This is a genomic window from Bdellovibrio sp. BCCA, from assembly GCF_037996825.1.
In the GTDB taxonomy this organism is placed as follows: domain Bacteria; phylum Bdellovibrionota; class Bdellovibrionia; order Bdellovibrionales; family Bdellovibrionaceae; genus Bdellovibrio.
In genome coordinates this window covers 398,751-455,338 of the sequence record NZ_JBBNAC010000001.1, presented here as the reverse complement: position 1 = coordinate 455,338, position 56,588 = coordinate 398,751, and the positions used below count along the sequence as shown (strand labels likewise).

Here is a 56,588-nt window from a genome sequence, read left to right as displayed (position 1 = left end):
AAAGATCTTCTCAGCGATTTGAATTCCGTTGAGAGCAGCGCCTTTGCGGATGTTGTCTGAGACAACCCACATGAGGTACATTTTTGGGTTTTCTGGGTCGCGGTGGACGCGGCCTACGTAAACAGGATCTTTTCCTGATACGTCTCTTGCTAATGGATAAACGCTTTTCTTTGGTTCGTCTTGAACAACGATGCCTTCAAAGCCCGACAAAGCTGTCATGACCTCGTCGCGGTTTGCGGCTCTGTTGAGTGTGACCCATACAGATTCACTGTGCGCGTTCAATGCTGGAATACGCACTGTGAATGCTGAGACCTTTAGATTTTCTTGGCCCAAAATCTTTCTTGTCTCTTTCATGATTTTGACTTCTTCGCTGCAGTAGCCGTCGTCACTGAAAGAACCGATTTGCGGAATGCAGTTGAACAAAATCGTGTGCGGGAATGTTTTTGGATCTTGAGGTTTATCGTGATTCGCTGTTTGTTCAAGAAGTTCATCGTAACCGCCTTGGCCGGCTCCGCTGACGGCTTGATACGTGCTCACGCGCACTTCTTCTAAACCGAATTTTTCTTGAAGAGGTTTCAGTGCCACGACCAACTGAATTGTTGAACAGTTGGGATTTGCAATGATCTGTGGTTTTGAATTTTTATCAACCAAGTGGCCATTCACTTCAGGAACGACCAACACGGTGTTGGGGTCCATACGGAAAGCCGCAGAGTTATCAACGGCAAAGGCCCCAGCTTTGACAGCTTTCGGAGCCCACTCTTTAGAGATGTCATCTCCTGAAGAAAAGAAAACTAGATCGAGGCCGTCGAAACATCCTTCTTTTAAAACTTGCACGGGCCAAGCTTTGCCTTGCAGCTCAATCTTTTTACCCAGTGAGTTTTCAGAAGCAAAAGGGCGCAGTTCCTCGATTGGGAACTCGCGCTCTGCTAAGATGTTCATGAACGTTTGGCCGACCATTCCGGTCGCACCGACCACTCCGACTTTAAGTTTTCTTTTCATCTTTCTTGGCCTCTTCTTCCTCTTCCTCGAGGACTAGGTCGCTCTCATGCACTTGGGCTGGAGCATACACACTCGGCTTAATCTTACGAATATTTTTACCAAGTCTGAAGATACCAAAGACTGCGCCCAATGCGGCATAGCCCATGAAAAGAACAAAGAGCATCACTTCAGGGCGAAGTGCTACGACAACCAACACACCGACACCCAAGATGAGATAACGGAATGGAAGGCGTTCTTTCAAATCCAAATCTTTAAAGCTGCGGAAACGGAAATTGCTGACCATCACAAGAGCCAACAAAATTGTCATGATCAAAAGACCATAGTTCCCAAGTGGTTCTAGTTCCAAATCTTGGAATGCCAAAACAGAAGACGCCACGATACCTGCGGCCATGGGAATTGGCAGACCTTGGAAATAGTTTTTCTCAACCACATTGGCTTGCACGTTAAAGCGCGCCAAACGAAGAGCGCCACAAGCGACAAACAGGAAGCACGCCACCCAACCCAAGCGGCCGAACGGTTGCAAAGCCCACAAGAATAACAAAACGCCCGGAGCCATACCGAAGCTCACAAGGTCGCACAGAGAATCATACTCAGCACCGAACTTACTTGTCGAACGAGTCAAACGCGCCAAGCGACCATCGAGCTGGTCAAACACCGCCGCGACAACAATCGCGTAAGCTGCGTAAAGATAATTTCCTTTGATGGATTGAATTACTGCGAAGAAACCGGAAAACAAATTTCCCGTCGTCATCAAGTTCGGAAGGATGTAAATATACATCGCCAAACGTTGTGCTCTAACATCTTCAGAATCTAATTGAGTTTCAGTAGCCATTGAGTCTCCTGCTATCGTGCCGATAGCCAGGAAACATTAGCCGACAATGGAGAAAAATCCAAAGAAATAAAACAAGATCGTAAGGCCGACGGCGCTCATCAGAGGAAGAGTCAAATTGTCATCGAGTTTTCCGATTGGAATCAACTCTGCAAAAGCTCCCACGAGACCTGCAAAAAGACTCACCACAATAAGACGATCCACTAAGTAATTATGATAGAGCAAATAGAGGAATGTCACACCTGCGCACACAAAGAACGCAGCCATGAATCCTTGAATGGATTTGTGGCCAAAGATTTTGTCTTTACCATACAAGATTCCAAAATAACTTGCGATCGGATCCGCGAAAGCCAAGAACAACAAAGTCAAAGCCACGATCTGACGAGGGAACAAAATATCAACCGCCAAAACGCCCGTTAAAAGGAACGTCGTCCCTGCGAGCTTTTTCACTTCACTTTGACGCATGATTGGTTTGAACGCGTGAACAGCCCAATCATTCAAAGCTGCATTTTTTTGACGCAAAAAATCGAAAGGAACGAAAAGAGCCCATGCAATTACCAGGATCGTCATGGACACCGCTGGTGGCAGATAGACATAAGCAAGGAACATCGTGAAGACTCCCGACATATGCCAAATCTTTCGAGCATAATGAATGTCCGAACGTTTTTTTAAATCCACTGGTTGTAAAAATCCTTCAAGCATCATCAATCTATTCCAACCGTTTTAGCCTCTGCAGCAGTGTTGTCAAATGGACGCAGACGAGCACAACGCGGCTAACTTAAAGGCAGAGGGAGGGAATATCAATTCAATTGATACTACTCTAGCGACACGCATTAAGATATTGATTTATTTATGTTAAATTTGCGATGAACGCACGCGGATGACCTCTTCCACGGCTTTTCCAGAGCGTTCGCGATAACGAATCGCAATTTCATTGTCGCCCTTTTGCAGCTGAATGAGGTCGGTTTGATATTTATCAGCCCCGCTAACAAAAACGGAAGCCGTGTATCCATTGCTTTTATTGACGATTTCAATGTCGCCATCTTTGAAATTTTTAAGACAGTTTTTACCCTGAAATTGCACAAATCCGCCGGAGATATCCAACTTATTCAAAGCCTTCTTTGCACAGCTTACATCATAGTGAGTGAAGTGAGAAACCGCCGGAGCCATTGCCGCCCCTGAGACAGCAGGAATACTTGCAGGACGACGTTCACCGATAGTCGTTGCAGAATTTTGCGCAAGTTCATCGTTAGAAAATTCATCGTTGGCCGTCAGCGTGTGAAACGTCGGAATTCCCATTAAGAGAACCAAAACAAGAGTGATAAAAAGAAACTGAGTGTCTGTTGGCTGACGTTTAAACATATCATCCTACATCGGCGCTTCAAGGCAGGACTTTAGCTGTGTCAAAATGAGAATACCGGCAATTTATCCGCTTTTTGACTCAAGTGTTTCCATGTTTCTTCCGTATTTTAGTCTAGTAAATTTCGGGGGAAAGTTACTATGACCAAACGTATTCTCAAAAGGATCCGCAATTTCCGCGTCCTCTCAGGTCTATTGATCACTTTCCTCACTATTTTGAGTTTCCAAAACTGTGCTCCACAAAGCCAAATGTGCACCAGCTCCGGTGCCGATTGCAGTACCGAAAGCGCAAGTTCTAGTCCTTCGACAGATAAGGGTTCTGTCTGGGACAGCCGTCCCGGCAATGGCAATTCCTCGGGAGTCGGCGTGGGTAGCGGCTCTGGCGGCAGTGGCTCCGTCAATATCGGTTCCAGCGGAAGCGGCGGTTCAGCGACGGGCGGCGGAGGAATTTCTGTCGGAAGTGGTGGCTCCTCAGGAGGAACTTCTTCTGGTAGCGGCGGTGTCACGGCTGGCGGCAGTGGAACTACAACAAACACAAGTTTCCGTTTCACAAAACAACCGCAAAGCGTTTCGGTGGTAGAAGGTGCAAGCTTCACTATTGATGCGACTGTGTCTGGTGGAACTTATCCTTACACTTATCAATGGTACAAAGACAATCAAGCGATCGGTAACGGCATGGGTGAATACAGCTCTTACTTCGACACCGCTTATTCCTACAGCAAAGAAGGCAACTATCACATTGTTGTCAAAGACGCCAAAGGCCAGAGCATTCAAAGCTCGATTGCGCGCGTGACGGTGCAAGAGCAAGCGGGCAACTGCCCTGCAGGTTCTTATTTCACTTTCACCAACGCGACGTACGACAGCGGTTATGGATATTTCGCTGACTACTTTGATAGTCCACGCGGAAAATATTTATTGCATCAAAGCTACGACACGATGAATTTCCTTTATCAGTATCGCAGCTACACGAAGCTTTACGATTACAATGTGCCAAGCACTCTCGCTTATATGGCAAAAACTTATATCAGTTGTCGCACAGAAATTCCGCGCATTCACACGCCAACACCCAATCCGTCTTATGATGGCGACTGGGGTTACGGCAATCGCTTTAATGACAATGGTTATTGGACTTACCAAGGTGCCGTGAATTTCGAGTGTCACAACAAACGATTGAAGTTGATTTCAAACACTTGTAAGTGGGTGCAAAATCCTAATTACAACAATGGCGGTGGCGGAAATTAAAAATTAAAAACTAAAAAGCCCCTTCTTCAGGGGCTTTTTTTATTTCTTATCGATACTGATTGCGAATTTTTTAACTCCGGAACCCTTGACGATGTCGAGGACACCGACCACTTTTCCGTGCGGAACGTCTTTGTCCGCTGAGATGATCGCCTGAACTTCGGCATTCTTGCCGGCTTCTTCTGTCGCTTTCACGCGGACGTCTTCTTCATTGACGAAAGATCCGTTCAGGTTAATACGACCGTCAGCAGTCAACGCGATATTGAGTTTGCTTGGCGCTGTTTGATCACCGCTGGCCGCTTTTGGCAGATTCACGTTGATCGTTGGTTTCATAAACATCGGCGCCGTCACCATGAAGATGATCAACACCACCAGGATAATATCTACGAGCGGAACGACGTTGATGTCCGCTATGGCTTCGTTGTCATTGCCACTGTCAAATGCAGCCATGTTTTACACACCTTTTTTCTTCGCGTAAGCTAGGCAAAGTTCTTTAACGCTCTCAAGGTTTTGGAAAATACTTTTTACTTGTTTGCTGTAGTAGTTGTAAAAAGCCACCGCAGGGATTGCCACAAAAAGACCTGCCGCTGTTGCAACAAGGGCCATAGAAATACCGGCCATCACTGTTTGTTGTCCTGCTTCTGGAGCTGTTGCTAAATCGTTGAAGGCTTTCATGATACCCAACACTGTCCCGAAAAGTCCTACGTACGGAGCATTCGAACCCACGGTCGCCAAGAAGCCCAAGAATTTTTCCAACTCAGGACGCTCTGTAAGAGCAAACGTATTGAAGATTTCTTCCAAACCTTTGCTGCCAGAATCTTTCATATGCTTAAGTGCATAACCCGCAGCACGGCCCTCGATAGAGTTCGGATCCTTTGCAAGATCTTCCACGTCTTCCAAGCTGTTGCTTTGCAAAGCAAGCTTAATGCGCGCGCGCACTCTTTGTGATTCAGAAGAAACTTTCTTCAGCGCAAAGTAGCGCTCTAAAATCATCCCGATGCTCATGATGCTTAGAAGAAGCAGGATCCAAAGAACGACTTGATCCGCCAGATGAGCTACCGTAAATATTTTTTCTGCGAGCATGGGTGATTTCCTCCAAATCTTTGACTGGGCAAAATTATTGATCCATTATCTCTAAAACCATTACATCCGGTCAAGGTATGCAGAAAATCATTTTAACTCTTCTCCTCACAACACTGAGCTTAGTCCAGATCTCCTGTAAGACAAATGACAGGAAATCCGTGCTGGTTATCGCAGTTGACGAACTGACGATGACGGATGTGACGTGCAGTCAGGAGGAATCCGAGAGGTCTGGTTTTCAATTGCTTTGCAATGAGTCCGTACGTTTCACTCACGCTTTCACGCCGTCAACGCTTGCCGTACCCGCCTTGTCATCGTTAATGACGGGTCTTTATCCTTACCAACACAAAGTAAGACACAACTCTGGACCTGGACTCGCAGCGGAACTGGAATTGGTTTCTGAAGTAGCGCTAAAGCAGGACTATCGTACCAGTTTTTTTTCTGGTGGAGCCCCAGTATTTCGTCGTTCAGGACTCAATCAAGGGTTTGAACTCTTTGAGGACAACATCATTCCGAGCTTCGCAAGCTTATTCCGTCCCTTCAAAAAAAACTCGGAAGCTTTTCTACAGTGGTTAAAACAAGATGTGGGAAATGACGCTTTCTTTAGCGTTATCTATGTTCCCGATCTTCTTTTTACAACGACGGAAACAACAACGGATCTCGGCGAAACTCGCAACCTCAGTTTTGAAAGCCAAATGGATGAGCTTGATGAAAGTTTTTTTGAACTCTTTCAAAGCCTCAAACAATCCAATCGTTGGGACCAAACCACGGTGATTCTGGTTGGCTTAAATGGCCATACTTCCAACGATCGCTACCGCGAACTTTCACCTTTGAACTTGCATGGTGAAAACACACAAGTGGCTTTATTTATCAAACCCTCACAAAAGAAAAAACGCGACGAAGCGATTCACTGGAAAGTCGATCAAAATGTCAGCCTTGTGGATGTCGGCCGCACTCTTTATGAACTTCTTGGGGAAAGCATTGTGGAAAATGGGACTTCCTCGTTCCCCTCACACTCTTTGTTGGACGTATTAAAAAATCCAAATTCTACGAGCCCGGAAGATCGCCCTATACTGCTTGAGTCCGGCTGGGCTTTGTGGAGAAAAGCGGGCCCGCTGCGCACGGCCGGGATTTCGAGCCATGTTCTCTATATCAACGACGAAAAGCCTCTCCTTTACAACACATTGGTAGATCGCTTTGAAGTCAACCCTCTGCCTCTTCTGCAAGAGAGCATTTTACCGACGACCCAAAAGTTGCAAAACTTGATGCATAAAAATCAGTTTCCAGCTTTTACATCTTTGGATTCCGAGTGGACGGCAAAACTTAGCATTCCGTTTGCTCGCTGGATGAGAACGGATCAAGAATCTTTGCTTTTAAAAGATCTCAAACGTCTGATGAGTGCACAACCGCGCAGCTTGGATATTCTTAATTGGACGGCGCAAATCGCTTTAAACCAAAAAGACTGGGAGACACTGAAGCAACTGGGAACTAAAAACAGAGTGTCCGTATGGCAGTACGTCGGTGAAAAAAATCTCAATGGTAAAGTGGCAAAACTCAGTGATTCTTGTTTCTATTTGCTTTCTGGTGTTCTTGAAACAGAGCAATTAAAAAACTGCGGTGATCCACTGTTCTTGGAATTTGTCGATTGGGTTCGCGCTGAAGAACGTGGGCTTTCAAAAGAAGCCCAAAGAAAACGCTTTGAGCGTTCTTTTAAAAACTACATGCTCGACCAACAGATCCAAAGAGCAAATATTGCGGCGGGCTTGATTTGGGATACGTCCCGCGACAACGTCTTTGCGCCTTCGCGCACGGAGTTGGCATTGAGTCTTCCTGAATACACAAGAATTCGCGCTCAAGTTTATAAATCGATTCAAAGTGAAGAGCTTTAGAATTATTGGTCTGAGATTTCGACAAGCCCCAACCAAAAAGGAGCTTCAGGAGAATCCTGAATCATACGATTGGTGATTTTTGAAAGCTCCGTTTCTTTCGGGTCTTTTCCCCAAAGAGAAGAAGCAATCGCCGTGCTAGCAAGAAGGACCAGTTGATCATTTTCATCTACATGTGTGTGACCACACTGCACGTAACAAGTCGGGTCTAAACCTAAAAGCTGTGACGGCAATGGCGGCAAAGTTTCATCGCCTCGCAATTCGGATGAAAGATCTAAACCTATGGAAAGAGGTTGCAGGCTTTGATTTTGTCTTTGGATAAATAAACTAGGACTTCCCACTTGGGCCCAAGCGACTTGCGTGCCTCTTTTAAAGAGAGCCAAAAGTTCCACGCCAGAAAAATATTCCATCTTATTTTCACCGCGATAAAGAATATCGTTGGCGATCAGAATTCCTGTTCTCACGTAATTTACTTCATCTGAAAGACACGTCAAAAACTCAAACGGAGAAGTCACTTCCACGTCAGACTTTGCGGCACTGACATATTTCACCACTTCATCCAAAGCTCTTTGCGCATGCTCAGGCTGCCCCCAAGATGTCGCAATGACGATGAGTGAGCCGTCATCTTCTTGATGAATCAGAGGTTTAGGGCGAATGATTTTCGTGCTGTAGGATCTTTCTTGCAATTTCATCTTAGAGCGCCCCGTACTTTTTCAACTTGATGTAGGCTTTTTTGTAGTACTCACCGTCTGGAACATCCAGTTCAAGGATCTTTCTCCACTTGTCTTTCGCACCGGCTTTGGATTCACCACCATCGACGTTACCAAAACTTTCTTCCAAGATACCCTCTTGATAGATCGTCATCATGCTCTTACGAAGTTCAACCATGTAGCGTTCAATTTTCTCTGGCAAATCCGGATTCGTCGGATCCATCACGCGCGCTTTTCTTAAAGACAAGATAGCACCTTTCAAGTTTTGTGCTTGATAGAACTTATCCGCTTCCGCTTGCAAACTCGCCGTTTTTGAATTCATCATCTGACGAATCGAAGCAATGTTTCTTTGTGACTGGCCTTTAAATCCGTTTGGATCTGGCAGTCTGGACTCGATCACTTTTTCGTAAGCGGCAATCGCATCCAAAGGTTTGCCTTTTTTATGCACTTGCTGAGCCTTATCGTAAAGGGCTCGCATTTTCGCGACCTGCGATTGGTAAGCGGCTTTTTCCACCGCTTTCGCTTCACGCTGAGTGGTGATGATTTCCACTTGCGATTTTAAGTCGACAATACGCGGATGCTCCGGATTGAACTGCAAGACCGGACTTAAACAATCTTCCATCTCTGACATTGTGATGTTGGGATTGATTTTCTTTTGGCATTCCGCCGTTTGTTTTTGAATCTTCTCTTCTGTCTCTAACTTCGCCTTTTCAATCTGCTCTTGGCGGCGTTGCTGCTCTTGAATAAAGATCGCTTCTTTTGAAAGACGCTCGATCTCGCGAATGTCCTCATAATCAGGAACCAACTCCTGAATCTTGATGATTTCGTCTTGTGCCAACTGATATTTTCCCTGCATATAAAGATTCTTGGCATCTTTATAACGCTGACGAACCAACGCCTGCTGCTCTGGCTTTAATTTATTAAAGGCTTCAAGCGGAGAACCTGGTCCCGCAGTTCCTGGCTTCGGGGCTGGAGGAGCCGTTTTTTCTCCACCACTAAAGAGATACGCCACAACGAGCAACGCCACTGCGCCGATGATAATTTTAGGACGGTTTTTTTGAAAATCAAATTTTCCGGAAGGAGGTGGCATCTGGCCAGGAGTTCCCTGCATCGGATATTGCATTTGCTGAGGTTGATATGGCATTGGCGCCATACCACCTTGATAAGCCATCAATTCGTGCGATTGCTGTTGATACTCCATGGGCACTGAATCAGAGCCCATCGGGACCAACGGATTTGGTGGCGGCACATTCACCATTTCAAGGCGGCTTTGAAAACTTGCATCGTGCAATTCAAAATACAAATAATTTGTGAGCACACTGATCGCATCACCACTTTTTAGCGGTGTTGTGTCTGTCGAAGAAATCGGATTGCCATTCAAAAGGGTTCCGTTGACGCTTCCTAAGTCAATAATCATGTATTGAGAACCGGCTCTGCGAATCTCAAACTGACGACGGCTCACGCGCTGATCGCGGATTTGAATATGGCAGGAAGGATCACGGCCTGCAACCCAAGAATCTCCGGCATCAAGACGAAGCATTTCTTTGGTTTCATTTTGTGCATCAACGATTTTGATGTAAGCCGCTGTAGGCGCCACACCAATCACAGTTTTTTCTTCACTGCCATCAAAGGCTTCGCCGTCACTCGCATGAATACCAGTGACCGCTGGAAGATTCGACGACCCCGCATGAGCTTCCGCTGAAGCAGGAACTTCGTCTGAAGTATTTAAATAATCAAACTCATACGGTGGAATTGAAAACTGGCTGCCATGCTCCAGCGTGAACTGTTGCACTTGCTCGCCGTTATAGATCACTTCACCATAGCGGGAAACCACTTCCACATTCCAAGCTCCATTATTGAATGAAACCTTGAAGTGTTCGCGCGAGATTCCTTTTTCAGGTTGCAAAACGATATCGCAATCTTCCTTACGACCGGCAATATAAGAACGATCTTCAGAAAGAGTGATGTCATAGATGGGTTTACCACGAAGGCGGACTCGGAGGCGGGCCATTAGTATCTACCCTCCAAATTCAAAGTACACTCTTCATAGAATTGTTTTGCTTCTTTATAACTCGGATCATCTTTGCGATTTTGAAGCATGGTCATCACATTCGAATAATTCGACTGACACATTCTCCAATTTTTCTTTTCTCTGTAACGGTTGCCTTGAATCATGTTGAATTTCACAAGCTCATCAAACTTAATCTTCGATAAATGATAATAACGCTTTGCCAGCTCGTTGTCAGGGTCCAGATTCAGCACGACCTGAAAAGCTTCACGGGCTCTTGCATATTGACCCTGCTGGAAGTCACGGAAACCCTTAATAAAGTTCTCCTGAGCACGACGATATTGAATAGAATCATATTTTTCTTTTTTCACCGTCAAAAGCTCTTGCGAGCGCTTCTCCGCATCGGCCACGTCTTGCATTGTGATCACGGAAGTACGAATTGCATTCGGATCTTTATTGTTTTTCGAAGACGGCGACGACAAAACATACCACGCTAGCAATCCTACGATCGCCACAATACCGTAAAAACGCGCTTTCGGATTTTGCAACAGTCCGCCACCACTAGCCGCTCCCATCGGTGCCATTCCCGGAGGAGGACCCGGAGGCGGTTGATAGCCACCATAATTCATCGGCTGCGCCGGAGGCATGGATGGATTTGGCATCGTCGGCATCGGACGAGGTTGTTGATAAGCCGGTGCTTGCGACGGCATTGGTTTTGGGAAATTTGGCGTCGGATTTGGATTTGAATTCTGCGCCGGCGTTGACATTGGCATGGCATTACCCAGCCCTTGCAAACCACCTGGAGTCATCGACGGCATGGAAGGTGTTGTCTGCGGAGACACAGGAGTCACTGCAGGAGTCGGCACTTCGACGTGGATACGCATTTCTGTATCACCAATTTGAATCACCGAATCGTTGTTTAAAATTTCGGATTGAACGTTCTGGCCATTGACCAAAATAAAGTTCTTAGAACTCAAATTGACGATCACAAATTCAGTCGGACCACGCTGTTTGATTTCCGCATGTTGACGGCTCACACGTGGATCACCAGAAAGCACGATATCATTCTCAGGACCACGGCCGATAGAGACCGAAGCCTTTGAGAAAGTCGCCTTCAGACCCACATGCGGGCCTTTCACGACTTCGATATCAAACTTTAAAGCGTCCTTCACTTGCGGAGCCGCACTCATTACGAGCCTCCCTCAACTGGCGACACTGTCACGATAAAATAATCCACTTCTTGTCCTGATGAAAAAGCCTGACAGCTTAAAATGCACAAATGTCCACTGAACTCGAGCTGATCCGTATGAATCGCGCGAGGGTTTTCGCGAGTCTTTACCAAAAGCCCTTCGATGTTTTGTTGTAACGCCACGTCGGGAATAGCTTTGAAAAGTTGACCTTGAAGCTGTGTCATATCCGTGCGCGCCACCGAGCTAAATGCAGCATTGCACGCAATAATACGACCTTCGCGAGAAATCGTAATACAAGGGAAGCCCACGATCTGAACCAGATTTTCAGCTTCACCGTCTTTATTCACAAATCCGCTCGCACCAGGTCCACCACTGTCCGTTTCACCGTTAATATAACGAGTCAGAAGACTGTTGATGTTACCGATCAAAGCTTGCAGCGGCGGGAACATAAAGTTCACTTCCGTATTGTCTTTCTTTTCTCTCATCGCTGCATCTAACTGCGCATTGAGAGTGACAATCGGATACTCAATAAGCTTATACATAAAGAAGTAAATCAAAAGACCAATCAAAGAGGCGATGACCAACGTTTGCATGAACAAACTGATCGCGCGACCATCATCGAAGGCCAGGCTTCCGATGTCATACAAAACAATCGCATGCGCCTTCACGGATTGTTCACCCGTGTTCGGATCAAAAAGACCAATCGGGAAACTAGCCCCAATCGTGGATGAATCCACCTCGACAGATTGCGGACGCATTTCTCTGCGGGCTGAATGCACAAACGGAAGATCCGGAGTCGTTCCCGCGCGTGATGCCGGAGCTAAAATCATCCCGTCAGATTGTTGCACGATCAAAACTTGCTTCACACCATCTTCTGCTTCCGCCGCATTCGTGCTTAGTGACGAATAACTGTTTTGCAGAAGAGCCGCTTGGTTGATGGTCGCTACGGTTCTTGCAATCGAAGCCGCACGACGTTTACTTTCATTGATGATACTCGCTCGGGTGATTTGCACCATGGGAATCATCGACAATAATGTTGTTGCGAAAATAAAGAGCACCACAAAACCCAAAAGAACCATTTTAAGTTCCATGAATTGTGGAAGCTTGTACACTCCCGGCAGAGCCACTCGATCTAAATAATCATGGGCCTTGTCCATCAAACCTTTGAAGCCACCTTGTTGATATGCGGGTGCTGGTGTTGGAGCCGCGGCTCCCGCCATACCACCGGCCATCGGTTGTGGCATTCCTTGCGGCATCCCCTGATGTTGAGGCATGCCCATCGGCATTTGTTGTGGCATTTGCGGAGCTGCTCCGCCATAGTAAGGCATCGGTGCTGGAACTCCCGTGCTTGTTCCTGCACGCGGAGCTTGCTGACGTGCCTCCGGAGCTGGAATCACATCGACAAGAACGTCGTGAATTCCTAGCTTGTCACCCAAACGCATAATGCCGTTTTGAATGCGAATACCATTGAGGTATGTGCCGTTGCTGGATTTTAAATCCGTGATCACAATTTTTTCTTTAAAGATCGCGACCTCGGTGTGCTCTTTGGAAACACCGGGACTGAGCAATTTAATATCGCACTGAGGGGCACGACCGATGATGTTCTTGCCCATTTTCAGTTCGATGATAGTTCCCGCTTGCGGGCCTGTCAAAATTCTAAGCGCCCACATAAAGTTGATCTCCTACGCTGACATTCAATCTGCTGACCGATCCAGAAGACATTTCAATCACGGAAGCTGCTCCCCACACCGGAAGAACCAATCGCCAAGGGCGCACGTCTTGGTAAACGGCTTTCACCTTGAGGTTTTTATCTACAAACACACAATCAATTGGAAATTTCATAAAGAACGTATGAATGCTATTGCAATGGTGAATCCACAACGCCTCGTTACTGGCAAGAGACTCTCTTCCCAATAAACCTTTGCCGCGAGTCCAGAAAGTTTTTGCCACTTCCAACTGCGGTACCAAAGTTTGATTTGTTGTTTTACTCATCAATGCTGTCATTACTTTTTCCCATACATGAAGGACACGGCCACCGGTCCAAACACGATAATAAAAACCGCCGGTAAAATAAAAATCATCAACGGAATTAAAATTGTTTGCGATGCTTTCGCACCGGCCTTTTCCGCTCGCACGAATCTTTCCAAACGCATTTGCACGGATTGATCTTTCAACACTTGCGAAATACTCGCACCTGTCGCTTCCGCATCAACGAGCACGGCCACAAAGCTCGTCATCTCGTTCATATCCAAACGCTCTGCCATGTCTTTTAAAGCTTGCGCTTTAGAAGCACCGATTTTGATATCTTTTAAAACGGTTCCCAACTCATCCGCCAAGACACTGTCCGTGCCTTGCGCTTTATCCACAATCTTTTGAATCGCAGAGAAGAAATCCAAACCTGCTTCCACTGACAAAGCCAAAAGATCAATAAAGAACGGCAGATCTGTTCTGACGGAAAGTTCACGACGTTTCTTTTCACCTTTAGCGTGAATCTGTGGAAGATAAAATCCAATCAATCCCATTCCCAGAACCATCAACGTCGGAAGTCCCAACTGCAAAGAGAAGTTCATGATGAGCAAGAAGATCGGGAACATCACGCCCCAAAGAAGCTGCAAACCGATGAATTCATCTTCGTTCAACTCTTGCGAAAGGCCGGAAGTTAAAATGTATTTGCGTACACGTTTACGATAACCTTCACTGCGAATTCTTAAAGCGTGTTGCAAAGTGAATTGATGCACCAACGGACGAGAGAAATTGATCACGGCATTTTTAGATTTCACAGGCTCATCATTGTTCGCCCATGACAGTTGTTGCTTGTCCGCGTTGCTTGCAAAGATAGAATTTACGAATAGGAATACCGCCACTCCTGCGAGTAGCAGTCCAAGAATCAGCATTAATTCTGCGCTTCCCATTTTCGCCTCTTTGTGTTCAAGTACATTCATGACACCACTTGTTTTGGCATCAGAATCGCCACGCCGCCGTGCACTTCTTAAAGAAGCTGGTTTTAACTTTGACGTGGTTCCAGTTAAAGTATCGGAAATTCCTAACAAAAACCTGAATGTAAACGATCAGATTTTAGATATTGCTAGACGTAAAGCCAGAGAAGCTTTTCGCTTACTAAAGTCTAGCAGAACAGGCCCTTTCACGGTGCTAGCGGCAGACACGGAAGTGATCTTTGGCGGGGGGCCGCTTGGAAAACCTCAGGATCGCGACGATGCCTATCGCATTTTACGACTCTTGTCCGGGCATTTTCATGAAGTCATCACTGCCGTTTGCATTATCGATAGTGAAACTCAGAAAGAGCTGTCTCAATTTGAGACCACGCATATCTATTTCAAAAATCTGACGGATGAAGAAATCTGGACCTACATTGATACCGGTGAACCGATGGACAAAGCCGGCGCTTACGGAATTCAAGGCGGCGGAGGAAAATTCGTCGAGCGTATTGAAGGACCTTTTGATAATGTCGTCGGACTTCCGATTGATTTGGTTCGCAAGATGCTTTCTGAAATCTCAAAATGAAAGAATATTGATGACAAGCCCTTGAAGGTCCACTAAACCCCAGAATCACTCCTGGGGGTCCCCGTGAATAAAATCAGTCTTCTATTAACAGTTTTATTGTTTGTTTCAGGTTGCGCAAAAAATGAAACTGGAAATTTGAATATTTCTGAAAACAACAGCGCCATCATTGGCGGCACAGCCGCAACTGCAAAAGACTTAGTAACGCATTCCACAGTTTCTTTTTTGATGGAGTATCAAGGAAAACCTCTTTCTCTTTGCACGGGAACTTTGATTTCTAAAAACATGATTCTGACAGCCACTCACTGTTTGGAAAATCTGGGCGAAGGCATCATGGCGGTTTATATCGGTGAAAAACTTCCTGAAGTTTTTGATCGCAGCAAATTGCTGAAGGTTGCTGGGTGGGTTACACATCCTCATTACAAATTGATTGAAGATCAAAACCGCGTTCCTATCACCGGTGTCAACGACGTGGCGGTTCTTCGCCTTGCTGATGAAGCTCCAGCGTCTGCGATCCCCGTTCCTATTCTTGATCCCAAGACAAGTCTTCAAGAAGGACAGTCGTTGTTGCTTGCGGGTTATGGCTTGGAAAGCGAACTCAATGTGCCGGTGTATTCGACGGGATTGAATTACGTGCACGTGCCTTTGGCAAAAATCGTGGATGCGATTTTGGTGACGGATCAAACCAACAATCAAGGCGCTTGCAGTGGCGACTCTGGTGGTCCTGCGTTTCTGGAAACCGCACAAGGACTTGTTGTTGTCGGCATCACTCGCGGACCTCACGATCAAGCTCAGGATTGCCGTCACTATGGCGAGTACACTTATGCTTCCAAGTTTAAATCTTTTATTTTGAAAGCCACAGCCCAGCTGAAAGGTGAAGCACCAAAATTCGTGACCCTGCAATAAGGGTCATGCTAGATTCAGAACATGAATCTAAAAACACTCACGCAAGAATGTACCCCCGCAAAAATTCTTGCTGTCTCAAAGCTTCAACCTGAATCCAAAATCCGTTCTCTCTACCATGAGGGCCAAAGACTTTTCGGAGAAAATTACGTCCAAGAAGCTTTGGAAAAAATGGATCACCTTCAAGATCTTCCCGATATTCAATGGCACTTGATTGGCAGTTTACAAAAAAACAAAGCCAAACTTGTTGTTGGAAAGTTCGCGTTGATTCACTCTGTGGATTCTCTGGCGCTTGCGGAAACACTGAGCCGCCAATGTGAAAATAAAAACGTCACGCAAAATATTTTGATTCAGGTCAACCTGGCAAAAGAAGAGACCAAAGGCGGTTTTGACAAAGAAAGCCTTCTTAAGTCTTGGCAAACTCTCGCGGAACTTCCTCATTTAAATATAATGGGTCTGATGACGATGCCTCCATTAACCGAAACAGGTGTGGAAGTGCGTCTTTATTTTAGAGAGCTCCGTCAATTGCTGATGGAGCTTCGCTCTGAAACCAATTTAAAGCGCCATCCGCTCACGGAGCTGTCAATGGGCACAAGCCATGATTTTAAAGTGGCCGTGGAAGAAGGTGCAACCATTGTGCGTCTTGGGACTATTTTATTTGGCGAACGCCCCGCCAAAATGTAAGATAAAACCAAGTACATGACGTACTTGTAGTGCGTTCGGAGAATTATGAACCCATTGTTGAAAACGCAAAAAATCGGTTTTTTGGGTGCGGGCAACATGGCCCAAGCCATGATCAGAGGCCTTATCGAAGGCGGCATTCCAGCTAAAAATATCTTCGCGACAAATCGCTCTGAAGGAAAACTGCAAAGACTGGCAGAGACTTTTAAAATCAATCCTGAATCTAGCAATGAAGAATTGATCGACAAGTGCGACATTATTATCTTGGCCGTAAAACCTCAGGATTTGCTCAATGCTCTTGAGCCTGTGACACGCGCATTTGACTCCAATAAAATTGTCATCAGTGTTGCTGCAGGTATTCGCATGGAAAAATTAGAGCGCTATATTCAAGGTGCTCGCCTTTCCCGTGTCATGCCCAACACTCCGTCCTTAATTGGGCGCGGAGTGATCGGATATCTTTTGAATGACGATGATGACGGCGCTTTAGAAAGCACAGTGGAAGATCTGTTTGCTCCTCTGGGAAGAGTCATTAAAGTTCACGATGAAGATCAGTTCGAAGCTTTGATGGTCTCTTGCTCTAGCGGTACAGGTTTCGTCTTTGAGATGATGATGTACTGGCAGGACTGGATTGAAGAACATGGATTTTCTGTTGAAGAAGCCCGCATGATGACGATTGAAACATTTGTCGGCGCTTCTTTGTTAGCAGCCCAGGCCCGCGAAGGGGTTGAGGACTTGCAAGCTCGGGTCACTTCTAAAAAAGGTGTCACGGCAGCTGGACTTCAGTCCATGCGCGAACTGGAGATTGAGCGCGCTCTTCGCATTAGCTTTGAAAAGGCTGCGATGAGAAACAAAGAAATGGCCCGGGAAATCAAATAATCTTGCGCTGATACAGACTCGGCCTTTATCCTTAAGTCATTATTGTTCAAGGAGGAACAAGATGAGAATTACTCCTATCGATATTGCTCACAAGTCTTTTGGTAAAAAGATGATGGGACTCGATGCTGACGAGGTTATGGACTTTCTCCAGCAGATTGCCTCTCAAATGGAATCTTTGATCCAAGAAAGAAATTCTTTAAAGGAAGCCATCCGCGAAAAGGAACTTTCTTTGATGGAATATAAAGAACGCGATCAAGTTCTTAAAGAGACTATCGCAACGGCAACGCAAATGGCAGAACGTCTTCGCCAGGATGCCGACCGTGAAGCGAAGTTGATTATCGCTGATGCTCAACAAAAAGCAGAGATCATCACTCGCGACTCTCGTGATTCATTGAAAAAAATGTATCAAGAAGTGACGGAACTTAAGCGTGCCCGCATGCAATTTGAAGCGAACTTGAAAGCTTTGGCGCAAGCTCATTTATCTTTGCTAGAGCAAGGTGAAAAGTATATGCCACAAATGCAACTTCCTGGTCACAATATCGTGAATGGAAATGGCAACGGCGCGACTCCAGCCCGCTCTTCAAACGTATCTCCTCTTTCAGCAGAATAATTGCCGAAGACTATGATTGAATCAATAAAAGGTGGAGTTCGACTCCACCTTTTTATTCAGCCGAAATCCTCGAAAAACGAAGTTGTGGGTCCTCACAACGGCGAACTTAAAATAAAAATCACAGCTCCCCCGATTGATGGCCGCGCCAACGAAGGCCTGATCGAATTTCTTTCTGATTATTTTGATATTCCTAAGCGCAGTGTTGTCTTAGTGAAAGGCGATACCGGTCGCCACAAAACGGTGGATCTTTTGGGCGTTGAAGAATCTCGAGCAAAAGAATTATTAAAGCTGACATAAAAAAAGAGCCGCTTTATTAGCGGCGTCTTTTCTTCTTATTCGACTTTAATTCCAACTGAAATTCAGTGTCGTCCAACTGCTGTTGCAGCTCTTGATCCTGCTGAATGCGTTGCTTTTTCGTGGGACGAGGTGTGAACAAAGTCTGATCAACTCCATCATCCGTTTCTTCTTTAAATTGCTGAACTTTTTTATCCGAACTCATTTGGTTATCGTACATATTGGATCGATAGTTCGGAACGGGAGAATTGACCGGCGTATAAGCTTCTTCAGTTGTGTAACCTTCCGTCATATCAAATGTGTAGCGAATAAATCCGCCCACATGAAATCCCGCCGCCGCATTTGAACCCATCAGTGTGGCGCCGCCGTTGGCTTGAATACTCCACTTGCGATTGATCAACCATTTTGCATACAGCTGTGTATCCATTAAAGCTGGATTGGCTCCGTAAAATTTTAAAGATCCCGCGTTCACACCATTGATGTAAGAGGTGCGCGACAATGAATTTTTGTCTGTATCATCCGAGACACTTTGATAACCGAAAAGTTCTGCCCCCAAACGAATGCGATCCATTTTTAACTGCGCACCGACTCCCCAAGGCATCAGGAAGGAACGTCCTTCCGCCCGATAGTTGAAGCCAAGCCAACCATAACCACGGAAAGAACCGAAATCTTTTTGCGCGATCACACGCGAACGCACTTCAATAACGCCTTCGGAGTTCATCACCGTATCTGAAGTATTATCAATTTTTTCGAACGGGAACACGGCGATGACTTCCGGAATCAACTGAAACATCTCGTTATAGATAAGAAAATCAGCACCCACGGCACCTTCACTCAACGTGCTATTCGTTCTCGTTGCGATGGAGTCTTTGCTTTCTGCACTTGCAACATTTCCCCAACCAAACACAGACCAATTCTGACGAGGCATATAACGAGTCGCCAAAGTGATATCGATCAATTGATAGTGATTTCCATTGGGAAGGTTCTGGCTGCTTCCGCCAGATTCAGGGTAATTGGCTTCCGAACGAAAGAATTGGGAGCTGACTTCAAACTCCCAAGTGTCTCGCTTGTATTCCTTGTAGTTATCCAATGCCCAGACAGGGAAAGAAAAGAAAAAAAGTCCTGCAAAGGCGAACGTCAAACGCTGAAGATTATTTGCCATTTTCATAACTTCCTAATATTAACAACCCTATGACGTCGACATCAAACAAATCACGGCTTGCTATCATCTTTTTCACCGTTTTCCTTTATTTAGTGGGCTTTGGTGTAGTCATTCCCATCATTCCCATCTTAAGTCGCAACTTTGGCGCAACAGCTTTGCAAACGGGGCTTCTTCTCTCTGTTTACTCGCTGATGCAGTTTTTATTTTCTCCATTCTGGGGTCGCCTCAGCGATCGCTTAGGACGCCGACCTATTTTGCTTTTCTGCCTTTTCGGTGAGGGCCTCTCGTACATTCTTTTTGCGTGGGCCCGCTCTTTAGAGTGGCTTTTTATTGCACGCATCCTTGCCGGATTTTTTGGAGCGAGTCTCTCCACCGCCTCGGCTTATATTTCTGACATCACACCAAAACACGAACGCTCCAAAGGCATGGCTTTGATTGGTGCCGCCTTCGGCTTAGGATTCGTTGTCGGTCCTGCGTTAGGCGGAGGCTTAGCCGTTTGGGGCCACCATATCAATCCAGCACCTCACTTCGACACTTCATTTTCAGCATATTGGGTGTCCGTTTTGTGTTTTGCAAATTTCCTTTTTGGAATCAAGTTCCTCACTGAATCCTTAAGCGAAAAAAGTGAATCTGCGGAGAAGAAAAAAAGATTCTCTGTGATGTGGCACTATTTAAACGTGAAAACTGTGGGCCCTTTGATGACAGTTTTTCTTTTGTGCTCTTTAGCGATGTCGTCGATGGAAGCGACATTGATTCTGTTCATGGGCGAAAAATTTCAGTGGGACGTAAAACAAGTGAGCTTCGGTTTTGCTTACATCGGTGTGATCATTGTTTTCACACAAGGTTTTTTAGTGCGCCGTCTTTTACCTAAATGGGGCGAGCGCAAAGTGTTGGGTTTGGGATTAACCTTGTTTGCCCTCGGCCTCACGAGCATTGCCATCTCTGGAAGCATTTCTGCCATGGCCATCGCAATGACACTTCTTTCACTTGGGAATGGACTTTCGAATCCTTCCATCTTAGGAAGTATCAGCTTGCTCACAGATTCCAAAGAACAAGGCGTTACCCTAGGAGTCACTCAAAGCATGGCTTCACTTGGGCGCATCATCGGCCCCGCCATGGGTGGAGCTTTGTATGGAGCCGTGGCCATCACAGCTCCGTTTTGGGCCTCAGGACTGTTGGCGTTTGTGGGATTAGGTATTGCTTTGATAATTTATAAATTTATTCCCGAACACGGGCGCGTAGGTTGATCATGGAATTTAACAGCATCGGCTTTTTTCAATTCGACAATTTGCTGCGCAACCGAGTGCCGCTTCTTTTGGTAATGCTTGAAGAAGTGAATTTGAAGCCGTGGTACGACAGTGTCGTACAAATGCACATTCAAAACGCAACAATTTCATGTACATCCAAAGAAGAAGCGTTGAAGCTTATTCAAGATAAAAAACTGCCCGCACACTTTGGTATCGTCGTTTTAGATCAAAAAGGTGACAAAAGCCCCACCGTGGTTGCAGAACTTGAGAAGGTCGGTTTCACAAACGCGTTTTATGTTAAAAATGGTTTTGTCGGAATTTCTGAAGAGCGCAACCAAAACTAAAAGCCAACTGACAAAATAAATTAAAGCGTCCTTGGCGGCAGCCGTTGTTTGTAACATACTATGTACATTCGAAAACCTAAAACTTTAAACAAGGATGTACCAATGAAAAAGTTTTTGATTGCAACGTTGGCGATGACAGCCATGACAACAGCGGCACACGCGGGCTCTTTGAGTCTGGACATGCGTGCAGACTATAACTCCACAACATTTAAAGACACTCCGGGATCGACAGATCAGACGAAGTTTTATTTCAAAACGGGTCGTCTTGATTACCAAGGTAAAGCTCTTGAAGATCTTACTTTCCGCGTGCGCTTAGCATTCAACAAAGACGCCACTCGCGGTGTTGATGCTTCTCAAACAGCTGTTGAGTACGCGTACTTGTCACATAAGATGTCTGATCTTTTCACTTTGACAGCTGGTAAATTCAACACTGAATTCGGCGGCTTCGAAGGCGCTACAAGCGGCGCTGATTTGTACTTAACTTCTCCGTTCTACACTCCAACAGGAGCTTCTACGACTCTTCTTGGCACAAAAGATCTTCTTTATATGACTGGCGTGAAGGGAACTTTCTCTTTCGACGGCCAACAAATCCATGTTCTGGCAACGAACGAACCTGACACAAAAGCAGGTCCAACAGCATCACAAAACTCAAGCATGTGGGGCGTGATCTGGAGAGGCGCTTTCCTAGAAAAAGCCTTGAACTTCAACTTGAGCTATCACACTCTTGCCGGCCCGGCGAAAGACGACAAACACCAATTCATCGCAGCGGGTGTTATGTGGAACTCAAGCCCGATCTCTGCATCACTTGACTACTTGATGGGCGAATTCAAAGCCGACGCAACAGGTTTCAAAGATTCTGAATCTTCATTCGTAGGAAAATTGGCTTACACAGGTTGGGAACAATGGACACCACGCCTTGAAGTGATCTCAACAGAAGAAAAAATCGGCGGCGTCACTGACAGAACAAACAAATACATCGCTTACGGTGTAGTTGCTGAATACAAACCATACACTGACACAAACTTCCGCTACCACTTCGCCTACAACAACACAACAGGCGATCTTGATGGTGTAGCCGACAAAACAGTCAGAGACGAATTCGTAGTAGGCGCCCGCTTGCTAGCAGATTTCTTGAAGTAAGCTGATTAATAAAAGCAAAAAAGGGAGATCAACAAATCTCCCTTTTTTTATTTCCAAGACTCGACAATAGTCGAAATAATCAAAAACCCTTTAGTAATCTTCAAAACGCGTCGAATACGTAAGTAGGTTGTTTTACGCATCGGACACCTCCTGTAAGTTTTCGGACAGGAGATCCACCAAAAGCGAGTCTGGCAAAGGCCTGATTCGCTTTTGCATTTTTGAAACCACTCTCTTCTTTGAGCGGAGTTAAAATCATCCATCCATCAGTCTTGGGAACGATAACGTAAGCTTTTAAAATCTGAATTTATGCCGCGTCTCCACTAAGATCGCCGCAATGCTTCAGTTATTAAACCATGCAACAACTGCAGTTTTTGAATTTATCGAGGAAACCAATAAAATCCCGTTTGAGTTTTAAACCCGGGCCGCGGGAGCGAGTTCCACAGCAGCCAGTCCCAACGGGACGGCGTCTGCGAGGACTGTCCGAGCGGACGAGGTCTGGGTTTAAAACTCAGACGGGATTTTATGGGTCTTACCCCCGCATTAAGCCTACAAAACAAGCCTCAAGTTTGTTACTCTCAAAGGGTTTAAAAGTCCCAGTATTTCGTGTTCTTAAATGAGTTAGAGGTCTTCAAATGTCAGAACAATTATCCGATCGTTACAATCCCGCAGACGTGGAAACTCGTACCTATCAATGGTGGGAGAATGCTGGATACTTCAAAGCACAAGATCAGTCCACAAAACCTCCGTTTTCAATCATCCTTCCTCCACCGAACGTCACAGGTTTCTTGCACATGGGTCACGCTTTGGATCACACGATTCAAGACATGCTCATTCGTTGGAAGCGCATGAATGGTTACAACACAATGTGGTTGCCAGGAACGGATCACGCGGGCATCGCAACTCAATCGGTTGTTGAAAGAGAACTTAAAAAAGAAAATATCACTCGTCATGAATTAGGCCGTGAAAAATTCGTAGGCAAAGTGTGGGAGTGGAAACATCAATATGGCGATCGTATTTATTCACAAATGCGCCGTCTTGGTGACTCTTGCGATTGGGAACGCGCCGTTTTCACATTGGATGAAGGCGTTTCTAAAGCCGTTCGCAAAGTTTTCGTGAGCCTTCACAAAAAAGGTTTGATCTACCGTGGTCAACGCCTGGTGAACTGGTCAGGCCCTCTTGAGACAGCGATTTCCGATTTGGAAGTTGAACACAAACAAATCAAGGGTTCCCTTTATCACATCAAGTATCCACTTGAAGATGGTTCTGGTTTCTTGATTGTCGCAACAACTCGTCCTGAAACAATGCTGGGCGATACCGCTCTTTGCGTAAATCCAGATGATGAACGCTATAAACATTTGATCGGCAAAAACGTGATCGTTCCTTTGATCAACAGAAAGATAAAAATCATCGCAGACACTTACGTTGATAAGGCTTTCGGTTCGGGCGTTGTGAAAATCACTCCGGCGCATGACTTTAACGATTATAAAATCGGTAAAACTCATCACTTGGAGTTCATCAACATTCTGACAAAAAAAGCAGAGATGAACGAAAACGCAGGTCCTTACCAAGGCTTGAAAGTTCAAGAAGCTCGTAAGCGCGTGTTGGAAGATTTAAAAGCACAAAACCTTCTTGAAAAAGAAGAACCTTATGTTCACTCAGTAGGTCACTGCTCTCGTTCGGGCGCAGTTGTTGAGCCTTTCTTGTCTGAGCAGTGGTTTGTAAAAATGGAGCAGCTTGCAACGCCCGCAAAACGCGTTGTTGAAAGCGGCACAATTCGTTTTGAACCGGAATCTTGGACAAAAGTATACTTGCACTGGCTGAACAACATCGAAGACTGGTGTATTTCTCGTCAATTGTGGTGGGGTCACCGCATTCCGGTTTGGTATTGCACGAACTGCCATCACCAAAACGTGAGCGAAACAGATGTGACCGCTTGTGAAAAATGCGGAAACACGAAACTGACTCAAGACGAAGACGTTTTGGATACATGGTTTAGTTCGGCTCTTTGGCCGTTCTCAACAATGGGTTGGCCGACAGAGACTGAAACTCTGAAAACATTCTACCCAACAAGTTACTTGGTGACTGGTCACGATATCATCTTCTTCTGGGTGGCTCGTATGATCATGATGGGTCTTGAGTTCAAACGTGATGTTCCGTTCCGCACAGTTTACATCCACGGTCTGGTGCGTGACTCTCAAGGTCGCAAGATGTCTAAGTCTTTGGGCAACTCTGTCGATCCGGTTGAGATGATTGAAAAGTACGGAGCAGATGCTTTGCGCTTTACATTCGCGGCTCACTTGTACTCTGGAAAAGATTTTAAATTCAGTGAACAACGTCTTGAAGGCTACAGAAACTTTATGAACAAGATCTGGAATGCGGCTCGTTTCGCGCTTTCAAATCTTGCTGACTTCAAAGTGCCTGCGGAAGGTGTGAAAGCCCTTCCAAACAAAGGCCAAATCAGTGTGTTTGACCAATGGATCATCACAAAGTTGGCAGAGGTCACAAAAGAAGTGGAAGAAGCAATGGAAGGCGAAAGATTCTCTGACGCTGCCAATGCTCTTTACCAATTTATTTGGAATCAGTTCTGCGATTGGTACATTGAATTTACAAAACCAATCATGAACGGCAACAACATGGAAGAAAAACAAGCGACTCAACTTGTGATTGCGCAAGTTTTGAATCGCATGATGCGCTTGTTGCATCCATTTGCTCCGTTTATTTCAGAAGAGATTTACCAAAAGCTTCCGATCAAAGGCACGGCTTGTATCGTGGACCAGTTCCCGAATACACGTAACGATAAAGAATTCCTAAGCCTGGGCTCTGCTCAAGCGGCTCTTGAAATCGATATCGTGAAGGAAGTGATCACGGCGATTCGTAACATTCGTGGTGAAAACCGCATCAGCCCGGCTGTAAAAATCAACGTGCGTTTGGGTGTGACAAATGACCAAGTTCAAAAAATCTTGGGCAACAACCGCACGGCTATTTTGACAATGGGACGTGTTGAGAATCTTGAAATCGGAGAAGAAGGCAACCTGATGAAGTGCGCTGTCGCTCCGGTTGTGGTGAAAGACACGAATGTGAAAGTGATCATCCCGCTTGAAGGCTTGGTCGATTTTGATGAAGAAGTAAAACGCATCAACAAGTTGATCGAAAAACTTCAAAAAGACATCACTATGCTTTCTGGTAAACTTTCAAACGAGAAGTTTATTGCGAATGCCGACGAAGAAGTTGTAGCAGCGGATAAGGCTTTGTTAGCTCAGTCCAAGATCCAACTGGAGTCTTTGCGTGATGCTTTGACTCGTTTCCAATAAGTCTTAAAAGTAATTTCAGAATAACGGCGAGCAGACAACCCTCCTCGCCGTTTTCACAGTAGAACTCATTGCGAAAGATTCTACTTACAACGACAGGCCATTTTTGTAGAATCCGCATCAATGCACGTAAAAGTCTTACCATCATGCGGAAGCTCAAACGAATAGATCTTTCCGTTTCTTTCAATCAATAAAAGATCATCGCCATTTTGATAAAACATCCGGCGAGATGTCGATTTGCCAACAAGCTCTCCGTCTGACTCAAGGCTCGCGATCAAAGCATCCGAAGGATTGGCCATCTGGTCTGCTGCCAAAGGTAATTCTTTTTGCTCACCAGAAGCACCCAAAGAATAATACTTCAGGGTCTTCTGAGATTGTTTTTCTGGATCAGGAGAATTTTCGATATAAATACGACGAAGCTCGCCTGCTTTTGTACGAATGTCCGTCGCTGACCACTCATCTGTCGTCATAACGATGTCACCCAAATCCGGAGAAATCGCTTTATTGAAAGTTTCAAAATTAATTTCAGACTGAGGATCAAGCTGTCCTACTTGCATGTTTAAGCAAACAGCCATTTCCTTAAGGTGTTTTTTGTAAGCTTCAAATTTTCCGGCGTCTTCCATTTGTGTAGGGAGAAATCCTGCACTGGGTGCTGAAGCTTGCTCAGAAGGAGGAGGCACTTCGCCTTTAGGTTTTCCAGCAGTAGCAGAAGAAGATTCCGGAGGAACATTTCCCATCGTCTCGGGATCAACGACAGCCGTCGGATTTTTTTCTCCACCAGACCAGAATTGGCAATAAGAGATGATTAAAATAATAGCGGCGCCAACAATGAGGAGTATTAAAGTATTCTTCTTCATACCTTGTTGTACGCCGTTCAAATCTTTTTATCAAGAAACGGTGCTTACCGACTGATATCGACAGCGACGTCAATGGGTTCAAACGAAACCACAGAAACGCCGATAAAACGCATGCGAACTTGCAGAATATCAAAAACCTGTGCGACCTTTTCGCAATTAGGTCCTTTCAAAGTCATATACATTAAATAATTAGGAAGGCCTGGCTGATATTCAAATTGCCAGTGAGAAATCGCCTCGCAACCTTGGACCACTTTTGGAAAATCCAAAGCTTCAAACTCGGCTTTCTGTGCGTTCGTGAAGGAAATCTCTTTATCTTGCAAAAACGGATCGACTTTATCAGCCACTAAGCCCACACGCAAAGTCGCCTCTTGAGTCACCGGATTCCAAACGAAAGAATAATCGTATCGGCCCGGCGCCAGAGTATTGATTTTGAAACTCATGAAATTATCGGCCGCCTGACTGTGCGCGGACCACAAACTCACCAAGACCATCATCACAAACACAAAATATCGCATGAAATCCCCCTTCATGTTCTACTCGTGAAACAAACCGTTTGTATCTAATCTCAAGAGCTAAAAGCAAGAAAGGGATTCTTACGAATCCCTTTCTTGAAGTCATTTCAGTTCAGTGACAGAAAATGTCTATTTGATAAGACCGATCTCACGCAAACGTTGCATCAAGAAATCGTGTCCAGTGATATCAGGGTATTTCGCGCCTGTCCCTTTACAAGATGGCAAGCAGCTCAACATCGCTTCTGGATGCGGATGCATAAAGAACGGCATTGAGTAACGGCTTTGGTTTTTACCGTCTTGCGGGTTGATCACACGGTGAGTAGTTGAAGGCAATACGTCGTTTGTTAAACGAGCCAACATATCACCCACATCGACGATCAACGTGTCTGGTTCAGAATCGATATCCAACCATTGACCATCACGATCTTTCAATTGAAGACCGGAAGCCGTCGCTGCTGGCAAGATTGTAATGAAGTTGATATCTTCATGAGCCGCTGCGCGCACGCAACGAGGATCAACACCTTCAGGAATCGGCGGATAGTGAAGAAGACGCAAGATTGAATTTCCATCTTTCGTCATTTTCGCGAAGAAGTCTTTTTCAACTTCAAGAGGCATCGTCAATGCTTCCAGCATCACGTTTCCTGCTTCTTCCAAAGCATCAAACAAAGCTGTGAAGTGAGATTTAAATTCAGGAGTCTCTGTCGGCCATACGTTTTCTGGGTAAACTGTTTTCAAAGCGTGGCCTTCAGGAAGAACGCGACCCACGTGCCAGAACTCTTTTAAGTCCATCACTGGAGAATCTTTAGCGTGCTCTTGACCAAATGGAGTGTAACCACGTTGGAAGCCCGCCTTTGGAGAGATGTAAGATTTTTTTACGTCTGTTGGAAGAGAATAAAATTTTTGAAGGATATCGTAAGCTTTGTGTAAGTCCGCGGCTTTCACGTTGTGATCTTTAAGAATGATGAAACCGTATTCTTTAAGACCTGTGAAAAGATTGTCGATGAATTTCGCGCGGTCCGCGTCTGAGCCCTTTGTGTAGCTTGCAAGGCTCAATGTTGGAACTTTACGAAGAGTGCTGTTTTCAGAATGAGAAGCAGTATCCAATGTTCTCACGATTTCCCTCCAAGTTAGTTTGTCTACACTTCAACTTCGTTGAAGTAACATTAGAACGGACTCTAGCAAGGTGCGCAAATAAAAGGCAACTGCAACTAAATATGTATGAAACGAATATCAAAAACTCGGACTAAAGTGGGAGTTTCAAATTTGAAATGGACATCTCCATCAAACAAACGAACCGCGTGCTCATTGCGATAAGGAGATTCTTTTTCCTCATAACCGCGATAAACCACAGGGCGCGGGTCTAACTTGAGGGTTTCCTCGACAACTTTTCTTAACGACTGATCTGGAAGACGTGCTTCCCACTCTTTCATCAAAGCTTCTGCGTGCTCGGTAAATTCTACATGGATAGGGTCTTTAGCGATCTCCGCAGGCCAGCCCGTGCGCGCGTTAGGGATAGCCTCCACCTCAGGCAGATAAGGCTTGATATCCAAGATGGGCGTGCCGTCCACAAGATCGGCTCCAGCAACGATGATCCCGTCTTTCTCGACTTTAATAAGCTCCACCAACGAAAGGCCGATCGGATTGGGACGATGTGGACTGCGAGTCGCAAACAAGCCCATGGTCTTTCCTTCAAGACGCGGAGGATGAACCTTTGCATGAAAACGCGCCGTTTTATTTTGATGAAAAACCCACACGAGCCACACATGACTAAAACCTTCGAGCCCCTGAAGAGATTCTTCAGGTTGAAGATCCGCACGAATTTTCAGGCGCGCCCAAGCCTCCTTCACAAGGCCAGGCTGTCGCGGCGTCCCGAATTTATCGCGAAAACAAGATTCTAAATAGCCAATAGGTTCCATAGAGGTACGCCGTACCTTTTTGAATTGCCTCGCGTCAAGGACTTTCAAATGACACTCCATTTTTGAGTGACACTCGCTCTGGATTGCATAAAACGAAAGCATATCTTTTAGGAGGGTTCTTATGAAACATTTGATTTTAGTAGCCGCTCTTGCTTTGGGCGTGAGCGCATCTGCGTTTGCCGGAGAACTTGATAACGAGTCTTCAGTAACGAATCAATCCATGAACGGAACAGTTGTCATTCGCGTGGATACTCGCACGAACCAAACAGCGGTGATGGCTTCTGATAAAGTGATGGCCAACGATACTCAAGCTCAAGCCTTGGCGCTGAAAGGCACCTTCCAAGCGGTTTCTGCTGAAAATGTCAGAAGCGAATTGGACAACGATGCCGGTGCTTCTAGCTGGTATTTCTGCAACCCATGCGGAAATTACAACAGCGGTTACAACACTTACTACTACAGCTACGTTTACTGGTACGGCACTTGGTACACACCCTGCTATACATACAGTTATAGCTATTATCAGTACTACTACTACTCAAACTATCGTTGGTAGTTGATGAAGAGCGGTCCTTAAGGGGCCGCTTTCTCTATGGGGCTTTTTGTTTTTTGAAGGGTTTTTAGTTCATGAAGTTATTGATTTCTTTTTTGAGCGTTTGTTTTTCTTTTCAATTCGCCTTTGCATCTTCTCCGTTTTCAAATCTTGCTGGCGTTAAATATTCTTTGGGATTTTCTCCTTACTACTCTCAACAAAATCCAGGACGTCGCCTTAAGATCGCAGTTCTAGATAAAGGATTTTACGGTTACGAAAAAGAGCTGGGCCGATCACTGCCGGCATCCACTCGTTACGTTGCAGGACCTGTGGCAAATCCAGAAAATGTGAATGTGGAGCATGGTCTTCGTATGGCGCAAATCTTAGTTGCCATGATGACAAACGATATGCAGGCCACACAATGGATGCCAGAGCTGACACTTTATAACGTCTTTGGATTTTCAAACTTCAAAGCGGCGATTGATGATGTGATCGCAAACAAAGTGGACCTCGTGCTTTATTCTGAAGTATGGGAGTACGGCGGAAACTTTGATGGCACAGGCTTCATCAATAACGAAGTCAACCGCGCTACTCGTAACGGCGTGATCTGGGTGAATGCCGCCGGGAATTTTTCTTTAACAACTTACAATTCAGGCATTCGCACACTGAAAGACGATTGGGTGCAGTTGCCAGATCAAAACAATGCCTTGATGATTCGCTGTGAAAACCGCAATGGCAAATGCCCTGTGAAAATCGTTCTTTCCTGGAATGATTTTAAAAACGACGTGGAGCTTGGAACAGATAAGGACCTGGATCTTGCTTTAACGGACGATATGCTCAATATCGTGCAAACAAGTGCTTTGAAACAATCCAAAGATCCAAAAGAATCCCGTCCTGGTTTTTCAAAATACCCGCGTGAGATTATCGCAGCAGAACTTTCTGCTGGAACATACTTTTTGCGCGTGAAAAATCGCTCACAAAACTTTGTGGATCGCGATCAATTGCGCATCACGGTCGATGGCGAAGTGACAATGCCCTCTCATAGCATCAGCGACACAATTCTAAATCCCGCTGACAACACAACGGTCATTACTGTGGGTGCTTCTGATTCGGATCGTTCATCATCATCAAAAAACAAGCCCGATCTTTTAGCGCCGTCTTCTATTCAGTTGGCAGGTGGCGGAGAATATCGTGGCAGCTCCAATGCCGCGGCCATTGTGGCAGCAGGTTTGGGAATTTTAAAATCTCAAGAGCCACGCATGACTCGCAAAGATCTTTTAGACACAGTCACTCGCGGCAATGGCGATGGTTGGAATCAGCGTGGAGTTTCGTTGAATCTTTTGGAATTCGGGCCAACGGGCCCTGGATGTTTTATCGACGTGAATCTAAATCCAGTTCCTGATTATGTTCGCGAAGTTTTGTCTCGTGGCGGAGTTCCTGTTCAAACGACAGCGGCCGTTCGCGTGATGGTCCCGTTTGATCCAATCACGATGGCACCTTATCTTCGTCGCAATTTATTAAACGACATGATCGTGGCACTTCCACAAGGAGGATACGCGGTGTATCCGCGTTTTGCTGCCATTCCTCCGGGAGCCGTCGAAATTTTCCAACGTCCTCTTGAAGCCGGACTTTGCCGTCCTCCTTCCATCGGTGGTGGGAAGAATTTCCATCTCTAGATTTCATTCGAAAAGCGTCGTCTCAATTTGAGACGGCGCCAAATTTGGTCGCAGCGCTGTCAGTTCCCTAACAATCAATTGCACTAAATTATCCATAAAATATGGTCCGCGAATTGCTTTTACCTCCTATGAGGTGAACAATGCGCGTCTTTAAATTTAAAACTCTCTGCCTTTCGTTGATGGCCATCACGTGCCTTTTATCTTTCAATGCGAAAGCGGAAGACGAAACGAATCTTCTCTTAGTCCCAAATGAAAAAGACGCTCCGGCCATCACATCTGAATCTCAAGAAATGGAAGTTCGCTTTGATCCTTCCGAAGTCACGGAGCCGGAAAAAAACTTTGACCGTGAAAAATTCATTCGTGACTCACGAGACCTTATGACAGCGGAGCCTTCTCAAGAAAAAATCGAAATCTGGTCAGGACCGCGCTCTGAAGAACACTTACAAAAACTTTTGCAACTTTCAGACGCTGAAATCGCTTCGTTCTTAGGAAAGAAAGAAGCTTTCCTTGGGAAATTCGCTAAAACTTTGGCGTTCTTCCGCTTGTCTCCAAAGAAAATCAATAAGGTTTTACTAGAGCTGAACAATCGCTTTTACGAAAGCTCGCATGTCGTTTCCCGCAGTAACACCAAGGGTGCAGCGATGATGTTCTCCGTTTCAGGTGGTATGGCTTTGCCACAGAAATTCGTCAAGACTTTGAAAGAACGTAGTATTGGCAAATACATTCCGGAGTCCGGTGGATTTTATTATATGATGGGTTTAGGCGTCAGCTTTGCCCGCCGTGTAGATGAAAACAAAAAATCCAAATTCGTTTTTGAAATCTTTATGGATGTGGAAAGACTCAAATCCACTCTGACTGGACTTGTGGAAGTTTCTGCTGCTGGAACTTACGGTCTTGTGTTTGAAAAACGCACGGGTGAATTCACTCATCAAAAAAGTAATACCACTTACGGTGGCGTTGCCGGAGTTTTCCGTCAAGGAACACATCAATTTGGTTGGGCCGCCTCAACGGGTCTTTCCATGCCTCCAGGAATCGGCGCAATCTTAGTTTATCAAGATGAAGTGACTCGCTATTATCTTTTCCGCACAGAAAATCTGAAAGTGACTTTGCCTGCTTTGAGAATGATCAAAGACAACGTTTTAGATTATTTCAGAAATCTTCTTGGCAATAAGACTCACATCGTAACTTGCAACCAAGCCATCATGTAAAAATAAAAAACCCGCTTCGCGCAAACGAAACGGGTTTAAAATGTCTTTTGCATAGACAAAAGTTTTCTTTTTAGAAGTTGCCGGATCTTTTCATCAAGCCATCTTTGTTTTTAATGATGATCTCTTTACCGTTTAGATCGATAAGACCTTCATTTTTAAACTCAGTCAGATGACGAGACAAAGATTCATTGATTGTGCTGGCAAGCTGAGCGAACTCATTGCGTGTCAGTTTCAAATTCAATGAAATTCCGTTTGGAGTTTGCACCCCGAATTTGTCAGCAAGCAAAACCAGTTGGTAAGCGATGCGTTCTTGCACCGATGCCAAATAGTGAAGCTGGCTGATAGTTTCAAAAGACTCAAGATCGTTCACTGCTTGGTTGAGCAGCAATTTTACTAACGGACTTGCTTGAGCAATCGCCACTTGAATCAATTCGCGTGGGTAAAGCCAAAGCACTGTCGACTTAACAGCTTTCGCATGACTCTGGGCAGGCATGCCTTTTACCAAAGCCTTGTAACCAAAATATTCTCCTGGAGACACCAGTTTGGTTACATATTCATTTGTAGTTGTGCGTCCGCGGGCATGAGAGCGGTTTACTACAACTTTAACACAGCCAGATTGCACGTAATACAGACCCTTCGCCGGTTCCCCTTCTTTGAAGATCATCTCCTCTTCTTTGAGATGAATGACTTCATAAGGAACGTTTGAAGTATTCGGAATATTTAGGTTTTGATTGCCCATAAAACCAAGGGAGTTTACTCCGCCATTGAGTATCGTTTGAGATTCCATACTCTATTACCTCCGAGCTTTCTTCGTTGGGTTAATGTTTAGGCCAATCCTAAACTGGTATTATACAGCCGCCTAATTGAAATTTCGACATAACACTCTTGTAACGGCAGTCTATTAACGCCCTGACATGCTTTTGACTTGACTCATAGGGACAGCTCCCCTACTTTCTCCGCCAGAAATCAGAGTTTTTTTTGTGATATCAAACGTTTACTTAGTGCTAAAAGGCACCTGAGTTTCATCATATTTAAGGGGCTCAAAAGATGGTTAAATCGTTCGTTACTGGCCTGTTAATTGTGTTATTCCACATTGTTTCTTTCGCAAATCCAATTAAAGTCGGATTGGTTCTAGATAAGGGCGGTAAAGACGATAAATCTTTCAACTCCGCAGCTTACCTTGGCGCAACAAAAGCAGAAAAAGACCTAAAAATTGATCTGAAATACGTCGAAGCCACGGATACAAACGCCATTGAAAACTTGCACCGCTCTTTTGCCCGTAAGAATTTCGATCTTGTGATCGGAATCGGTTTCGCGCAAAAAGAAGCCGTTAAAAAAGTAGCAGCGCAATTTCCAAACGTGAAGTTCGCCGTTGTTGATGGCGAAGTTGATGCAAAGAATGTTCGTTCCCTTTTGTTTGAAGAGCACGAAGGTTCTTTCTTAGTGGGTGCTTTGGCGGCGATGGTTTCTAAAAACAATGCTGTCGGTTTTGTTGGCGGTATGGACATTCCTTTGATCCGTCGTTTCGCGATGGGATACGCAGCCGGTGCGAAATACGTAAATCCAAAAATCAACGTGATTGAAAACTACATCGGTGTCACTGGTGAAGCTTGGAACAATCCTGCGAAAGCAAAAGAGTTGGCGCTTTCTCAATACGCAAAAGGCGCTGACGTTGTGTTTGGTGCAGCGGGTGCTTCCAACACTGGTATCTTCGATGCCGCTGAAGACAAAAAGAAATTCGCGATTGGTTGTGACTCGAATCAAAACTGGATCAAACCCGGCGTGATTTTGACGAGCATGTTGAAAGCCGTGGACGTTGCGGTTTACGACACGATCAAAGAAACTCAAGAAGGAAAGTTCACTGGTGGTGTGAGCCACTTTGGTCTTAAGAACAACGGTGTGAACTACACTTTGGATCAATACAACGACAAGCTTGTGACTCCGGATATGAGAAAAAAGCTTGAAGACATCAAAAAGAAAATCATCGCTGGCCAAATTCAAGTTCCTGACTACTACAAAAAGAAATAGTAATGAGTGTTTCAGCAGTAGAGTTTAAAGGGGTTTCAAAATACTTCGGCGAAGTCCGCGCGAATTCTGATATTTCTTTCTCTGTTGCTAAAGGCACTATCCACGGCATCGTTGGCGAAAACGGTGCCGGCAAATCCACCGCCATGAAAATCCTTTTCGGACTCTATCGTCCCGATGGCGGTGAAATTCTTGTTCACGGAAATCCGGTTTCTTTTGAATCTCCGATTGATGCCATGGCGGCAAAGATCGGCATGGTTCATCAACACTTTATGTTGGCGGAACCTTTCACCGCTCTTGATAATATTTTGCTGCAACAAAAAGGCTCGGCATTTTCCCTTCTTCCACGCAAAGAACAAAAACAACGTCTGCAAGAAATTGCGGAACGTTATGGTTTTACTTTGAATCTGGATGCGAAGGTTGAAGACCTTTCTGTCGGCGAACAACAGCGTTTGGAAATTCTAAAAATTCTTTCGCAAGACTCTGAGATTTTAATCTTGGATGAGCCGACGGCTGTTTTGACTCCGCAAGAAGTGCAAGACCTGTTTAAGAATCTTCGTCGCTTGAAAGATGAAGGCAAAACGATTCTTATCATCACTCACAAACTCAAAGAAGTGATGAGCCTTACGGATTCAGTCACTGTGTTTCGCACGGGACGTGTTGTGGGAAATAAAAAAACGTCTGAAACAAACGGTTCCGAACTTGCTGAAATGATGGTCGGTCGCCACATTCAAGCTCCTCAAGAAAGACAGACGTCCGTTGATAAAACTCGTGCGGTTTTAAAGTTCGACAATGTCTCTGCGACTTTGGGCAATCATCAGATTGAAGATATCAACATCACCGTTCATTCAAAAGAAATCGTCGGCGTTGCTGGCGTTGAAGGTAACGGACAAGACATTCTGATTCGTTCTTTGCTTGATAAGCACGCTCTGAAAAAAGGTTCCGTAAATGGTTCTGTCTCCAGCGAAGGATTGATTTGCTCTTTTCCAGAGGACCGTTTGCGTTTTGGTATGCTTCCCGCGCGCCCTGTTTATGAGAATTTTATTTTAGGTCAGCACAAGCGTTCTCTTTTCTCGCGCGGTATCTTTTTAAAAGTGCGCGAGATTATTTCTCGCACCAAAGAGATCATGGATACCTACGATATTCGCCCGCACAATCCTCTTTTGCCTTTTGATAAACTTTCCGGAGGCAATCAACAAAAACTTGTTGTCGCTCGCGCCCTTTCGCAAAAACCCCAAGTGGTGATTGCAGCACAGCCGACTCGTGGTGTGGATATCGGTGCGATTGAATTTATTCATAGTGAACTTCGCAAAGCGCGCGATGAAGGCGCTGGCATTCTTTTGATTTCTTCGGAACTTGATGAACTCATGACTCTTTCAGATCGTATTGTGGTTCTATACAAAGGAAAACTGGTGGCGGAATTTAACCGCTCTGAATTTAATGAAATTGCACTAGGAACTGCGATGGGAGGGTGCAAGTGAAACGCATCCTCGGATTTTTAATCGGTCTTACTATCGCTTTGCTTTTGACTTTGTTTGCTGGTGAAAACCCTTTGAACATCTTCATGATTCTTATGAAGAGTGCTTTTGGTTCCATGTATGATTTGGGTCTGACTCTTTCCTACACGACACCTTTGATTTTTTGTGGTCTTTCAGTCGCTATCGGTTTTCATGCCGGATTATTTAATATCGGTGCTGAAGGACAACTCACTGTGGCTGTGCTTACGGCAGCGGCTGTTGGTGTACTTTGTCCAAACATTCCATTTCCTTTAGCTCCAGTTGTCGCGTTCCTAGCAGCGATTCTTGCCGGAGGACTGTGGGGATGGATCGCCGGATGGTTGCGCGCGTATCGTGGAAGTCATGAAGTGATTATCACAATCATGCTGAACTTCATCGCGGCAGGTATTGCGAGTTGGTTTACTCTTAAAATCATTCCAAATCCGAATTCTCAAAATCCTGAAACGGCGATGGTGTCGCCCAACTATATGTTTAAGGATTATGATTTGATCGCACGCCTTTTCCCAGACACTCCTGCGAATGCTTCTTTGGGCTTTGCGATTGTGTTTGCAGTTTTAATGTGGATATTTCTCTGGAAAACCACGTGGGGCTTTGGTTTGCGGGCTGTCGGCTCCAATCCTGAAGCCGCTCACCGTGGTGGAATTTCTGAAAAGAAAGTGCAAATGCTGGCGATGGCGTTGGCTGGAGCGCTTGCTGGTTGTGTCGCTCTTTCTGAAGTTTTAGGAAGTGCCGGACAGTATCGCATTGGATTTTCCCCGGACTATGGTTTTATCGGTATTGCCGTTGCGCTTTTAGCAAATAATAATCCCTTGGGTATTATCGCTGCCGCTTTCTTAATGGGCGCACTTCATAAAGGTGCTTCAGATCTGGATCTTGAGACAACGACAATCACTCGCGATTTTTCTCGCATCATCCAAGGTTTGATCATCTTGGGTGTGACGGCTCAAGGTTATTGGGAGTGGATTAAGCACAAAAGGAGAAAAGACTGATGGACATGATGGCTCTTATCATCTCTTTGCTTCTCGCCACTTTGCGTTTAGCAACTCCTTTAGTTTTTGCTTCAATGGGTGGCTTTATGAGCGAGCGTTCCGGTGTTGTGAACGTTGCCCTTGAAGGTTTTATGCTGACAGGTGCTTTTGCCGGAGCCGTTGTCGGACATATGTTTGCTTCCGCGTGGTTGGGTTGGGGTGCGGCTTTGATTGCGGGCCTTGTGATCGGCGCACTGTATGCTCTTTTCACGATTGAACTTAAAGCCGATCAAATCGTCACAGGTATGGCGTTTAATCTTCTTGTGATGGGACTTATTCCCTTTCTCACGAAGATTCTTTACAACTCAACAGGTTCCACACCAGCGTTACTAGCGGAAGACCGTTTTAGTTTTGAACCGCTTGTGATGGCGTTCGTATTAGTCGGGGCTTTGACTTACTGGCTTTATAAAACGCGCTCCGGTCTTTGGCTTCTTTTTGCGGGTGAACACCCCGAAGCTCTTGTCGCTAGTGGCGTGAGTGTGCGCAAAGTGCGTTGGGCCGCTGTTTCTGTCAGTGGAGCTTTCGCTGCGTGGGGTGGCGCAAGTTTATCTTTGTTCTTGGCTTCTTCATACTCTCCATTGATGACGGGCGGCCGTGGCTTTATGGCGCTCGCGGCTTTGATCTTTGGAAAATGGAAACCACTGCCTGCTCTTGGAGCTTGTTTGCTTTTTGCATTTGCTGATGCTTTGCAAATTCGTTTGCAGGGAATCAAAGTGAACGACTTTGAAATCCCCGTTCAGTTTATTCAGATTTTACCTTACGTCGTGACCATCATTGCGTTAGCGGGCTTTATCGGAAAAAGCCGTGCACCGAAAGCGTTGGGACGATAACTTTCAAAAGAGGTTTTTATGAAACATCTTCTCGCAGGATTGATTCTTTTAATGTCGACACAAGCCTTTGCTTGGGGTGGTCGCGGTCACGATACTATCTGCCGTGTTGCTAGCTTCTTGGTGAAAGAACCGGGTTTAAAAGAGTATCTACAACATAAACCACAGATGATGGGTCACCTGTGCAATATGCCGGATTTTTACTGGAAAAGTCTGGGTGGCGAAGCAAATAAACTTGGCAACCCTGCGCACTTCATCGATATCGAAGTCATCGGTCTTGATGTGAAAGACATTCCTGTTGATTACAAAAAATTGATCGCCGACTACACAGGAAAGCCAAATAAATTTAAAAACGACGGATCCACAATCAAATCCATGCCTCAAGAGTTTGGTTCTTCTTGGTGGAGAGTCGATCAATTCATGCGCATTATCGCAGGTCTTGAAAAAGAATTTGCGCTAGCGACTCCTCCGGCGAATTTTAAAGAAGAACAAAACAACGATCTTCCTTACAACAAGCTGGCTTATCAATTAGTAACTTCCATGGGTTTGATGGGTCACTTCGTAGGTGACAACTGCCAACCATTCCATACAACAGCGGACTATGATGGTTATGCTACAGGACATGGTGGTATCCACGCTTACTTCGAAGATCTCGTTGTTGGTCAGTTCGATGGCGACTTGGATTACTTGGTTTTGAAAGAGGCTCGCGCGATGAAAAAGCCTGAGTTCTTAAAACCAAAAACTCCGATTGAAAAAATGAAAGTTTTAAGTGTGATTTCTAATAAAGAAATTCCGAAAATCTTGAAGCTAGATCCGATTAAAAAGAAATCGACTCTAGTAAAAGAAAAAGGAATGGAAATCAAAACTCCGGCGGAACGTGAACCAGCTTCCGTGGCTTTCAAGAAAATGAAGCCCTACATTGTTACGGAAATGGCTCGTGGAGCGGTCTTGCTGGCAAATCTTTGGGATGAAGCTTACGCAAGCGCTGGCAAACCAAAATTGGGTGCTTACAAGTCTTATAAATATCCATTCACTGTGGACTTTGTAGCTCCAGATTATTTCGATACGACTGAAAAATCGGATAAAGAAGAAAAGAAATAGTTTCTGTTTTCCGCGACGGCTTGCAAATTATTTAGCCGTCGCAGTACTTCCCGCCGAAGCCGCAATGATACAGGCAATAGCTATCCATTGCGGTACGCTCAAAGTCTCTTTAAGCACTAAAATTCCCATCAGGGTTGCCACCGCAGGCTCCATACTCATTAAAATTCCAAAAGTTTTTGTCGGCATATTGCGCATGGCTTTCATCTCTAGCGAATACGGAAGTGCGCTTGAAAGAATGGCGATTCCAAGTCCCATGGGCCAGAGTGAAATGTCTTTGATCTCTGCACTGTTAAAATAAATTCCGCCAGGCAATGCGACTAGTGCCGCGAACCACATGCCCCACGCAGTGACTTGAAGACTGGAGCCGTGCTTCGCCGCCTTCTGCCCGAAGATAATATATAAAGCCCAGAAAAATCCCGCGGCTAATGCGAGAAGAATACCGATCACATCTAGGTGGCTAGCCGACGGAGACACCGGAAGCAGAAGATAAATTCCGATTCCTGCAAGAAGCACCCACAGAATATCCCAGGATTTTTTTGAAGAAAAAAGAGCGACAGCAAGAGGTCCCGTAAATTCCAAAGCCACCGCAATACCGAGCGGGATTCTTTCTAAAGCAAAATAGAAAAGCAGGTTCATGCTTCCCAAGGAAATCCCGTAGGCGGCAAACGACGGAAGACTTTTCCAGGAAATATTATGTTTCCAAATTTTTGCGACTACAGATAAAAGAATCGCCGCCATTGTTACACGTAAAGCAGTTGTTCCCGCTGCCCCAGCTACAGGAAAAAGCTGCTTGGCAATCGATGCCCCAAGTTGAATCGAAAACATTGCAGCCAGGATCAAACCCAAAGAAGACAAGAGAGCACGCACGAAGAAAACTCCTTCATCGAAACTGTTAGAAAGCTGACAGGTGCGCGCGTTGTCGGTCACACGCTGTCACTGCGATCTCACTCTGAGAATCGCCGTTTCTAAGTGCTTGAAAGGTCGTTGAGAGATTCTCAAGATGAACCAACTCGCGTGGCATACTCCTCGCACTAGGGATATGTATACAGCTTGTTACGAAGGAGTTCAAAATGACATTCGCAAAAATCATCACAGCAGCAGTTATCACAATCGCAGCAGCGGCTTCTTTCGGCGCAACTAAATGCGATCACAAAGAATCAGGCGGCCTTTTCGCAAAAACAGCAGCTCCTTCTTCTGTGAAAGTACAAACTGTTAAGACAGCATCGGCTTCTTCTACACACGCCGGCACTCGCTAATTCGTAGAAGAAATTTAAATAGCCCCCAATAAACCCAGGCTCTTCCCCCCAAGGCCTGGGTTTTTCCTTTTTCCGGATATCGTTTTCTAAGGTCCTTCTTCATCTAATTAATACGTCCCTAGGGATCCCCTCAGTCTTGCAACTAAGCACATTATTCAATGTTTTTATGTATTTACGTTTGTATTTACATTTTTAAGGGTTTGGGATAAATTAAATATGAGATTTGAGCTTGAGTTCGACGAAGGAAATAGAAACAAGCTAAGCAAACACGGCTTATCCGCCGCTGATATTGAACGCTTTTTTAAGAACAACCCTGTTTATGCCAACGACGACTCTCACTCTTCGGAAGAACAACGTTACATAGCTTTCGGCAGCTTAGATTCCCGTTTTGTTTTCGTAGCCTTCACTGTTCGTGCTAATAACGGAAGGCTTTTGATAAGACCTATTTCCGCTCGTTATGCTCGACCAAAAGAAATAAGGAAGCTTTATGAAAAAACATTCAAATAAAAAGACGAAACCTACTCAAGACCCCTTGGATCGCGATCTTTCTGGTTTGATTGAGCACGGCAGCTGGAAGTCATTTGATGATATCTATGATTTAGAAATTAAAAAGAAGGACACCACGATTACATTGCGAGTTCCTGCAGAGCTACTTACAGAACTCAAGAAGATCGCCACAAAAGATAAAACGGATTATCAGAAATTGATTAGAAAAGCGCTCATCGAGCTGGTTATCAAAAGAGCTTCCTGATAAAATCAAGGACAAACAGATAGTTTATAAATCCCGTTCAAAAGCGGGATTTTTTTATTCAAAAAGACCCGGAATTCGGACCCGTTTATCCATAAATTTCCAATAGTTACAGTCAGAACCCACCAAAACTTTGCAATAACTTTGAAAAATAATCCAACTTAGTACCATTTTGCAGTACCATGAAAGGAGTTGCATTGAGTTTGAACAATAAGCAACTAACAACACTGAAGATTCTGTTTGAAGATCCAGTGAGGTCGAATATCACTTGGAGCGACATTGAAAGTCTCTTTAGGGCTCTTGGCGGTGAAATCAGCGAAGGAAATGGATCACGTGTCCGTGTGAAACTTAAGTCTGTTCGTCGTTTTTTAAATAATGCAGGAGTTACCCATGATGTCTTATAAAGGATATTTTGCGAGCGTTGAGTTTGATGCCGAGGCAAAAATTTTTCATGGTGAAGTGTTAGGCATTAACGATGTCATAACTTTTCAAGGAACATCGGTAGATGAACTTGAAAAGGAATTACGGATCTCAGTCGAAGACTACCTGGAGTTTTGCGCCAAAGAAGGTAAAAAACCAGAAGTTACTCTGTCTGGAAATTTAAATTTGAGAATGGGACCGGAAAAACACCGCATGGTTAAAGTATTTGCGGATGCTCATCGTATCAGCATCAATGACTATATCAATATCGCCATCGAAGAGAAAATTTCACGAGAAATTTAAAAAATAAAAAAGCCCAGGGGTTGCCTGGGCTTTTTAACTTTCACCTTTTCAGGATCAAATTACTTCGCGATGTCGCCAGTGTATTTGAAACCAACAGTGATAGTGTTGAAAGTAACGTCTTCCAACGCTGCGTTGTCGAAATCGTCTTTCGCAGAAGCGTAAGCGATGTGGTAACGGAAAGCATCTTCAGCTTTTGGCATGTATTCTACGCCAACTGCGAATGCGTTACGTTTGAAGTTGTCGTTGCCAGCAACTTTATCGTTAGACATTTCGTACTTCAAAACTGGAGTCCAGTTGTTGATTTTGTAAGAAGCTTCTACGATTGTAGAGTTTGTCTCGTCTTTGTCACCAGTTGTAGCGTTTTTATCGCTGTTAGCTAGGTATTCAAGATCGATGTTCAAATTTTCCATTGGAGCGATACGGAAACCAGCACCTAGGAAAGTTTGCTCATGACCAGTAGTTACACCAGCAGCAATAGTGTCACCTGCGCCAACAGTGTAGCTCAAGTATGTTTGGAACATTTTTTCAGCAAATGAACCCCAGTAAGCCAAACCCATGTTGTGACGCTTGTCTGTTGATCTAGCGCCAGCTTCGATAGTTTGTGCATTTGTAGAGTTAGTTACTTGGAACTCAAGTTTGTGATCAGCATTGATCGCGTAAGCAGCAGCAACACCTGAAGAGTTTTCTGGAGTTACAACTGAACCAGTTTGACCATCACCGCCAACACCGCCACCAGCAAGTGATGTCAAGTAAGTGTCGCCCATGATAGTTTTACCGTGTTCGTATCCGCCCACGTTAACTTGCAATTTACCAGCTGTGAAAGTCCAGTCACCCATTGGCTTAGCAATAGTCAAGTGATCTACGAACTTATCAACAGTCATAGTTTTAGAAAGAGTACCACCAGCAGATACTTCTGGTGTGAACGCACGAAGATTCCAACCAGAATCGATCACAGCGTCACCAACCATACCAGTTAGGTACAAGCGAGCAACCGCAGGTGTAAATACAGAAGTTCCAGCAACTTCAGCACCTGTGTTGTCATCATAGTTTGGAGTGTTGACATAGTCTGAACGTACAACGAGTTTTACACCCGCGAACGCGTTAGTAGCCGCAACTGTCATAGCTGCCATTACTAAAAGTTTTTTCATTGTTGCATCCTTTCGTTTCGTTGCAATCTTATGATTACTTATAAACTTATTAATCCATTAAAAGCTGTAAGCCATTACATAAAAAATGCTAATGAGGACCTAGTCCAAGATCAACAACAAAAATTTTGGGATCTCTTCATGCCTGCTCAAAACATCACCAATAACTTTCTCAATGTGGTTTCAAGTACACAGGACTTGCTCTTCATTTTGACGTTTCTTTGATGCTCTTTTTTCAAAAATTTTATTTCGACGAAATTCAAACCTGGAGCGGTTTTCATGGCGAATGCTTCACAAGTTTTGAACTTAGTAAACGAGGCCAGTGATGTAATTTGTCTGCAAGTTTTTAGTCTGCTTTTGCGTACAAGTTTGGACATTGACGCGAAATTTCATAATAGAGTCGCCGCACTAGATCATCCTGGATCATGGTCTAGGTTTAGTAATTTTTTACGTTACACGAACTAGACCAAGGTCGTAACCTTAAATCAAATTTAAAAGCTCATTACTTATTTAAAAGGAGTTCACGTGAGTATTTCAAAAATTCTCGCAGCTTTGCTAATCATGGGGACAGCAACTGCGAATGCAGCGGACATCGGCGGAATCACTGTTAATGGTGAGGTGGCCTTTGACTACAATTTTCTTTCATCAAAAGATGCAGCAATTCCCAATACGGAAGGCGCAACAAACGAGGCTTATCGTTTAAATAAAGCACAAGTGCTCCTTAAAAAAGAAACAGAACAAATCTCTTTCTTAGGTCGTCTTGTTCACACACCAACTCAGTACTCTCCAGATGGAGCAGCAACATCCAAAGCTTACTTCGGCGTATTGGATCAAATGGAGTTGTTCTATAAAGTAAATCCACAATTGCAAATCGGTTTCGGTCGTTTCCTTACTACAATGGGATACGAATCATTGATGAGATACGAAAATGCATTCTATAACGATACAATCGCCTATCAAACAATCGTACCTGGTTACGGAGAAGGTTTGCGCGCGAAGTACACTCCTGGTGACTGGTTGACAGCAACTCTTTCGACTTACAATCAATTTACTTATGGAGCCATCGGTGAAGACTATGCTCCAACAAAAACAACAGAGCTTTCTGTCACGGGTGTTTTGGCTGGTAAACTCACATGGTTTGCGGGCTACTTGATTGGAACAGATGCAGCGGTCGCACCAGCAACCGGCAAAAAAGACAATTCAGCTTCCAGCGTTTGGGCTTCTTATAAGTTCATGGACAACCTTATGTTGGCAGTGACTTATGATTCACGCACTTTCAAGTTTGAAAACACTCACACGCATTGGGCGGATTCAGTGAGTGCCGTTCTCACTTATGGTATCGGCATCAACAACTTAGGTCTTCGCTATGAAATGGTTCGTGGCGGAAATGAAATTGGATATGGTGGAGCAGCTGACAAAGTGAATGCTCTTTCAGTCACTGACAAAATTGTCTTGAATGACAATTTGAATCTTTATGCTGAATTCCGTATGGATCACTCTGACGCCGATTCATTCTTAGATAAAGATGGCGCACCGACGGCTGACGCGCAGATGGTGACTTTGGGTGCTCTTGCCCACTTCTAAAAGAATCTGACAGAATAAAAATACAAAAAGGCTGACCAAGAGGTCGGCCTTTTTATTTAGAACTTGCGAATTTACGGTTTTTGCATAAGAATCTGCGTATCACCCACGGTTCGTGGGCATTATCAATAAACGCATTGCGTGTCTTGTACTCATCGTCTTACGAATTGTCCCTGACATTTTAGGTCCTGCGCCAAATTGCATATCAAATAATGTGCTTTTCCACCACTTAAGTTGTGCTAATCTAAAGATGCGTTCTCTATATAAAGGAAATACAACCTGAAGATGCAAAAAAAGAAACTCCTCAACGGCACAATCAAAAGACACCCGGACGGATTTGGTTTTTTTATCCCTGACGATATCGGACACCCTGACGTATACATTCCCCGCAATTCAATGGAAGGCATCATGACAAATGATAAAGTCGTGATTGAAGCTTTTCCGGAAAAAGGGACCGAACGTTTTCGCGGAGAAATCGTCCGTATTCTTTCTCGCGGGACTAAAACTGTTGTCGGCCGTTTTTACAAAATGAATGAAAGAGTCGGCGCCATCCGCGATGAAGGCAAAGGCTGGGGGCAAGATCTTAAGATCAAGCTTGAAGACTCTTTGAATGCCAAAGACAAAGAACTTGTTGCGGCTGAAATTCTCACTTACCCCGACGAAGGAAAATCTTTCACGGGAAAAGTTACCGAAATCATCGGTGATGCTTTAGATCCTCTTACAGATATTAAAAGAGTGATCCGTTCTAACAACATTCCTTTGGAATTTTCGAAAGAGACTTTAGAAGAAGCCAAACATTTTAATGAAGTTCCTGACGAAAAGGACTTTAAAGGCCGTCGCGATCTTCGTGATAAAAACCTAATCACGATCGACGGTGCGACAGCGAAAGACTTTGACGACGCCGTTTACGTTGAAGTGACAGAGGAAGGATTTCTTCTTTACGTCGCTATTGCTGACGTCAGCCACTATGTTCGCATTGGCAGCGCGATTGATAAAGACGCTTACGAACGCGGAACTTCGGTTTACTTCCCGAACTATGTTGTCCCAATGCTACCGGAAATTCTTAGTAACGGACTTTGTTCTTTAAATCCTCATGTTCCACGCCTATGCCTTGTTGCTGAAATGCTTTTTGATTTCACGGGCGAAATGAAACGCTCCGACTTCTATGAAGCTGTGATGGAAAGCAAAGCGCGTGTGACTTACGGTGAAGCGCAAGAAATCATCGATGGCAACGAAGTTAAAAAACACAGCCACGTTAAAGAAAATATTCTGCGCCTTTCAGATCTTGCAAAAATCTTGATGGCGAAACGCTTTAAAGAAGGCTCACTGGATCTTGAAATTCCTGAAACGGAACTTGTGATTGATGGCGCAGGTGTTCCTGTCGACATCCAACGCTCTGAGCGTCTCTTTTCACATCGCTTGATTGAAGAGATGATGTTGGCAGCCAACGTGGGCGTGGCGAAGTTTCTTTCAAGCCGCAATATTCCGGCTTTGTATCGTATTCATGAACCGCCGAATGAAATGGCCATTCGTGTTTTAGAAAAATATCTTGCGAACTTTGGAAGTAAAACAAAGTTAGGACAAGGCAAACTGCAAAAGCGCCTTACAAAAGCGTTGGAAGAGTTTGAAAACCGTCCTGAAGCGCAGATTCTTCATATCCTGACGTTACGCTCGATGAGCCAAGCCAAATACAGCATGAACAACGTCGGTCACTTTGGATTGGGATTTGAGTTCTATACTCACTTCACTTCTCCGATCCGTCGTTATCCTGATTTGATCGTGCACAGACTTCTTAAAAATCAAGTGATGCCAAATTCTGGTTATCGTTTGATGAGTGAAGATGATTTATCCACAGCAGGAACGATTCTTTCTGCGGCTGAACAACGCTCAACAAAAGCAGAACGCCAAGTGCAATCGATTAAAAAAGCCCGCTTTATGGAAAAATTTGTGGGTCAAGAATTCGACGGCATGATCAGCTCTGTGGCTAAATTCGGTGTCTTTGTTCTTTTAAGAGAATACGACGTCGATGGACTTGTACGCTTGGATGATCTTGGTGGCGAACGTTTTGAATATGACGAAGAAAACTTGCGCCTTGTCGCCAAGAGATCCGGATTTGCTTACGCCATCGGCGATAAGATTCGTATTCAAGTAGCCGCAGCCGATCCGGAATTAGGCCAAATCAACTTCGTTCTTGCAGGACTTGAAAAAGAAGAATCCGATGAAGAAAGAACTTCGGCGCAAGCCACGGCAGAGTCTTTTCTTAAGAAGCTGCATGGCCAACAAAAAGAAAGATCCGGTCGTCCCGTTCGTCGTGATGAACGCGACGAAAGAAGAGATCACGGTCGAGATAAACGCCGTGGCGAAAGAGACGACCGTCGCGAAGAGCGCGGGGCTTTCACCAAAGGTGGCGGACGCAAAGATTCCCGTCAGGAGTTTATTAAGAAATCCAAAGACCGCGAAGAAGAACGTCCGTTTAAAAAAGGTCAGAAATCAAAATTCTTTGGAGATTCTCGTAAAGACGAACAAGGTCAGCGCGAAAAAATCCATAAAATTGAAAAACAGTATGGCTTTAAACCGGGCGCTCGGGACGACGATGAAAAGAGAGGACCGGATCAGAGCCTTTTGAACATGATCCTTGGTCCAGAGAAATACAGAAAGTCGGAAGAGGAAACCCCTTCTAAAGACAAGCCCAAGCTCAGTAAAAAATTGATGTTTGCCGAACAATCTAAACTTCGTGATAATGACGATTATTCGGAGAAGAATAGTGACAGCCTTAAACACCGGACGCCAGATCGGAAAGACTCTAAAAAACGCGGCAAGACTGCGAACGATCGTGGGGGTGTTCGCAAAGCACGGCTTTCATCAAGTCGCGGAAAAGGTAAAACTCGGTAAATTCCTTATAGAAAGACTCAACACAAACTCGGACATCGAATCTCTTTCGATGCCCGAGCGCATGCGTATGAGTTTTGAAGAACTCGGACCTACTTTCGTTAAGCTTGGACAACTTCTCGCCACTCGCCCCGACTTGGTTCCCGAAGAATACGTCAATGAATTTGAAAAACTGCACGACCGTGTTCAATCGCTTTCCTTTGAAATCATTGAAGGAGTTCTTAAAGAAGAATTCGGCAATGCTCTTTATCAAAAATTTGAAAGCATTGATCCTGAACCTTTGGGATCTGCCAGCATCGCGCAAGTACACAGAGCTCGCCTGACTACGGGTGAACATGTCGTCATCAAAGTTCAACGTCCTGGAATCATTCAAAAGATCAATGATGATCTTAACGTTCTTTATTTGTTGGCAGAACTGATAGTTACCTACATCCCTGAAGCTCGCCCGTACAATCCTGTAGGAATTGTGGATGAGTATTTTAGAACGCTGGAGTTTGAAACGAACTTCGTCGTTGAAGCTAACAACATTCGCCGCTTCCAAGAAAACTTCAAAGGCCACGAAGATATTAAAATTCCTAAAGTGTACTTGGAGCATACCACGGAACGAGTTCTTGTGATGGAAGCTCTTCCAGGAATTCCATTAAGCCAAGAGGGTGCGCTTCTTCAGGAAAACATTGATCCTAACGAAGTCATTCGTAAGGGCTTGCGTGCTTACCTAAAAATGGTGTTTGAAGACGGTCTTTTCCACGGTGATTTGCACGCGGGGAATTTTTTCGTTCTTCCACAAAATCAAATTGGTTTGATTGATTTCGGTGTCGTGGGACGACTCAATACCCGTACCCAGGCCGCTATCGCTAACATGCTTTTAGCTCTTTCAAAAGAAGACTATGAACGCTTGGCTTATGAGTATGTGGATCTAGCTCCATTCACAGACCGCGTGAACATTGATATTTTCGCTAAAGATCTACGTGAATTGATCGCGCCTTACTTTGGTTTGACTCTTAGAAATGTCAATTTGGGTAAAATCCTGATGAAGTCTTCAGGAATTGCGGCTCGCCATCATTTGCAAGTGCCGACGGATCTGATGCTCTTCTTTAAATCAATTGTTTCTATTGAGGGCATGGGTCGAAAAATTAATAAAGACTTCGACTTCCTTCACTACTCTTTGGAGTTTGCTGGCGAACTAGCGAAAACTCAGTATGGTCCACAAAGAGTCATGAACGATATGACTCAAATGGCGCGGGAATCAAAAGCGTTTTTAAATTCTTTGCCTCGCCAGTTGAATTTCTTTTTACGCAAGATCAACAGTCCTGATCACGCTTTCCGCCTAAAGGTGGGAGAAATCAAAGAATTAAAAAGATCCGTAGAAAGCTCTTCGAATTTATTATTCTTAGGCTTGATTATCGGAGCCCTGATTTTAAGTTCGTCCTTCATCTTTGTACACAACACAGAAAGCCACATCGCCGGGATGCCAACTATGAGCTTTATTGGATACTTAATAGCCATAGTCCTCGGTATGATTGCTTTCTTGAACTACATTCGTAAACCTTAATGTGGAGACAGCAGCATGCAACAACTTTATTATGAACTGAGTGTCTTGGCGAAATCAGTGAACTTTAAAAATCTCTCTGCCGCTGCTTTGCATGTGGGTTTAAGCCAGCCTCAATTGTCTCGCATTATTGCTAAGATCGAAGATGAGTTAAAAATCGTTCTTCTGGATCGCTCAGCAAAAAGAAAATCCGGATGGACGGCAGTAGCTTTTCAACTTTCAGAGATCTTTGAAAAATCCATTCGTCGTCTGGAAACGGAACTTCAGGGTATCAGCAACAACCAGATGGTGGGCGAACTGCATATTGGAACTCTTGAAGGAATGGCGGATTTTGCTTTAAATACGTCTCGTCTTTGTTTTGAAGAGGTAGGCGTTAAAAAAATCACTCTTGATATTTTCGACCTTAACGAACTGGAGGCAAATTTCCTTTCAGGAAACTTGGACCTTATCTTCACTTCCAAAACCCCGGGACGTCAGAAGTTTAAATACTTAAGTGAACTCGGATTTCAAAAATTGGAAAAAATTGAATCTTCAAAAAACTTTGCCGTTTTAAGTTCGTTCGAATACGGTCGCGCAAATAAAAAAGAACTGGAAGCCTACCCTCATCTTTTTGTTTCAAACTCGTTGGCAATGCGCCGAGCTTGGTTTGATAAACACGGTGGCACAGGTCACTTACCGACCGAAGCCAAAAAGGGCCGCGCAAAAGATGCGGAACCTGTGATGATGATTGGTTCTGAATTACTGAGCCCCGTTCTTTGGGAAAATATCACTTCAGCTATTGAAGAATGATAATAAGAAGCGGCGATTTATTTCGCCGCTTTTTGATTAAGCATGTCTGCGACTTCCGCAGATTCATTGATCACGCGTTGGCTTATCGCCAAATTCTTACCGAAATAACCTAAGCCACGAATCATTTGTGTGTTCCAAAGCTCAGGACTCACGTTTTTGAGATCATACTTTGAGTTTTTATAAATCTCTGCATTCCAGAGCTGATCAGCTTTTAACTCAGGACGCTTGTTTAAAACCCATTGAATTGCGGGTTGAGCCACGTGACAGCTTACACAGTCCATATTTTCAGGATTAAAGTTTTTAGGATTTTCGATACGGAAAGCCGCTTTCACTTCTTGGCGAATAAGATCTTCTGTTCCCTCGCCCAGTCGAACAGATTCCGCAGCGATATTATTGAATGTGTCATCGCCTTTGGGAGTCGGAGAAATTCCTCCGCCCGCAAATTGTTCTGCAGGAACCGCAACATTGATGAAGGCTTGAGAAAGTTTTCCATTCAAACGCGGAACCGGAATCATTTCTAAATCGTCACCGCGAACCTCAAAGCCTGCAAAAGCCCACATGTCACCCGCGCCACGCAAAACCATCGCTGTCACACGAGTCATATTGCCGACACCGGCGTATTTTTTTAGAATGTTGTGAAAATCCGCCAGAGCAGGACTGCGATCTCCCTCTTTGGCCCAAGCGGGATGAACTTGCAAAGGAACAAAATCAGTTTTCACTGCGTATTTCTTTTTCCAAGTTTCAATATCGTTAAGCAAAGAATCAAACTCGGCATCTGTCAAAACATAGAAACTATGAAGAGCGGCATCCACTGTTTGAACTTGATTGCGGCGGCCCATTTCAATCGGTTGCCACACCAAACGAATTTGCTTTTGGCAAGATTGAGGTGTCGGCAAAGGAAAACAAGGATCAATACGCACAGCCATCACACGCAATGCTGCTGCTGTTTCTTCGCGATTCATTCCAAAAGCAAGAACAGGAATCTTTGCCACGAAAGACGGAGGTAAAAGAGCGCCACCTTTTCCTGGAGCCTCAAGTCCCAAAAGCTGGTCATTGCCCACGCTTGCAGGCAAAGGCATCAAGTAAGAGACATCATTCAGATCCCAAGCCGCTTGTGCCTTCAGGGACATCATACAAAGAAGAATCGCAATTAATTTCATACTCTGTAGGTGCCCGGGGGTTCGCGCTATTTCAACAAGATTCGTATTACTCTGAGCAGCAAGGTGGCTAAATGAAAAGAGAATGAAAAAGGCCGCTCGTTTGGCGGCCTTTTTCAGTGTTCGATTTATTTTACACGCTTACAGACAAGCGTTTCAGATTTCTTAGTCTCTTTATTATAAAGAGTGCCTTGGCGAGTGCCGTTAGGGCCAGGAGATGTTGTGAAGTTAATCGTGAAAGTGATCTTCTTACCAACATAAGTCACTGGAGCACCCATGCGACCTTCTGCGCGTACCAAACGAGCCAAGTGATTTTCAGAAGATGTGACACCTTCTTCTTCGCGGTCGATTTGGATCATCGGAATACCGGTGAAACCGCCTTCAGAAACAGTCAAAGCAACACCGTTGCCTTTACATTTAATAACTGGAACATATTGATCGTTTGCTTGAGCAGACACAGACAGCAAAAGAGCTGCCGCCATAATCATGTTTTTCATGGAGACTCCTTAAAGTCGTTATTCGTATTTAGAACGCGAACTTTATACTCCTAAGAGGGCAAATCTCCAAATTGCCAGATTGTAAGATTGAATATTTTCGCGGAAACTCGTGGACAGGCGTTAAAGCAGAATCCTTCACGCAAGAGATATCCAAGTTTTAGACAGGTTTGTAAAAAAAGAAAGGGCCACCCCTTATTCAGGAGCAACCCTTTTAAGAAAAACGGATTAACCTAAGAGTTTCAAAGCCAGCTGTTGTGACTGGTTGGCTTGACCTAGAACCGAGATCCCCGCTTGCAACAAGATGTTATTTCTTGTCATTTCGGAAGTCTCTGCCGCGACGTCTGTGTCTCTGATTCGAGAGTTCGCTGCCGACAAGTTTTCATCTGCGATCAACAAGTTATTTGATGTTGATACTAGACGATTTTGTAGGGCACCGAAGTTCGCGCGAATCGCGTTCACCGATGTCATGGCCTGGTCAATCACATCCAAGCTCAGTTGCGCGCCTTCTTTTGTTGAGACAGATTCTGCCGTCAAACCCAAAGCATCCACTGAAGCATTTGCCGCACCAGAATTAAAACTGATTCTGTCACGGAAAGGGTCGTTGTTTGTTCCGACCTGGATATCAATCATTCCACCAGTACCGTTGAGCAATTCGTAACCGTTAAACTCTGTGGCTTCAGTAATACGCTGAATCTCGGACTTCAACTGTTGATACTCAACATCCAAAAACTTTCTTTCTGTTCCACCAATCGTGTCAGAAGACGCCTGTACACCCAATTCTCTTAAACGAATGAGCATGTTTGAAACTTCATTCAAGCTACCCTCTGCGACTTGCACTAAAGAAATACCGTCGTTGGCATTTCTGTTGGCTTGTCTCAAACCTCTGATTTGTCCTTTGAGGTTCTCACTGATCGCAAGGCCAGCGGCGTCGTCTGCTGCCTGATTGATTCTGAATCCAGAAGCCAATCTTGCCATTGATCTGTTCGCATTGATCTGTGTCATGTACAGATTCTTTTGCGCATTCAATGCCGACACGTTTGTACCGATTCTTAATCCCATTCTATCCTCCCTGCATAATCCTCTTCCTCCTTGAAAAAATGCCATCCATTGGCTTAAGGCGCGATCCGTGCACCTGCTAAATTAATATTCGGAACTTGCGATACAAGGTTCCACCTAACTTTTCGGAAAAAAATATGAGTGACTCGAGTCCAGATTTTTTGTTTTGTTTTTATTTTTCAGGAAAATTTTTTTGAAAATCGCGCGCGAAGAATTTGCGCAAAAATGATGAAGGAAAAAATCCTTCCACGAAAAATGAGGCCGCCGCATTGGCGGCCTCGTCGCAGGAAACAGATCAAATTGTCAGCTCTAAACAGAGCTTCGGGGTCATGTACACTCGGAATTATCTCGATGGATAATTCTCTTGAGGGTGATCTTGATCATTGAAGATAAGATCGGGAACCGTTCTTTCGTTAAGGTTAGAGTCATACTCCGGCATCCTTACCGGAGTACATCAGATTAACCTTGGAAAGATTTGTTCAAGAGTCCAAGTGCTACGTTAGCTTGTTGGTTTGCTTGTGCTAGGACGCTAGTACCTGCTTGCAACAAGATATTATTTCTAGTCATTTCAGACGTCTCTTCAGCTACGTCCACATCTCTGATACGAGAGTTCGCGGCTGACATATTCTCAACGGAAACTTGAATGTTCGATACCGTTGATTGAAGACGATTTTGAATCGCACCGAAGTCGGCTCTCATCGCAGAGACACTCACGATCGCTTGGTCGATAGCTGCTAGCGCATTTTGTGCGGAAGCTTTATCGGCTACTGACGTCAAGTTCACGCCAAGGGCTGCGGAGTTCGCATCTGCTTTAGATGCATCGAAAGAGATACGGTCGATTTCAGGATTATTTCTAGTACCAACTTGGAAATCCAAGATGGAGCCCACACCTGCCAGCAACTGAGTTCCGTTGAACTCTGTGCCTTCGGAGATACGGTCAATCTCTGATACAAGCTGATCGTATTCCACATTGAGGAACTGACGTTCGGTCGGTCCAACAGTGTCAGAAGCGGCTTGTACAGACAACTCTCTGAGACGAATTAAGATCGAAGAGATCTCATTCATCGAACCCTCGGCGACTTGCACGAGAGAGATACCGTCTTGAGCATTTCGTGATGCTTGTTTAAGACCGCGAACTTGAGCTTTTAAATTCTCAGAGATCGCGAGGCCGGCAGCATCGTCACCAGCGCGGTTGATTCGGAATCCTGATGCAAGCTTTTCCATGCTCTTATCAAGACCGATCTTCGTTCCCCAGAGAACTCTCTGAGCATTCAACGAAGCTGTGTTCGTGTTAATACGCAAACCCATAATTCCTCCTCCTTGAAGATTTGCAGAGTTTCTATCCTTGAAACTCTGTGCACCTACCTTGGTGCGAATGGGCGATTCATTCTTACCTTACTGATCGGAGCCTTCAGAAATTCCTAAAGTGATACGTCTCATTTTTTTACAGATCTGGTCCTTGGTCCAATAAATTGCAGCTCAGATTGGCCACAGTTAATTACATGTAAACCTTTGATTTTGTAACACTTTTTCTTATTTTTCGGTGACTCTATAAGAAGACGAAATTAGTGTTCAAGCTTCAAAAACTTGAAACGGAGATCAGAGCGAATGTGGCGCGTGTTTTTGATATTCAGCTCTACCCTGTTCATTGCTAACGCTGTTTTAGCAAGAGAAATGCATTTTGTGACTTACGAAGCGCCTCCCTTCGTCAGTGAATCTTTGCCAGAGCAAGGTGCTGCTATTTATGCCCTTCGACAGATGTTAAAAAAAGGCGACTGCGAATTGAAGATCACCTTTGCTCCTTTCTTGCGGGGAAGAAAATTAGCAATGAAAGATGAAAGCGTTATTGGATTTTTTCCAGTGACCCAAGTCAACGTCACTCCAGAGTTCACAATGTCCAAAGTGGTTTACCAAACGCCATGGGTCTTTGCAGAGAGAAAAGACAACCCTATTCTCTGGAAAAAACCCGAAGACATTCTTCCCTATAAAATAGGAAATGCGAGCGGCTATGAAATGGCCGTTTCTTTTCAACGCCTGCACAAAGAGAAAAAACTAAAACTGGAGCCGGCCTCCACTGACGAACTGAATCTTTTAAAACTTGCCAACAAACGAGTGGATTTGGTTTTCATCGACGCCGGAATATTCGCCTATCTGCTTAAGACCAGTGAAAAGCTGAAACCTTATCAGAACCAGTTACAGCTTAACTCCAAAGTCATTCATATGGATCAATACGGAGTCGCCTTTAAGAAAACTCCACGGGCCATTAAAGAAATGGAGAATTTCAACAAGCTCGCCTCCGAAGAAGAATTCACCCGCCACGTAGAGGCCTATTTTAAAAAATATCCAGGGCCTTAGGAGGTACGCCGTACCTATTTGAATTGCGCCGCACTAAACAACTGTATTTTCAAGATAATGCACTCTTGCCGTTTGTGGATCTCTGGAGAACCCGAATTCTCTCCTCTTCAGCGCCTTAAAAATAGCTTCGCGATCTTCATTTTCGTATTCATTATTCAGCCATGACAATTGCGCTGTTGGGCTCTGAATTAAATTTAAGTTGTCGTACACGGGTATATACAAATAGTCGATCCCCAATAAGCCGGGCAAAGAACTATACTTATAATCTTCAACTCTTCTACAAATGCCCGCGTGGACCGGATTTCGATAAACATATTTATAGGCATGTTGATAGTGAACGGAGTTCTTAATTACAGACCAATGGTAGGGACCTCCAAACACTTGATTGATTCGCCCGGTCTCCTCTCCGATTCTTTTACTGACCTCTCTAAGAAGATAGTTCATGACCTGATCCAGGTTTCCCTCGGGAGTCGAAATGAGCATATGAAAATGATTGTTCATTAAAACAAATGAATGAATTCTTACGTCATAAGCCCGCCAGACAAAATGAAGATAATCTGCAAATATGCCCCATACAGTTTCTAAAGGAACTCCAAACCATTCTTTATTAGAGGTTCGAGCGGTTACATGATAAGGATATTCATTGGTCGGATAGAATTTTTTTCTCGGCATATAATGCCAGACCATCAATATCTAGTCCCAAGCTATCTTCCAAATCCTATGCGTAGGAGGCCTTTCTCGGTCCGAAGTACGCCCCTTGACATATTCTCTCGATAAATGAATATGTTAGTTGAAATAAGCTTATGTTGCGCCGCAATTCAAAAAGGTACGGCGTACCTCCGAGGAGTGTTCAATGGAGATTCGGGATCCTGTTCACGGTTCGATTTATTATTCTGATCAAGAGGTTGCCGTCCTGGATACCGCTGAATATCAACGTCTGCGTGCGATTAAGCAGCTTGGCTATGCGGAGTTTAGCTTTCCTGGAGCTACTCACAATCGCTACATCCATTCTGTGGGTGTTGGGCATCTGGCTGGTGAAACCTTCGATGCGATCTTTCGCGTTTATCCGTTTTCAAAACCTTCTGTAAAGACACGTTTTCGTCAGGTTCTTCGTTTAGGTGCGCTTTTGCACGACGTAGGTCATGGGCCTTTAAGTCATACGACCGAGCAAGTGATGCCACATCTTTCGGAGCTCAATATCAAACTTTACAAAGAGCAAGAGCAATACGGTGACGAAGCTCACACAGTCATGAATCACAATCGCCGTGCGAATCACGAAGACTACACAATCAAATACGTTACCGATTCTCAAATTGCTGAGACAATTCGTCAGCAATTTCCAGAAATCCAACCGATTCACGTCGCTTGTTTGATTGATAAGGCTTTGCACTGCCCGGATGATTTCTTCATCGATAACGGTGTGGACTTTAGACCGATCTTAAGCCAGCTGGTTTCCAGTGAACTGGATGTCGATCGCATGGACTATCTAGAGCGTGACAGTTATTTCTGCGGAACGAACTACGGCAAGATCGATCTTGCATGGTTGGTGCAAAATCTCACGTTTTATCGTCGCGAAAACAAAATGTATCTGGCTTTGAATCGCCGTGCCCTTTACTCTTTCGACGATTTTTTGATTTCACGCCACCACATGCACTTGATGGTGTACTGCCATCATAAAAGCATTATCTATGAAGAGATGCTCACTCGTTATTTGACGTCTCCTGATTGTACATTCGTTTTGCCAGGCGATATCAATGAATATACTCGCTACAACGACTATCGCTTGCACGAACACTTGATGGGCGCTGAAAATCCTTGGGCGCAAAGAATTGCGCAAAGAAAACCATTTAAAGTTTTAATCGAGCAGCACAACACAGCAGAATCTGAACGACCTGAAATGATTAAAAAGGCCTTGGAAGCTGAAGGTCTTGAAGTGATTCGCACAAGTTCTAAAGCGCGTTTGTCGAAATATCACACGGCTTCTCCGGAAGAACGTGCCCTGCAAATTTACGTTGTTGATCAATACGATCGTTGGGCGCAACCGGCTCCGATCAATCAAACGACAGAGATCTTCCAACGCTATGAAGGCGCTCGTATCATCGACCGTATTTATGTAGCGCCAGAGAATATTGCAAAAGCAGATGCGATTTTAAAAGGACTGAAGCTCTCTTAAAAAGAGCTTCAGTTTTAAGAGACTAGCTTAACGAGATCACCTGTCCATTTACAGCCGAGCCGTATTGGCTGACCAGATAAGTGATCGTGT

The 56,588-nt window shown here is 44.7% G+C and carries 57 protein-coding genes (2 of these 57 cut by a window edge); 31 read left to right on the top strand and 26 right to left on the bottom strand.

Annotated features, from left to right (window positions below; all coding sequences use genetic code 11):
• The 4 genes from AAAA78_RS02310 to AAAA78_RS02295 all read right to left on the bottom strand — a co-directional run.
• On the bottom strand, positions 1–999 hold the 5' portion of the coding sequence (locus tag AAAA78_RS02310; protein ID WP_340590109.1) for an aspartate-semialdehyde dehydrogenase. The gene continues 9 nt to the left of window position 1, outside the view; 999 of the gene's 1,008 nt are visible here — the first part of the coding sequence; its start codon is at positions 997–999; the stop codon falls past the left edge of the window.
• A complete protein-coding gene (gene pssA, locus AAAA78_RS02305; protein ID WP_340590108.1) occupies positions 983–1,831 on the bottom strand; it encodes a CDP-diacylglycerol--serine O-phosphatidyltransferase in 849 nt (282 codons plus the stop codon). The genes AAAA78_RS02310 and pssA overlap by 17 nt, the downstream gene beginning before the upstream one ends.
• A gap of 36 nt (positions 1,832–1,867) precedes the next feature.
• Positions 1,868–2,455, bottom strand: a complete 588-nt coding sequence (locus AAAA78_RS02300) for a diacylglycerol/polyprenol kinase family protein (protein WP_340590107.1) — start codon at positions 2,453–2,455, stop codon at positions 1,868–1,870.
• A 228-nt stretch (positions 2,456–2,683) separates the two neighbouring features.
• On the bottom strand, positions 2,684–3,190 hold the full coding sequence (locus AAAA78_RS02295) for a hypothetical protein (protein WP_340590106.1): 507 nt from the start codon (positions 3,188–3,190) through the stop codon (positions 2,684–2,686).
• A gap of 138 nt (positions 3,191–3,328) precedes the next feature.
• On the opposite strand from AAAA78_RS02295, the gene AAAA78_RS02290 reads away from it, so the two are divergent.
• Complete coding sequence (locus tag AAAA78_RS02290; RefSeq protein ID WP_340590105.1) at positions 3,329–4,429, top strand: PKD domain-containing protein; 1,101 nt, start codon at positions 3,329–3,331, stop codon at positions 4,427–4,429.
• Between the two features lie 39 nt (positions 4,430–4,468).
• Here AAAA78_RS02290 and AAAA78_RS02285 read toward each other — a convergent pair whose 3' ends face one another.
• Both AAAA78_RS02285 and AAAA78_RS02280 read right to left on the bottom strand, forming a co-directional pair.
• Positions 4,469–4,876, bottom strand: coding sequence for an ExbD/TolR family protein (locus tag AAAA78_RS02285; RefSeq protein ID WP_295900100.1), 408 nt, complete (start codon positions 4,874–4,876; stop codon positions 4,469–4,471).
• A 3-nt stretch (positions 4,877–4,879) separates the two neighbouring features.
• A complete protein-coding gene (locus AAAA78_RS02280; protein ID WP_295900101.1) occupies positions 4,880–5,509 on the bottom strand; it encodes a MotA/TolQ/ExbB proton channel family protein in 630 nt (209 codons plus the stop codon).
• A gap of 77 nt (positions 5,510–5,586) precedes the next feature.
• On the opposite strand from AAAA78_RS02280, the gene AAAA78_RS02275 reads away from it, so the two are divergent.
• Positions 5,587–7,395, top strand: coding sequence for a sulfatase-like hydrolase/transferase (locus AAAA78_RS02275; RefSeq protein ID WP_340590104.1), 1,809 nt, complete (start codon positions 5,587–5,589; stop codon positions 7,393–7,395).
• A 2-nt stretch (positions 7,396–7,397) separates the two neighbouring features.
• Here the strand turns inward: AAAA78_RS02275 and AAAA78_RS02270 are convergent, their stop codons facing one another.
• Genes AAAA78_RS02270 through AAAA78_RS02245 form a run of 6 tightly spaced genes read right to left on the bottom strand, consistent with a single transcriptional unit; the run spans position 7,398 to position 14,242 of the window.
• The gene (locus AAAA78_RS02270) at positions 7,398–8,084 is read right to left on the bottom strand and encodes a hypothetical protein (RefSeq protein WP_340590103.1); all 687 of its coding nucleotides are present in this window, start codon (positions 8,082–8,084) and stop codon (positions 7,398–7,400) included.
• A gap of 1 nt (position 8,085) precedes the next feature.
• Positions 8,086–10,113 (bottom strand): FHA domain-containing protein, encoded by a 2,028-nt coding sequence (locus tag AAAA78_RS02265; protein WP_340590102.1) that lies wholly within the window; start codon positions 10,111–10,113, stop codon positions 8,086–8,088.
• Positions 10,113–11,300: an FHA domain-containing protein gene (locus AAAA78_RS02260; RefSeq protein WP_340590101.1), complete on the bottom strand. Its 1,188-nt coding sequence runs from the start codon at positions 11,298–11,300 to the stop codon at positions 10,113–10,115. The genes AAAA78_RS02265 and AAAA78_RS02260 overlap by 1 nt, the downstream gene beginning before the upstream one ends.
• The gene (locus AAAA78_RS02255; RefSeq protein ID WP_340590100.1) at positions 11,300–12,970 is read right to left on the bottom strand and encodes an FHA domain-containing protein; all 1,671 of its coding nucleotides are present in this window, start codon (positions 12,968–12,970) and stop codon (positions 11,300–11,302) included. The genes AAAA78_RS02260 and AAAA78_RS02255 overlap by 1 nt, the downstream gene beginning before the upstream one ends.
• Positions 12,957–13,304, bottom strand: coding sequence for a DUF192 domain-containing protein (locus AAAA78_RS02250; RefSeq protein WP_340590099.1), 348 nt, complete (start codon positions 13,302–13,304; stop codon positions 12,957–12,959). Before AAAA78_RS02250 ends, AAAA78_RS02255 begins: the two co-directional genes overlap by 14 nt.
• Entirely contained in the window at positions 13,304–14,242 is a 939-nt protein-coding gene (locus tag AAAA78_RS02245; RefSeq protein ID WP_340590098.1) for a type II secretion system F family protein, read from the bottom strand. Before AAAA78_RS02245 ends, AAAA78_RS02250 begins: the two co-directional genes overlap by 1 nt.
• Between AAAA78_RS02245 and AAAA78_RS02240 the strand changes: the two genes are divergently transcribed.
• The 6 genes from AAAA78_RS02240 to AAAA78_RS02215 all read left to right on the top strand — a co-directional run bounded on the left by AAAA78_RS02240 (position 14,241) and on the right by AAAA78_RS02215 (position 18,186).
• A complete protein-coding gene (locus AAAA78_RS02240; protein ID WP_340590097.1) occupies positions 14,241–14,822 on the top strand; it encodes a Maf family protein in 582 nt (193 codons plus the stop codon). The two genes, AAAA78_RS02245 and AAAA78_RS02240, sit on opposite strands and share 2 nt — an antisense overlap.
• 63 nt (positions 14,823–14,885) lie before the next feature.
• Complete coding sequence (locus AAAA78_RS02235; RefSeq protein ID WP_340590096.1) at positions 14,886–15,725, top strand: S1 family peptidase; 840 nt, start codon at positions 14,886–14,888, stop codon at positions 15,723–15,725.
• A 21-nt stretch (positions 15,726–15,746) separates the two neighbouring features.
• Entirely contained in the window at positions 15,747–16,406 is a 660-nt protein-coding gene (locus tag AAAA78_RS02230; protein WP_340590095.1) for a YggS family pyridoxal phosphate-dependent enzyme, read from the top strand.
• 45 nt (positions 16,407–16,451) lie between these two features.
• The gene (locus AAAA78_RS02225) at positions 16,452–17,279 is read left to right on the top strand and encodes a pyrroline-5-carboxylate reductase family protein (protein ID WP_340590094.1); all 828 of its coding nucleotides are present in this window, start codon (positions 16,452–16,454) and stop codon (positions 17,277–17,279) included.
• 61 nt (positions 17,280–17,340) lie between these two features.
• On the top strand, positions 17,341–17,889 hold the full coding sequence (locus tag AAAA78_RS02220; RefSeq protein WP_340590093.1) for a DivIVA domain-containing protein: 549 nt from the start codon (positions 17,341–17,343) through the stop codon (positions 17,887–17,889).
• A 12-nt stretch (positions 17,890–17,901) separates the two neighbouring features.
• Positions 17,902–18,186 carry a DUF167 domain-containing protein gene (locus AAAA78_RS02215; RefSeq protein ID WP_295900115.1) on the top strand — a complete coding sequence of 95 codons (285 nt, stop codon included), beginning with the start codon at positions 17,902–17,904 and terminating at the stop codon, positions 18,184–18,186.
• 16 nt (positions 18,187–18,202) lie between these two features.
• Here AAAA78_RS02215 and AAAA78_RS02210 read toward each other — a convergent pair whose 3' ends face one another.
• Positions 18,203–19,345, bottom strand: coding sequence for a hypothetical protein (locus AAAA78_RS02210; RefSeq protein WP_340590092.1), 1,143 nt, complete (start codon positions 19,343–19,345; stop codon positions 18,203–18,205).
• A gap of 29 nt (positions 19,346–19,374) precedes the next feature.
• On the opposite strand from AAAA78_RS02210, the gene AAAA78_RS02205 reads away from it, so the two are divergent.
• The 4 genes from AAAA78_RS02205 (at position 19,375) to AAAA78_RS02190 (ending at position 25,387) form a co-directional block, all read left to right on the top strand.
• Positions 19,375–20,592 (top strand): MFS transporter, encoded by a 1,218-nt coding sequence (locus AAAA78_RS02205; RefSeq protein ID WP_340590091.1) that lies wholly within the window; start codon positions 19,375–19,377, stop codon positions 20,590–20,592.
• A gap of 2 nt (positions 20,593–20,594) precedes the next feature.
• Entirely contained in the window at positions 20,595–20,936 is a 342-nt protein-coding gene (locus tag AAAA78_RS02200; RefSeq protein ID WP_295900118.1) for a rhodanese-like domain-containing protein, read from the top strand.
• A gap of 102 nt (positions 20,937–21,038) precedes the next feature.
• Entirely contained in the window at positions 21,039–22,076 is a 1,038-nt protein-coding gene (locus tag AAAA78_RS02195; RefSeq protein WP_340590090.1) for a porin, read from the top strand.
• 632 nt (positions 22,077–22,708) lie between these two features.
• Complete coding sequence (locus AAAA78_RS02190; protein ID WP_340590089.1) at positions 22,709–25,387, top strand: valine--tRNA ligase; 2,679 nt, start codon at positions 22,709–22,711, stop codon at positions 25,385–25,387.
• A gap of 80 nt (positions 25,388–25,467) precedes the next feature.
• Here the strand turns inward: AAAA78_RS02190 and AAAA78_RS02185 are convergent, their stop codons facing one another.
• The 4 genes from AAAA78_RS02185 to tsaA all read right to left on the bottom strand — a co-directional run bounded on the left by AAAA78_RS02185 (position 25,468) and on the right by tsaA (position 28,669).
• Positions 25,468–26,241, bottom strand: a complete 774-nt coding sequence (locus tag AAAA78_RS02185) for a hypothetical protein (protein WP_340590088.1) — start codon at positions 26,239–26,241, stop codon at positions 25,468–25,470.
• Positions 26,242–26,285: 44 nt separating this feature from the next.
• On the bottom strand, positions 26,286–26,756 hold the full coding sequence (locus AAAA78_RS02180; protein WP_340590087.1) for a hypothetical protein: 471 nt from the start codon (positions 26,754–26,756) through the stop codon (positions 26,286–26,288).
• A 126-nt stretch (positions 26,757–26,882) separates the two neighbouring features.
• On the bottom strand, positions 26,883–27,866 hold the full coding sequence (locus AAAA78_RS02175) for an isopenicillin N synthase family dioxygenase (protein ID WP_340590086.1): 984 nt from the start codon (positions 27,864–27,866) through the stop codon (positions 26,883–26,885).
• Positions 27,867–27,961: 95 nt separating this feature from the next.
• The gene (gene tsaA / locus AAAA78_RS02170; RefSeq protein ID WP_340590085.1) at positions 27,962–28,669 is read right to left on the bottom strand and encodes a tRNA (N6-threonylcarbamoyladenosine(37)-N6)-methyltransferase TrmO; all 708 of its coding nucleotides are present in this window, start codon (positions 28,667–28,669) and stop codon (positions 27,962–27,964) included.
• Between the two features lie 121 nt (positions 28,670–28,790).
• On the opposite strand from tsaA, the gene AAAA78_RS02165 reads away from it, so the two are divergent.
• From AAAA78_RS02165 to AAAA78_RS02155, 3 genes are all read left to right on the top strand, one after another.
• The gene (locus AAAA78_RS02165) at positions 28,791–29,222 is read left to right on the top strand and encodes a hypothetical protein (RefSeq protein ID WP_340590084.1); all 432 of its coding nucleotides are present in this window, start codon (positions 28,791–28,793) and stop codon (positions 29,220–29,222) included.
• Between the two features lie 71 nt (positions 29,223–29,293).
• Positions 29,294–30,874 (top strand): S8 family serine peptidase, encoded by a 1,581-nt coding sequence (locus AAAA78_RS02160; RefSeq protein WP_340590083.1) that lies wholly within the window; start codon positions 29,294–29,296, stop codon positions 30,872–30,874.
• Positions 30,875–31,014: 140 nt separating this feature from the next.
• On the top strand, positions 31,015–32,082 hold the full coding sequence (locus AAAA78_RS02155; RefSeq protein WP_340590082.1) for a hypothetical protein: 1,068 nt from the start codon (positions 31,015–31,017) through the stop codon (positions 32,080–32,082).
• Positions 32,083–32,152: 70 nt separating this feature from the next.
• Here the strand turns inward: AAAA78_RS02155 and AAAA78_RS02150 are convergent, their stop codons facing one another.
• Positions 32,153–32,869 (bottom strand): Crp/Fnr family transcriptional regulator, encoded by a 717-nt coding sequence (locus tag AAAA78_RS02150; RefSeq protein ID WP_340590081.1) that lies wholly within the window; start codon positions 32,867–32,869, stop codon positions 32,153–32,155.
• Between the two features lie 260 nt (positions 32,870–33,129).
• Here AAAA78_RS02150 and AAAA78_RS02145 point away from each other — a divergent pair, with 260 nt between their 5' ends.
• From AAAA78_RS02145 to AAAA78_RS02125, 5 genes are read left to right on the top strand one after another with little or no spacing between them, the layout of a single operon-like run.
• Positions 33,130–34,110, top strand: coding sequence for a BMP family lipoprotein (locus tag AAAA78_RS02145; protein ID WP_340590080.1), 981 nt, complete (start codon positions 33,130–33,132; stop codon positions 34,108–34,110).
• Positions 34,111–34,112: 2 nt separating this feature from the next.
• Positions 34,113–35,588 carry an ABC transporter ATP-binding protein gene (locus AAAA78_RS02140; RefSeq protein ID WP_340590079.1) on the top strand — a complete coding sequence of 492 codons (1,476 nt, stop codon included), beginning with the start codon at positions 34,113–34,115 and terminating at the stop codon, positions 35,586–35,588.
• Positions 35,585–36,613, top strand: coding sequence for an ABC transporter permease (locus AAAA78_RS02135; RefSeq protein WP_340590078.1), 1,029 nt, complete (start codon positions 35,585–35,587; stop codon positions 36,611–36,613). The genes AAAA78_RS02140 and AAAA78_RS02135 overlap by 4 nt, the downstream gene beginning before the upstream one ends.
• Positions 36,613–37,482 (top strand): ABC transporter permease, encoded by an 870-nt coding sequence (locus AAAA78_RS02130; RefSeq protein ID WP_340590077.1) that lies wholly within the window; start codon positions 36,613–36,615, stop codon positions 37,480–37,482. The genes AAAA78_RS02135 and AAAA78_RS02130 overlap by 1 nt, the downstream gene beginning before the upstream one ends.
• A gap of 18 nt (positions 37,483–37,500) precedes the next feature.
• On the top strand, positions 37,501–38,580 hold the full coding sequence (locus AAAA78_RS02125; RefSeq protein ID WP_340590076.1) for a hypothetical protein: 1,080 nt from the start codon (positions 37,501–37,503) through the stop codon (positions 38,578–38,580).
• 27 nt (positions 38,581–38,607) lie between these two features.
• On the opposite strand, the gene AAAA78_RS02120 is transcribed toward AAAA78_RS02125, so the two are convergent.
• A complete protein-coding gene (locus AAAA78_RS02120; protein ID WP_340590075.1) occupies positions 38,608–39,447 on the bottom strand; it encodes an EamA family transporter in 840 nt (279 codons plus the stop codon).
• Between the two features lie 203 nt (positions 39,448–39,650).
• Here AAAA78_RS02120 and AAAA78_RS02115 point away from each other — a divergent pair, with 203 nt between their 5' ends.
• From AAAA78_RS02115 to AAAA78_RS02095, 5 genes are all read left to right on the top strand, one after another.
• Positions 39,651–39,836 carry a hypothetical protein gene (locus AAAA78_RS02115; protein ID WP_340590074.1) on the top strand — a complete coding sequence of 62 codons (186 nt, stop codon included), beginning with the start codon at positions 39,651–39,653 and terminating at the stop codon, positions 39,834–39,836.
• Positions 39,837–40,052: 216 nt separating this feature from the next.
• Positions 40,053–40,343 (top strand): BrnT family toxin, encoded by a 291-nt coding sequence (locus AAAA78_RS02110; RefSeq protein WP_340590073.1) that lies wholly within the window; start codon positions 40,053–40,055, stop codon positions 40,341–40,343.
• Positions 40,324–40,587 (top strand): CopG family antitoxin, encoded by a 264-nt coding sequence (locus AAAA78_RS02105; protein WP_340590072.1) that lies wholly within the window; start codon positions 40,324–40,326, stop codon positions 40,585–40,587. The genes AAAA78_RS02110 and AAAA78_RS02105 overlap by 20 nt, the downstream gene beginning before the upstream one ends.
• A gap of 194 nt (positions 40,588–40,781) precedes the next feature.
• Positions 40,782–40,988, top strand: a complete 207-nt coding sequence (locus AAAA78_RS02100) for a hypothetical protein (RefSeq protein ID WP_340590071.1) — start codon at positions 40,782–40,784, stop codon at positions 40,986–40,988.
• Entirely contained in the window at positions 40,975–41,307 is a 333-nt protein-coding gene (locus AAAA78_RS02095) for a type II toxin-antitoxin system HicB family antitoxin (protein WP_340590070.1), read from the top strand. The genes AAAA78_RS02100 and AAAA78_RS02095 overlap by 14 nt, the downstream gene beginning before the upstream one ends.
• Positions 41,308–41,366: 59 nt before the next feature.
• Here the strand turns inward: AAAA78_RS02095 and AAAA78_RS02090 are convergent, their stop codons facing one another.
• On the bottom strand, positions 41,367–42,455 hold the full coding sequence (locus tag AAAA78_RS02090) for a hypothetical protein (RefSeq protein ID WP_340590069.1): 1,089 nt from the start codon (positions 42,453–42,455) through the stop codon (positions 41,367–41,369).
• 522 nt (positions 42,456–42,977) lie between these two features.
• On the opposite strand from AAAA78_RS02090, the gene AAAA78_RS02085 reads away from it, so the two are divergent.
• The 4 genes from AAAA78_RS02085 (at position 42,978) to AAAA78_RS02070 (ending at position 49,260) form a co-directional block, all read left to right on the top strand.
• Positions 42,978–44,036, top strand: coding sequence for an outer membrane beta-barrel protein (locus tag AAAA78_RS02085; RefSeq protein WP_340590068.1), 1,059 nt, complete (start codon positions 42,978–42,980; stop codon positions 44,034–44,036).
• Positions 44,037–44,318: 282 nt separating this feature from the next.
• On the top strand, positions 44,319–46,925 hold the full coding sequence (gene rnr / locus AAAA78_RS02080; protein WP_340590067.1) for a ribonuclease R: 2,607 nt from the start codon (positions 44,319–44,321) through the stop codon (positions 46,923–46,925).
• Positions 46,926–46,974: 49 nt separating this feature from the next.
• On the top strand, positions 46,975–48,474 hold the full coding sequence (locus AAAA78_RS02075; protein ID WP_340593623.1) for an ABC1 kinase family protein: 1,500 nt from the start codon (positions 46,975–46,977) through the stop codon (positions 48,472–48,474).
• Positions 48,475–48,489: 15 nt separating this feature from the next.
• The gene (locus AAAA78_RS02070; protein WP_340590066.1) at positions 48,490–49,260 is read left to right on the top strand and encodes a LysR family transcriptional regulator; all 771 of its coding nucleotides are present in this window, start codon (positions 48,490–48,492) and stop codon (positions 49,258–49,260) included.
• Positions 49,261–49,277: 17 nt separating this feature from the next.
• Here AAAA78_RS02070 and AAAA78_RS02065 read toward each other — a convergent pair whose 3' ends face one another.
• The 4 genes from AAAA78_RS02065 to AAAA78_RS02050 form a co-directional block, all read right to left on the bottom strand.
• On the bottom strand, positions 49,278–50,393 hold the full coding sequence (locus AAAA78_RS02065; RefSeq protein ID WP_340590065.1) for a hypothetical protein: 1,116 nt from the start codon (positions 50,391–50,393) through the stop codon (positions 49,278–49,280).
• Positions 50,394–50,545: 152 nt separating this feature from the next.
• Complete coding sequence (locus AAAA78_RS02060) at positions 50,546–50,914, bottom strand: hypothetical protein (protein WP_340590064.1); 369 nt, start codon at positions 50,912–50,914, stop codon at positions 50,546–50,548.
• A 225-nt stretch (positions 50,915–51,139) separates the two neighbouring features.
• Entirely contained in the window at positions 51,140–51,973 is an 834-nt protein-coding gene (locus tag AAAA78_RS02055) for a flagellin N-terminal helical domain-containing protein (RefSeq protein WP_340590063.1), read from the bottom strand.
• Between the two features lie 456 nt (positions 51,974–52,429).
• The gene (locus AAAA78_RS02050) at positions 52,430–53,278 is read right to left on the bottom strand and encodes a flagellin N-terminal helical domain-containing protein (RefSeq protein ID WP_295901667.1); all 849 of its coding nucleotides are present in this window, start codon (positions 53,276–53,278) and stop codon (positions 52,430–52,432) included.
• A gap of 300 nt (positions 53,279–53,578) precedes the next feature.
• Between AAAA78_RS02050 and AAAA78_RS02045 the strand changes: the two genes are divergently transcribed.
• Positions 53,579–54,325, top strand: a complete 747-nt coding sequence (locus AAAA78_RS02045) for a substrate-binding periplasmic protein (RefSeq protein ID WP_340590062.1) — start codon at positions 53,579–53,581, stop codon at positions 54,323–54,325.
• Positions 54,326–54,358: 33 nt separating this feature from the next.
• Here the strand turns inward: AAAA78_RS02045 and AAAA78_RS02040 are convergent, their stop codons facing one another.
• The gene (locus tag AAAA78_RS02040; protein WP_340593621.1) at positions 54,359–55,012 is read right to left on the bottom strand and encodes a transposase; all 654 of its coding nucleotides are present in this window, start codon (positions 55,010–55,012) and stop codon (positions 54,359–54,361) included.
• Positions 55,013–55,178: 166 nt separating this feature from the next.
• Between AAAA78_RS02040 and AAAA78_RS02035 the strand changes: the two genes are divergently transcribed.
• The gene (locus tag AAAA78_RS02035; RefSeq protein WP_340590061.1) at positions 55,179–56,498 is read left to right on the top strand and encodes an HD domain-containing protein; all 1,320 of its coding nucleotides are present in this window, start codon (positions 55,179–55,181) and stop codon (positions 56,496–56,498) included.
• A gap of 22 nt (positions 56,499–56,520) precedes the next feature.
• On the opposite strand, the gene AAAA78_RS02030 is transcribed toward AAAA78_RS02035, so the two are convergent.
• Positions 56,521–56,588: the final stretch of an SDR family oxidoreductase gene (locus AAAA78_RS02030; RefSeq protein ID WP_340590060.1), read on the bottom strand. The gene runs 691 nt beyond the window's last position; the window shows 68 of its 759 coding nt (coding positions 692–759); its start codon lies beyond the right edge, outside the window — the gene reads right to left on this strand; its stop codon occupies positions 56,521–56,523.

Excerpts from the sequence above, each read along its gene's own strand:
- pssA (WP_340590108.1), bottom strand. The coding sequence starts at position 1,831 with ATGGCTACTGAAACTCAATTAGATTCTGAAGATGTTAGAGCACAACGT.
- AAAA78_RS02300 (WP_340590107.1), bottom strand. The coding sequence starts at position 2,455 with ATGTCGGGAGTCTTCACGATGTTCCTTGCTTATGTCTATCTGCCACCA.
- AAAA78_RS02295 (WP_340590106.1), bottom strand. The coding sequence starts at position 3,190 with ATGTTTAAACGTCAGCCAACAGACACTCAGTTTCTTTTTATCACTCTT.
- AAAA78_RS02290 (WP_340590105.1), top strand. The coding sequence starts at position 3,329 with ATGACCAAACGTATTCTCAAAAGGATCCGCAATTTCCGCGTCCTCTCA.
- AAAA78_RS02285 (WP_295900100.1), bottom strand. The coding sequence starts at position 4,876 with ATGGCTGCATTTGACAGTGGCAATGACAACGAAGCCATAGCGGACATC.
- AAAA78_RS02280 (WP_295900101.1), bottom strand. The coding sequence starts at position 5,509 with ATGCTCGCAGAAAAAATATTTACGGTAGCTCATCTGGCGGATCAAGTC.
- AAAA78_RS02275 (WP_340590104.1), top strand. The coding sequence starts at position 5,587 with ATGCAGAAAATCATTTTAACTCTTCTCCTCACAACACTGAGCTTAGTC.
- AAAA78_RS02270 (WP_340590103.1), bottom strand. The coding sequence starts at position 8,084 with ATGAAATTGCAAGAAAGATCCTACAGCACGAAAATCATTCGCCCTAAA.
- AAAA78_RS02265 (WP_340590102.1), bottom strand. The coding sequence starts at position 10,113 with ATGGCCCGCCTCCGAGTCCGCCTTCGTGGTAAACCCATCTATGACATC.
- AAAA78_RS02260 (WP_340590101.1), bottom strand. The coding sequence starts at position 11,300 with ATGAGTGCGGCTCCGCAAGTGAAGGACGCTTTAAAGTTTGATATCGAA.
- AAAA78_RS02255 (WP_340590100.1), bottom strand. The coding sequence starts at position 12,970 with ATGTGGGCGCTTAGAATTTTGACAGGCCCGCAAGCGGGAACTATCATC.
- AAAA78_RS02250 (WP_340590099.1), bottom strand. The coding sequence starts at position 13,304 with ATGACAGCATTGATGAGTAAAACAACAAATCAAACTTTGGTACCGCAG.
- AAAA78_RS02240 (WP_340590097.1), top strand. The coding sequence starts at position 14,241 with ATGACACCACTTGTTTTGGCATCAGAATCGCCACGCCGCCGTGCACTT.
- AAAA78_RS02245 (WP_340590098.1), bottom strand. The coding sequence starts at position 14,242 with ATGAATGTACTTGAACACAAAGAGGCGAAAATGGGAAGCGCAGAATTA.
- AAAA78_RS02230 (WP_340590095.1), top strand. The coding sequence starts at position 15,747 with ATGAATCTAAAAACACTCACGCAAGAATGTACCCCCGCAAAAATTCTT.
- AAAA78_RS02225 (WP_340590094.1), top strand. The coding sequence starts at position 16,452 with ATGAACCCATTGTTGAAAACGCAAAAAATCGGTTTTTTGGGTGCGGGC.
- AAAA78_RS02220 (WP_340590093.1), top strand. The coding sequence starts at position 17,341 with ATGAGAATTACTCCTATCGATATTGCTCACAAGTCTTTTGGTAAAAAG.
- AAAA78_RS02215 (WP_295900115.1), top strand. The coding sequence starts at position 17,902 with ATGATTGAATCAATAAAAGGTGGAGTTCGACTCCACCTTTTTATTCAG.
- AAAA78_RS02210 (WP_340590092.1), bottom strand. The coding sequence starts at position 19,345 with ATGGCAAATAATCTTCAGCGTTTGACGTTCGCCTTTGCAGGACTTTTT.
- AAAA78_RS02205 (WP_340590091.1), top strand. The coding sequence starts at position 19,375 with ATGACGTCGACATCAAACAAATCACGGCTTGCTATCATCTTTTTCACC.
- AAAA78_RS02200 (WP_295900118.1), top strand. The coding sequence starts at position 20,595 with ATGGAATTTAACAGCATCGGCTTTTTTCAATTCGACAATTTGCTGCGC.
- AAAA78_RS02195 (WP_340590090.1), top strand. The coding sequence starts at position 21,039 with ATGAAAAAGTTTTTGATTGCAACGTTGGCGATGACAGCCATGACAACA.
- AAAA78_RS02190 (WP_340590089.1), top strand. The coding sequence starts at position 22,709 with ATGTCAGAACAATTATCCGATCGTTACAATCCCGCAGACGTGGAAACT.
- AAAA78_RS02185 (WP_340590088.1), bottom strand. The coding sequence starts at position 26,241 with ATGAAGAAGAATACTTTAATACTCCTCATTGTTGGCGCCGCTATTATT.
- AAAA78_RS02180 (WP_340590087.1), bottom strand. The coding sequence starts at position 26,756 with ATGCGATATTTTGTGTTTGTGATGATGGTCTTGGTGAGTTTGTGGTCC.
- tsaA (WP_340590085.1), bottom strand. The coding sequence starts at position 28,669 with ATGGAACCTATTGGCTATTTAGAATCTTGTTTTCGCGATAAATTCGGG.
- AAAA78_RS02165 (WP_340590084.1), top strand. The coding sequence starts at position 28,791 with ATGAAACATTTGATTTTAGTAGCCGCTCTTGCTTTGGGCGTGAGCGCA.
- AAAA78_RS02160 (WP_340590083.1), top strand. The coding sequence starts at position 29,294 with ATGAAGTTATTGATTTCTTTTTTGAGCGTTTGTTTTTCTTTTCAATTC.
- AAAA78_RS02155 (WP_340590082.1), top strand. The coding sequence starts at position 31,015 with ATGCGCGTCTTTAAATTTAAAACTCTCTGCCTTTCGTTGATGGCCATC.
- AAAA78_RS02150 (WP_340590081.1), bottom strand. The coding sequence starts at position 32,869 with ATGGAATCTCAAACGATACTCAATGGCGGAGTAAACTCCCTTGGTTTT.
- AAAA78_RS02145 (WP_340590080.1), top strand. The coding sequence starts at position 33,130 with ATGGTTAAATCGTTCGTTACTGGCCTGTTAATTGTGTTATTCCACATT.
- AAAA78_RS02140 (WP_340590079.1), top strand. The coding sequence starts at position 34,113 with ATGAGTGTTTCAGCAGTAGAGTTTAAAGGGGTTTCAAAATACTTCGGC.
- AAAA78_RS02130 (WP_340590077.1), top strand. The coding sequence starts at position 36,613 with ATGGACATGATGGCTCTTATCATCTCTTTGCTTCTCGCCACTTTGCGT.
- AAAA78_RS02125 (WP_340590076.1), top strand. The coding sequence starts at position 37,501 with ATGAAACATCTTCTCGCAGGATTGATTCTTTTAATGTCGACACAAGCC.
- AAAA78_RS02115 (WP_340590074.1), top strand. The coding sequence starts at position 39,651 with ATGACATTCGCAAAAATCATCACAGCAGCAGTTATCACAATCGCAGCA.
- AAAA78_RS02110 (WP_340590073.1), top strand. The coding sequence starts at position 40,053 with ATGAGATTTGAGCTTGAGTTCGACGAAGGAAATAGAAACAAGCTAAGC.
- AAAA78_RS02105 (WP_340590072.1), top strand. The coding sequence starts at position 40,324 with ATGAAAAAACATTCAAATAAAAAGACGAAACCTACTCAAGACCCCTTG.
- AAAA78_RS02095 (WP_340590070.1), top strand. The coding sequence starts at position 40,975 with ATGATGTCTTATAAAGGATATTTTGCGAGCGTTGAGTTTGATGCCGAG.
- AAAA78_RS02090 (WP_340590069.1), bottom strand. The coding sequence starts at position 42,455 with ATGAAAAAACTTTTAGTAATGGCAGCTATGACAGTTGCGGCTACTAAC.
- rnr (WP_340590067.1), top strand. The coding sequence starts at position 44,319 with ATGCAAAAAAAGAAACTCCTCAACGGCACAATCAAAAGACACCCGGAC.
- AAAA78_RS02075 (WP_340593623.1), top strand. The coding sequence starts at position 46,975 with ATGCCCGAGCGCATGCGTATGAGTTTTGAAGAACTCGGACCTACTTTC.
- AAAA78_RS02070 (WP_340590066.1), top strand. The coding sequence starts at position 48,490 with ATGCAACAACTTTATTATGAACTGAGTGTCTTGGCGAAATCAGTGAAC.
- AAAA78_RS02065 (WP_340590065.1), bottom strand. The coding sequence starts at position 50,393 with ATGATGTCCCTGAAGGCACAAGCGGCTTGGGATCTGAATGATGTCTCT.
- AAAA78_RS02060 (WP_340590064.1), bottom strand. The coding sequence starts at position 50,914 with ATGAAAAACATGATTATGGCGGCAGCTCTTTTGCTGTCTGTGTCTGCT.
- AAAA78_RS02055 (WP_340590063.1), bottom strand. The coding sequence starts at position 51,973 with ATGGGATTAAGAATCGGTACAAACGTGTCGGCATTGAATGCGCAAAAG.
- AAAA78_RS02050 (WP_295901667.1), bottom strand. The coding sequence starts at position 53,278 with ATGGGTTTGCGTATTAACACGAACACAGCTTCGTTGAATGCTCAGAGA.
- AAAA78_RS02045 (WP_340590062.1), top strand. The coding sequence starts at position 53,579 with ATGTGGCGCGTGTTTTTGATATTCAGCTCTACCCTGTTCATTGCTAAC.
- AAAA78_RS02040 (WP_340593621.1), bottom strand. The coding sequence starts at position 55,012 with ATGGTCTGGCATTATATGCCGAGAAAAAAATTCTATCCGACCAATGAA.
- AAAA78_RS02035 (WP_340590061.1), top strand. The coding sequence starts at position 55,179 with ATGGAGATTCGGGATCCTGTTCACGGTTCGATTTATTATTCTGATCAA.